Source organism: Massilimicrobiota sp. An80 (assembly GCF_002159255.1).
GTDB classification, from domain to species: domain Bacteria; phylum Bacillota_I; class Bacilli_A; order Erysipelotrichales; family Coprobacillaceae; genus Allocoprobacillus; species Allocoprobacillus merdigallinarum.
Map to the genome: position 1 here is coordinate 1 of NZ_NFHI01000015.1, position 47,943 is coordinate 47,943.

Annotated in this window: 47 protein-coding genes and 1 tRNA gene; 4 read left to right on the forward strand and 44 right to left on the reverse strand. The window is 31.8% G+C overall.

What is annotated here, in order from left to right; genetic code table 11:
- Positions 1–633, forward strand: a 633-nt coding sequence (locus tag B5G32_RS05680) for a transposase (protein WP_143746603.1), incomplete at its 5' end; no start/stop codon positions are given.
- 208 nt (positions 634–841) lie between these two features.
- On the opposite strand, the gene rplS is transcribed toward B5G32_RS05680, so the two are convergent.
- The 27 genes from rplS to B5G32_RS05810 form a co-directional block, all read right to left on the reverse strand.
- Entirely contained in the window at positions 842–1,192 is a 351-nt protein-coding gene (rplS, locus tag B5G32_RS05685; RefSeq protein WP_087242903.1) for a 50S ribosomal protein L19, read from the reverse strand.
- Positions 1,193–1,302: 110 nt separating this feature from the next.
- Positions 1,303–2,022: a tRNA (guanosine(37)-N1)-methyltransferase TrmD gene (gene trmD / locus B5G32_RS05690; protein WP_087242905.1), complete on the reverse strand. Its 720-nt coding sequence runs from the start codon at positions 2,020–2,022 to the stop codon at positions 1,303–1,305.
- Positions 2,022–2,516 (reverse strand): ribosome maturation factor RimM, encoded by a 495-nt coding sequence (rimM, locus tag B5G32_RS05695; RefSeq protein WP_239386208.1) that lies wholly within the window; start codon positions 2,514–2,516, stop codon positions 2,022–2,024. The genes trmD and rimM overlap by 1 nt, the downstream gene beginning before the upstream one ends.
- A gap of 39 nt (positions 2,517–2,555) precedes the next feature.
- Positions 2,556–2,807, reverse strand: a complete 252-nt coding sequence (locus B5G32_RS05700) for a KH domain-containing protein (protein WP_087242907.1) — start codon at positions 2,805–2,807, stop codon at positions 2,556–2,558.
- 14 nt (positions 2,808–2,821) lie between these two features.
- Complete coding sequence (gene rpsP, locus B5G32_RS05705; protein ID WP_087242909.1) at positions 2,822–3,094, reverse strand: 30S ribosomal protein S16; 273 nt, start codon at positions 3,092–3,094, stop codon at positions 2,822–2,824.
- A 67-nt stretch (positions 3,095–3,161) separates the two neighbouring features.
- On the reverse strand, positions 3,162–5,480 hold the full coding sequence (locus B5G32_RS05710; protein ID WP_087936102.1) for a cation-translocating P-type ATPase: 2,319 nt from the start codon (positions 5,478–5,480) through the stop codon (positions 3,162–3,164).
- Between the two features lie 135 nt (positions 5,481–5,615).
- The gene (ffh, locus tag B5G32_RS05715) at positions 5,616–7,007 is read right to left on the reverse strand and encodes a signal recognition particle protein (protein ID WP_087297697.1); all 1,392 of its coding nucleotides are present in this window, start codon (positions 7,005–7,007) and stop codon (positions 5,616–5,618) included.
- An 11-nt stretch (positions 7,008–7,018) separates the two neighbouring features.
- Positions 7,019–7,345 carry a YlxM family DNA-binding protein gene (gene ylxM, locus B5G32_RS05720; RefSeq protein WP_087242915.1) on the reverse strand — a complete coding sequence of 109 codons (327 nt, stop codon included), beginning with the start codon at positions 7,343–7,345 and terminating at the stop codon, positions 7,019–7,021.
- 1 nt (position 7,346) lies between these two features.
- Entirely contained in the window at positions 7,347–8,327 is a 981-nt protein-coding gene (ftsY, locus tag B5G32_RS05725) for a signal recognition particle-docking protein FtsY (RefSeq protein WP_087242917.1), read from the reverse strand.
- A 72-nt stretch (positions 8,328–8,399) separates the two neighbouring features.
- The gene (locus B5G32_RS05730) at positions 8,400–11,348 is read right to left on the reverse strand and encodes a chromosome segregation protein SMC (protein ID WP_087297698.1); all 2,949 of its coding nucleotides are present in this window, start codon (positions 11,346–11,348) and stop codon (positions 8,400–8,402) included.
- Between the two features lie 14 nt (positions 11,349–11,362).
- A complete protein-coding gene (locus B5G32_RS05735) occupies positions 11,363–12,751 on the reverse strand; it encodes a sensor histidine kinase (RefSeq protein ID WP_087297699.1) in 1,389 nt (462 codons plus the stop codon).
- Positions 12,748–13,422: a response regulator transcription factor gene (locus B5G32_RS05740; RefSeq protein WP_087297700.1), complete on the reverse strand. Its 675-nt coding sequence runs from the start codon at positions 13,420–13,422 to the stop codon at positions 12,748–12,750. Before B5G32_RS05740 ends, B5G32_RS05735 begins: the two co-directional genes overlap by 4 nt.
- A gap of 128 nt (positions 13,423–13,550) precedes the next feature.
- The gene (locus B5G32_RS05745; RefSeq protein WP_087936103.1) at positions 13,551–16,871 is read right to left on the reverse strand and encodes an SEL1-like repeat protein; all 3,321 of its coding nucleotides are present in this window, start codon (positions 16,869–16,871) and stop codon (positions 13,551–13,553) included.
- Between the two features lie 11 nt (positions 16,872–16,882).
- Complete coding sequence (locus B5G32_RS05750) at positions 16,883–18,538, reverse strand: hypothetical protein (protein ID WP_087936104.1); 1,656 nt, start codon at positions 18,536–18,538, stop codon at positions 16,883–16,885.
- Complete coding sequence (locus B5G32_RS05755) at positions 18,522–19,454, reverse strand: DHH family phosphoesterase (RefSeq protein ID WP_087936105.1); 933 nt, start codon at positions 19,452–19,454, stop codon at positions 18,522–18,524. The genes B5G32_RS05750 and B5G32_RS05755 overlap by 17 nt, the downstream gene beginning before the upstream one ends.
- Positions 19,455–19,571: 117 nt before the next feature.
- Positions 19,572–20,768 (reverse strand): acetate/propionate family kinase, encoded by a 1,197-nt coding sequence (locus tag B5G32_RS05760; protein ID WP_087297704.1) that lies wholly within the window; start codon positions 20,766–20,768, stop codon positions 19,572–19,574.
- 152 nt (positions 20,769–20,920) lie between these two features.
- The gene (locus tag B5G32_RS05765; RefSeq protein WP_087242931.1) at positions 20,921–21,133 is read right to left on the reverse strand and encodes an alpha/beta-type small acid-soluble spore protein; all 213 of its coding nucleotides are present in this window, start codon (positions 21,131–21,133) and stop codon (positions 20,921–20,923) included.
- A 240-nt stretch (positions 21,134–21,373) separates the two neighbouring features.
- Complete coding sequence (locus tag B5G32_RS05770; protein WP_087242932.1) at positions 21,374–21,862, reverse strand: hypothetical protein; 489 nt, start codon at positions 21,860–21,862, stop codon at positions 21,374–21,376.
- A 96-nt stretch (positions 21,863–21,958) separates the two neighbouring features.
- On the reverse strand, positions 21,959–22,183 hold the full coding sequence (locus tag B5G32_RS14140) for an NUDIX hydrolase (protein WP_224759467.1): 225 nt from the start codon (positions 22,181–22,183) through the stop codon (positions 21,959–21,961).
- Positions 22,180–22,482, reverse strand: a complete 303-nt coding sequence (locus tag B5G32_RS14145) for an NUDIX domain-containing protein (protein WP_224762534.1) — start codon at positions 22,480–22,482, stop codon at positions 22,180–22,182. Before B5G32_RS14145 ends, B5G32_RS14140 begins: the two co-directional genes overlap by 4 nt.
- Positions 22,482–23,678, reverse strand: coding sequence for a tRNA uracil 4-sulfurtransferase ThiI (gene thiI / locus B5G32_RS05780; protein WP_087936106.1), 1,197 nt, complete (start codon positions 23,676–23,678; stop codon positions 22,482–22,484). The genes B5G32_RS14145 and thiI overlap by 1 nt, the downstream gene beginning before the upstream one ends.
- A 6-nt stretch (positions 23,679–23,684) precedes the next feature.
- Complete coding sequence (locus tag B5G32_RS05785; protein ID WP_087936107.1) at positions 23,685–24,824, reverse strand: cysteine desulfurase family protein; 1,140 nt, start codon at positions 24,822–24,824, stop codon at positions 23,685–23,687.
- Between the two features lie 72 nt (positions 24,825–24,896).
- Positions 24,897–26,636 (reverse strand): septation ring formation regulator EzrA, encoded by a 1,740-nt coding sequence (locus B5G32_RS05790; protein WP_087936116.1) that lies wholly within the window; start codon positions 26,634–26,636, stop codon positions 24,897–24,899.
- A gap of 159 nt (positions 26,637–26,795) precedes the next feature.
- On the reverse strand, positions 26,796–27,401 hold the full coding sequence (gene rpsD, locus B5G32_RS05795; protein WP_087242940.1) for a 30S ribosomal protein S4: 606 nt from the start codon (positions 27,399–27,401) through the stop codon (positions 26,796–26,798).
- Positions 27,402–27,689: 288 nt separating this feature from the next.
- Complete coding sequence (locus tag B5G32_RS05800) at positions 27,690–28,520, reverse strand: IS1096 element passenger TnpR family protein (protein ID WP_087936108.1); 831 nt, start codon at positions 28,518–28,520, stop codon at positions 27,690–27,692.
- Positions 28,521–28,845: 325 nt separating this feature from the next.
- A tRNA-Leu gene (locus B5G32_RS05805) sits at positions 28,846–28,930 on the reverse strand.
- Between the two features lie 43 nt (positions 28,931–28,973).
- Positions 28,974–29,519, reverse strand: a complete 546-nt coding sequence (locus B5G32_RS05810; RefSeq protein WP_087936109.1) for a DNA-3-methyladenine glycosylase I — start codon at positions 29,517–29,519, stop codon at positions 28,974–28,976.
- A gap of 82 nt (positions 29,520–29,601) precedes the next feature.
- Between B5G32_RS05810 and B5G32_RS05815 the strand changes: the two genes are divergently transcribed.
- Both B5G32_RS05815 and B5G32_RS05820 read left to right on the forward strand, forming a co-directional pair.
- Positions 29,602–30,924 (forward strand): RsmF rRNA methyltransferase first C-terminal domain-containing protein, encoded by a 1,323-nt coding sequence (locus B5G32_RS05815; RefSeq protein WP_087936110.1) that lies wholly within the window; start codon positions 29,602–29,604, stop codon positions 30,922–30,924.
- A complete protein-coding gene (locus B5G32_RS05820) occupies positions 30,921–31,370 on the forward strand; it encodes an HD domain-containing protein (RefSeq protein ID WP_087304554.1) in 450 nt (149 codons plus the stop codon). Before B5G32_RS05815 ends, B5G32_RS05820 begins: the two co-directional genes overlap by 4 nt.
- 10 nt (positions 31,371–31,380) lie before the next feature.
- On the opposite strand, the gene trxA is transcribed toward B5G32_RS05820, so the two are convergent.
- From trxA to B5G32_RS05900, 17 genes are all read right to left on the reverse strand, one after another.
- Positions 31,381–31,689, reverse strand: a complete 309-nt coding sequence (gene trxA, locus B5G32_RS05825; RefSeq protein WP_087242953.1) for a thioredoxin — start codon at positions 31,687–31,689, stop codon at positions 31,381–31,383.
- A gap of 114 nt (positions 31,690–31,803) precedes the next feature.
- Positions 31,804–33,660: an ABC transporter ATP-binding protein gene (locus B5G32_RS05830; protein ID WP_087936111.1), complete on the reverse strand. Its 1,857-nt coding sequence runs from the start codon at positions 33,658–33,660 to the stop codon at positions 31,804–31,806.
- A gap of 1 nt (position 33,661) precedes the next feature.
- Entirely contained in the window at positions 33,662–35,395 is a 1,734-nt protein-coding gene (locus tag B5G32_RS05835) for an ABC transporter ATP-binding protein (RefSeq protein ID WP_087242957.1), read from the reverse strand.
- A 41-nt stretch (positions 35,396–35,436) separates the two neighbouring features.
- Positions 35,437–35,895 (reverse strand): MarR family winged helix-turn-helix transcriptional regulator, encoded by a 459-nt coding sequence (locus B5G32_RS05840; protein ID WP_087304557.1) that lies wholly within the window; start codon positions 35,893–35,895, stop codon positions 35,437–35,439.
- Between the two features lie 164 nt (positions 35,896–36,059).
- Entirely contained in the window at positions 36,060–36,371 is a 312-nt protein-coding gene (locus tag B5G32_RS05845; RefSeq protein ID WP_087305438.1) for an RnfABCDGE type electron transport complex subunit B, read from the reverse strand.
- Positions 36,361–36,546, reverse strand: coding sequence for a hypothetical protein (locus B5G32_RS05850; RefSeq protein ID WP_087242963.1), 186 nt, complete (start codon positions 36,544–36,546; stop codon positions 36,361–36,363). Before B5G32_RS05850 ends, B5G32_RS05845 begins: the two co-directional genes overlap by 11 nt.
- Positions 36,546–37,118, reverse strand: a complete 573-nt coding sequence (locus B5G32_RS05855) for an electron transport complex protein RnfA (RefSeq protein WP_087242965.1) — start codon at positions 37,116–37,118, stop codon at positions 36,546–36,548. The genes B5G32_RS05850 and B5G32_RS05855 overlap by 1 nt, the downstream gene beginning before the upstream one ends.
- 3 nt (positions 37,119–37,121) lie before the next feature.
- On the reverse strand, positions 37,122–37,772 hold the full coding sequence (rsxE, locus tag B5G32_RS05860) for an electron transport complex subunit RsxE (protein ID WP_087242967.1): 651 nt from the start codon (positions 37,770–37,772) through the stop codon (positions 37,122–37,124).
- A gap of 13 nt (positions 37,773–37,785) precedes the next feature.
- Positions 37,786–38,310: an RnfABCDGE type electron transport complex subunit G gene (locus tag B5G32_RS05865; protein ID WP_087242969.1), complete on the reverse strand. Its 525-nt coding sequence runs from the start codon at positions 38,308–38,310 to the stop codon at positions 37,786–37,788.
- A gap of 12 nt (positions 38,311–38,322) precedes the next feature.
- A complete protein-coding gene (locus B5G32_RS05870; protein ID WP_087936112.1) occupies positions 38,323–40,182 on the reverse strand; it encodes an RnfABCDGE type electron transport complex subunit D in 1,860 nt (619 codons plus the stop codon).
- 15 nt (positions 40,183–40,197) lie between these two features.
- Positions 40,198–41,505: an RnfABCDGE type electron transport complex subunit C gene (locus B5G32_RS05875; RefSeq protein ID WP_087242972.1), complete on the reverse strand. Its 1,308-nt coding sequence runs from the start codon at positions 41,503–41,505 to the stop codon at positions 40,198–40,200.
- Positions 41,506–41,624: 119 nt separating this feature from the next.
- Complete coding sequence (rlmD, locus tag B5G32_RS05880) at positions 41,625–42,929, reverse strand: 23S rRNA (uracil(1939)-C(5))-methyltransferase RlmD (protein ID WP_087936113.1); 1,305 nt, start codon at positions 42,927–42,929, stop codon at positions 41,625–41,627.
- Complete coding sequence (locus B5G32_RS05885) at positions 42,889–43,707, reverse strand: YihY/virulence factor BrkB family protein (RefSeq protein ID WP_087242976.1); 819 nt, start codon at positions 43,705–43,707, stop codon at positions 42,889–42,891. The genes rlmD and B5G32_RS05885 overlap by 41 nt, the downstream gene beginning before the upstream one ends.
- Positions 43,708–43,740: 33 nt before the next feature.
- A complete protein-coding gene (locus B5G32_RS05890; RefSeq protein WP_087242978.1) occupies positions 43,741–45,030 on the reverse strand; it encodes an HlyC/CorC family transporter in 1,290 nt (429 codons plus the stop codon).
- A 123-nt stretch (positions 45,031–45,153) separates the two neighbouring features.
- A complete protein-coding gene (locus B5G32_RS13930) occupies positions 45,154–45,306 on the reverse strand; it encodes a hypothetical protein (protein ID WP_164483495.1) in 153 nt (50 codons plus the stop codon).
- A 68-nt stretch (positions 45,307–45,374) separates the two neighbouring features.
- Positions 45,375–46,520, reverse strand: coding sequence for a lactaldehyde reductase (gene fucO, locus B5G32_RS05895; RefSeq protein ID WP_087297107.1), 1,146 nt, complete (start codon positions 46,518–46,520; stop codon positions 45,375–45,377).
- Between the two features lie 150 nt (positions 46,521–46,670).
- The gene (locus B5G32_RS05900) at positions 46,671–47,216 is read right to left on the reverse strand and encodes a TetR/AcrR family transcriptional regulator C-terminal domain-containing protein (RefSeq protein WP_087936114.1); all 546 of its coding nucleotides are present in this window, start codon (positions 47,214–47,216) and stop codon (positions 46,671–46,673) included.
- 343 nt (positions 47,217–47,559) lie between these two features.
- Between B5G32_RS05900 and B5G32_RS05905 the strand changes: the two genes are divergently transcribed.
- Positions 47,560–47,943, forward strand: a 384-nt coding sequence (locus tag B5G32_RS05905; protein ID WP_143746605.1) for a transposase, incomplete at its 3' end; no start/stop codon positions are given.

Genomic DNA, 47,943 nt, shown 5'->3' on the forward strand with positions numbered 1-47,943 from the left:
GATTTCACAGGAGAGCTGCCACTTTATCCGATGGCAGATGCAGCTTATGGAAGTTACGACAACTATATGTATTGTTTGTCAAATGGAATGAATCTCTATATGAAATATGCAATGTATGCCAAAAAGAATGAAAAGGAATTCAGGAATAAAAAATTCAACACATTGAACTGGGAAAAAGATGGAAAAGGAAATAGGATATGTCCAAACGGTCATGTATTTGATCAGAATATAGGAGATATTTATGATGAAAGAGGAGAATATCTGCAAATCAAACAAAAAATGACAAGTGATGAAGGTTGCGAAGGCTGTCCATTCATTGATGAATGCTGTAAAAACAAGAAACATCAGAAAATCCTGACAAGAGATGCAGTGCTAGATGAATTCTATGCAGTTGTAGATGAAAATCTGTCAACGGAATTTGGAAAAGAATTAAAGAAACAGAGAAGCATACAGGTTGAAGGGGCATTTGGAGTCATCAAGCAGGACATGAAATTCACAAGATTCACGAGAAGAGGACTGAAAAATGCAAAGATGGAATTTCTCATTGTGTGTCTAGGCTATAATTTAAGGAAATATCATAAATATCGCCTGAAAAAGGAGAAAGAAGAAAAGGAAAAATTGCTTCTCAATTAAAAAGATATGCACATGAAAAAAAACAAATTTTGAGCGATATAGGGATATTGCGCCCAAAAACAGGGAAAACAGAAGAAAAATTAACAAAAATATTACATCTTGAAATCAGAAGAAGAGAAAAGATGTTTTTTTATTGCCTAAAAACAGAAAAAGAAAAGAGCTGAAACAAAATCAACTCTTTAAAAAGTTATTTCGTTACAGCCCCTTTTTATTTACGAATTTCTTTAATTCTTGCAGCTTTTCCTGATAATCCACGTAAGTAATGTAATTTAGCTCTACGTACTTTACCAATTTTAGCAACTTCAATTCTATCAATAATTGGTGAATGAAGTGGGAAAACTCTTTCTACACCAACTTGGTAAGAAATTTTTCTAACAGTAAAAGTTTCAGAAATTCCTCCACCTTTTCTAGCAATACAAACACCTTCAAATAACTGAGTACGTGTTTTATCTCCTTCTTGAATTTTTACATAAACTTTTAAAGTGTCTCCAGGTTTGAAATCTGGAATGTCGTTTCTTAATTGTTTTTTAGTAATTTCTTGTACTAATTGCATATTCATGATATGACTTCCTCCTTCACAAAATTTATCTTCGAAGTTCATACGTTATTTAACCAGCGGAGCTTCTGCGTCCAAAGACTAAGAAATATTATCATTTTTTATTATAAAAATCAATCTTTTTTTGTGATTTTTTCTAATATTTTTAATTCTTCATCAGTAAAGTTTCTAGTTTTTAACAAATCAGGGCGTTTCAAATAAGTTTTCTTTAAAGATTGTTCCAAACGCCATTGTCTAATTTTTTCATGATGACCACTCATCAAAACATCAGGAACACAGTTTCCATCATATTCATAAGGACGTGTGTATTGTGGATATTCTAACAATCCTTGACTAAAAGAATCATCTTCATGAGAAGATTCACGAATAGCGCCTTCCAATAAACGAATAATTGCATCACAACATACCATACTGGCAAGTTCTCCACCTGTTAAGACATAATCACCAATGGAAAGTTCCATATCCACATAGTCACGAATACGTTCATCAAATCCTTCGTAATGTCCACATATAAAAATCAAATGTTTTTCTAAAGATAATTGATAACTTAATTGCTGATGAAATGTCTGTCCCTGTGGTGACATTAAGATGACAAGACTGTCAGGAGTCGTCAGTGTCTTTAAACAATCAATAATAGGCTGACACATTAAAACCATACCTTGTCCCCCACCATAAGGATAATCGTCTACTTTTTTATGTTTATTATCAGCAAATTCTCTAAAATCATGAACGTGAACTTCCACAACCTGTGCATCTATAGCTCTTTTGATAATAGAAGTTTCTAAGAAACCATTAAACATTTCGGGAAACAATGATAAAATATCAATTTTCATTATAAAAATCCCTCTATTAAATGTACGTCTATACGCTTATTTTCTATATCTTCATCAACAATAAAAGCATCAACATAAGGAATCATAATTTTTTCTTTTCCCTTAACAACTAAAATATCATGATGATCATAGAGTTGAACATCTTGTACAACACCAATCAACTGACCATCATTATAAACCTGACAGCCAATAATATCACTGACATAATATTCATCATCATCTAATAAGTTTTCATCTTTACAAGCATAAAGTAAACATCCTTTATATTTTTCCACTAAATTAATATCACGGTGATTTTCAAAAGTCACTAACACATGTCCTTTATGAAAACGGTGTGAAGCAACTGTCATTTCTATAGTTTGGCCCTGATATTCCAGATAAAGTGTAGCCCCTTTTTGAAATCTTTCTTCAATAAAATCTGTTGATGCTTTGACTTTCAATTCTCCTTTAATGCCATGTGTATTCACGATTTTTCCAACAATGACTTGATTCATAATGTCCTCCTTGAATAAAAAATAGATGTGGAACCACATCTATTCTCCGTAAGATTCAAATTTGATGTCTAATTTTTGATGATTTAAACGTCCACTTACAGACATAAGTTGACGTATAGAATTAGCCATCATTCCTTTTCTACCGATTAATCTTGCAATATCACTTTTTGAAGCATAGACATATAAAACAATTGTATCTTCATCTAATGAAGGCATCTGTCTGACTTCTAATTTATCTTTTTCAATAACAAGTTCACTTGCAAGTTCCTGTAAAGTTTTGACGTAATCCACTTTATATCACCAGCTTATTTTTTTGCTTTTGAATCAGCAAATTTTTTCATAATACCTTTTTGGCTTAAGATATTTCTTACTGTATCAGAAGGTTGAGCACCTTTATTTAACCATGCTAAAACTTCTTCTTCTTTGATTGTGACAACAGCTGGATCTTGTCTAGGATCATAAGTTCCTAATTGTTCTAAGAAACGTCCATCTCTAGGCATTCTTGAATCTGCCGCTACAATTCTATAAAATGGTGATTTTTTTGCACCCATTCTTTTTAATCTAATTTTTACTGCCATAATCTTTCCTCCATTTATTGATTTTGCTTTCTTAGTATAACATATATTTGAAATGTGTCAAGTATTTTTACTTAACATCTTTTGTTTTGAAAGCAATAATATGTCTAACAACCTCTTTAAAGAGTAATCCAATGCAAGTAATAATGATTGTGAGAATGATTTGAGAATATGTAAGCATTGTGATGTGTAATAATTGATGGAATAAAAGGATAGCCAAAATAAATCCTAAAACCATTGTTACACAGACAAATAAACGTAATTTCGTCATTGGGAAACTTGAAACAATGACAGCCTGCATACTTATACATGCAAGTGCCAAATACATCATTGTGACACTTTGTTCCATAGGAATATGGAATAATGGTCGACCTGTATAAACAAGTAAAAAACATAATAAGACACCACAAGCATGAGGGAATGTATTTTTTAATACTGTTGGTAAGAACTGACCTTTGATTTTTTGTGTTTGTGGTTCTAACAATGTTAAAAATGATGGCCAAGCTTCAATTGCAAAGTCAATTAAAGTAATTTGAATAGGAATAAATGGGAATGGAATATTACAAATTGCACATGCTATTGTTAAAATAATAGAATAAATTGTTTTAATAAAGAAAACACTAGCAACTCTTGTTAAGTTATTAACAACTCGACGTCCTTCTAAAACAACTTCGGGCAAACATGAAAACTCTGAATTCAATAAAACAATTTGAGATAACTGTTTAACTGCTTCACTCCCTTCAGCAATCGCAATACTACAATCTGCCTCTTTTAAAGCCAACATATCATTCACCCCATCACCTGTCATTGCGACTGTATGACCTTGTCTTTTTAATGCTTCAACAAGCCATTTTTTCTGTTGAGGTGTCACTCTACCAAAAACTGAATATTGATTCACAAGTTCATCCATTTGACTTTCACTATTTTGAACTTCACTTAAATCAATATACTTATCATAATTTTTCAATCCTGCCATTTGAGCAATCTTAGAGACAGCCAAAACATGATCTCCTGAAATAACTTTCACATCTACACCCTGGCTATCAAAATACTGCAATGTTTTTTCAACATCTTTACGTATCATATCAGTTAAAACAATAGCCAAAACGGGTGTCACTTCAGGAAGTGGAGCTTTAGCATCAAGCTTATTTTGAGTATAGGCAATAATAATCACACGTTTACCATTTTCAATCTGCTGCATTAAAGATGCTGGAAGATTCTTCATTAAACGTTCAGGTGCTCCCATAACAATACTTCCATAATCATCAAATGTCATGGCACTCCATTTTCGTTGTGATGAAAAGGCAACCTTTTGACTTGGAACATGTTTTTCATTCAGTGTAAAATGATCACATATCGCTTGATAAGTTGCATTGTTATCATCACTATAATGCAAATAAGAACCAAAATATTCTGTAAATGTATCAGATGATAAAGAAGATAAAAACTCTACCTTTTCAACTTTCATTTTTCCATTTGTTATTGTTCCTGTTTTATCCAAACATAATGTATCAACATGAGCAAGTGTTTCTAAAGAATAAATATCCTGAATTAAAATTTTCTGCTTGGCAAGTTTTGTGACCCCTGCTGCCAAACTTACACTCATCAATAGAACAAGCCCTTTTGGCAACATTCCTAACAAACCTGCAGAACTACTGATCACAGCCTGTGATAAAGCATCTTGTCTAAGAAAATAAGCTTCAAGAAATAAAATGATTCCTAAAGGAACAATCATAAAACTTGTCACTTTTGTTACTTTACGCATTGAATTTAATAATTCTGATTGTAATTCTTTTGCTTTTTTGACTTCATTTGTTAAACGTGAAGTATAGTTATCTTCACCAACATGAATAACTTTTGCATAACATTTTCCACTAATAACACTACTTCCTGAAAGCAAATCACTTTCTTGATTTTTATGAATAGGATCAGATTCTCCAGTTAATAAAGATTCATTAGCTTCAATTTCACCATCAATAACAACACTGTCACAACAAATCTGATCTCCTGCTTCTAAAATCATAATATCATCCATTACGATTTCATCAACATGAATTGTCACTTGTTGCTGATCTCTTAAAACTTTAACATGAGGAATCATCAGCAATGATAACTCATCAACCAGCTTTTTAGCGTGTATCTCTTGAATAATTCCTATACAGACATTAGCAATGATAATCACAATAAAAACAAGATTTGACCAAGCTCCAACAAGCGCTAAAGCAATCGCAATTAAAACATTTAATAAATTAAATAATGTACAGATATTTTCGCGAAATATCTGACTATAACTTTTACTAATTGTTTTTTGTTGTCGATTAACTTCACCACGTTGCTGACGTTGTAGCACTTCACCATGAGTTAATCCTTTAATTTGTTTTTGATCCATTTTACTATCTCCAATCATTTATTTTCCTATAATACTATCATACTTTCTGTATAAATTCTTTTATTTTATATTTTTTTACATAGCTTCACAACATGCAAAAGCCTTATTGATTATATCATCAATAAGGACTTTTGGCTATCTTTTCTTTTTCTTCTTATGTCTTTCCTTTTTACGATTAGGATTAAAATTCATACGATTTTGTGGCCTTTGCGTAGGCATACCCGTTGTTGGATCTAAATTTCCCATCTGTTTCATCATTTGTTTAGAAGCTTCAAACTGTTTTATCAAACGATTGACATCAGCTACACTACGTCCACATCCTTTTGCAATTCTTTCTTTACGTTTAGCATTTAAAATAGAAGGATCACGTCTTTCTTCCAATGTCATGGAATATATAATGGATTCTGTTAATTTTAATTTTTTATCAGTATCTTCATCATTGATTTGAGGCATTTTTGGCATACCTGGAATCATCTTTAAAATACCAGATAAAGGTCCTAATTTTCTAACTTGATGCATTTGTTCAAGCATATCATCCAAACCAAAAGTACCACGTTTCATACGTTCAAATGTTTTCATTGTTTCTTTTTCATCATAAACATCTTGAACTTTTTCAACCAATGAAACGACATCACCCATTCCTAAAATACGATCTGCCATACGATCTGGATAGAATAAATCAATCGCATCTAATTTTTCACCAGTCCCAATGAACTTAATCGGTACATGTGTAATATGACGAATAGATAGTGCTCCCCCACCTCGTGAATCACCATCTAATTTTGTTAGAACAGCACCTGTAATTTGTAAATGATCATGGAATGATTGAGCAACATTGACAATGTCTTGTCCTGTCAAAGCATCAACAACTAATAAGATTTCACTAGGATGAACAATATCTTTAATGTTCTGTAATTCATTCATTAAAGGTTCATCAATATGTAAACGACCAGCAGTATCAATAAGAACAACATCATGATGATTCGCATAAGCATAATTCATAGCCTCACTGACAATTTGTTCTGCTTTCACATCTGTTCCCTTTTCAAAGACTGGAATATCTAATTGTTCCCCAAGCGTCTTTAACTGATCAACTGCAGCTGGACGATAAATATCTGCCGCAACCAATAATGGATTTTTACTATATTTTTTAGATAATAATTTTGCAATCTTTCCAGAAGTTGTTGTTTTCCCAGAACCTTGCAATCCAACCATCATAATAACTGTTGGTTTTTTTGATAAATCTAGTTCACTGACTGTTGTTCCTAATAATTCAACCAACTCATCATGAACAATCTTGACAACGACCTGTCCAGGTTTTAATGAACCTAAGACATCCTGTCCCAAAGCTTTTTGTTTCGTATTCGCAATAAATTCTTTAACAACTTGAAAATTCACGTCTGCTTCTAATAAAGCCAATCTAATTTCTCGAAGCATCTCGTCCATATTTTCTTCTGTTAAAGTTGCTTGTCCTCTAATCTTTTTTAAACTCTCCTGCAATCTTTCAGAAAGCGATTCAAAAGCCATATTTTATCCTCCTATATCTTCTTTAACATTTCTAAATAATCTTGCATTTGTTGATTATCAATTTGCTGATTTTCAATTTTTTGAATCAAAGCCATACGCTCAATATGCTTTTCCATTAAATGAAGCTTTGACTCATATTCTTCTAATGAAGCTACTGCTCGTTTTAGTTGATCATATACAGCATTACGAGAAACCATCAGGTCTTCAGCAATTTCAGACAAAGAAAAATCTTCTTCATAATATAACGATAAATATTGTCTTTGTTTATCTGTCAATAAATCACCATAACAATCCATCAACAAATTCACACGTTGTGTCTTTTCTAAATGTGATGTCATATTATTTCTCCAATAATCCTTTGCATAAACCATAGATATATTGTTCAAGATCAAATTCCTGTAAATCATCCATTTGTTCACCTAAACCAACAAATTTAACTGGAATATTTAAAGCATCCTTAATAGATAAAACAATACCACCTTTAGCAGTTCCATCCATCTTTGTTAAAACAAGACCTGTAATATCTGTGATTTTAGAAAATTCCTGTGCCTGTGAAACTCCATTCTGTCCTGTTGTCGCATCAATAACCAAAAGAGTTTCCTGTGGTCCCTGTGGTACAACACGCTTTATGATACGATTCATCTTTTCTAATTCGTTCATGAGATTCACTTTATTTTGTAAACGTCCGGCTGTATCACAAATCAAAACATCCACTTTTTGTTCTTTTGCACGTTTTAAAGCATCAAAGACAACTGAAGACGGATCTCCACCTTCTTTACCTTTCACACATTCAATACCTAGACGTTTAGCCCAGACATCTAGCTGATCAATGGCCCCAGCTCTAAAAGTATCACCTGCAGCAACCATGACTGTCTTACCTTCATTTAGCATCATATGAGCCAACTTAGCAATCGTTGTCGTTTTCCCTGCACCATTGACACCAATCATTAAAATAACTGTTAAATCTTCATCATCATAATTGATTTTTGTAGTCATATAGGAATCATTGGCATAAATGACAAACATCTTATCAATAATAATTTCATTAATTTCTTTAGGATCTTTGATGTTTTGAAGACGAACTTCTTTTTTAATTTCATCTACAATTGTCATAACCATATTGACACCAACATCACTCATAATCAAAATATTTTCCAGTTCTTCAAAATAATCATCATCTATTTCACGATAACGTGCTGCTAATTCATTAATTTTTGATGAAAATGAAGAATTAGACTTATCCAAACCAGCTACATATTTATCATTTTGTTTCGCTGACTTTCCTACTAATGTTTCTTTGATTTTACTAAAAAAGCCCATAAACATCCTCCTCAAACTGATTGACATATCATAAAGATAACACTTCTTGATGATATGTCAATATTTTTTCATCTATGATGCCGTTTGTGCCAAATCAATAGCATCCTTTAATTTCACACTCACAAGTTTTGTCACACCTTTTTGTTGCATAGTAGCTCCATATAACAAATCACATTCTTCCATTGTTCCCTCACGATGAGTGACAACAATAAATTGTGTCTGATGAGAAAACTCTCTTAAATATTTGGCAAAACGTTCTACATTCGCAACATCCAAAGCGGCTTCAACCTCGTCTAAAATACACATTGGCACTGGTCGCACACGTAAAATAGCAAATAGACATGAGATGGCAATCAATGCTTTTTCTCCTCCCGAGAATAAAGTAATATTCTGGACTGCTTTTCCTGGTGGCTGTACGTCAATGTCAATTCCTGTTTCTAAAATATTATCAGGATCACTATATTTCAATTCAGCCTTTCCACCACCAAAAAGATTTCTAAACACAATATTAAATTCATGATTAATCTTTTCAAATGTTTCACTAAAACGTGAAACCATGATTTCATCCATTTCATCAATAGCTTTTAAAATACTATCCTGAGCATGAATAAGATCTAAACGTTGGTGATTTAAAGTTTCATAACGTGTAGACACTTCTTCATAATCTTCAATAGCCTGTAAGTTGACATGTCCCAAAGAATCAATCTGATGTCTTAATAAACGTACTTCTTCTTTGGATTTTTGCATATCAATATCACGAGCATATTCTTCACTGGCAAATTCATATGTCATCTTATATTCTTCATTTAAACGCTGTAAATGATTTTGCAGTTCTGTTTCCTGTTTCGCTTTATCAACCTGCTTTTGTGTCATATCGTTTTGAATTTGTCTTAAATGAGCTCGTGTGACTTTCAAAGTATCTTCCAGCTGATCATTTTCATTAACAAAACTCATACGCAATTCTCGCTTAGCCTGAATACTTTCAGTTAAACGATCTCTTCTTTTTTTAGCTTCATTTAACTCTTGAAGCAATTGATTATCTTGCGTTCCTTTTTCAATCTCTGATAATTCAACGCTTTGATGTGTTAAACTTTCATATTCACTTTTGGCAATCTGTAATTCACTTTTCTTATTTGTGACAACCAACTCCAATTTAGCAAATGACATCTGTTTTTGTAGAAGATTATGAGAAATTTCTCTTGCTAAATTATCTAATTCATTAAGTTTGGCTTTCTTCATTGTGATATCTTGTTCACTTTGACGAATCGTTTCCTGTAACAATTCTAATTCACGTTTATTTGTTAAAAGTGATGAAGATTGTTTAAAACTTCCTCCAGTTAATGAACCACCCACATTGATGACTTCACCAGCCAAAGTTACAATTTTATATCTGGCATATGTTGCTTTTGATAAAAGAGATGCATTTTCTAATGTATCAGCTACAATCACATGTCCTAATTGATTCAAAACAATCGTTTTAATTTTATCAGGATATCTCACAAAATCACTCATAACACCTAAAAAACCTTGTGTATTTTGACATACCAGTAAATGTTCTTCTCGCAAATGTCTTTCCTTCATTGTTGTAATAGGTAAAAATGTTGCACGTCCTGATTTATTATTCTTTAAAAAATGAATAGCATGTCTCGCATCTTCATCACTATCAGTCACAATAAACTGCACTGCATTTCCTAAAGCAACTGCTAAAGCTGTTTCATATTCTTCTTGAGTTTCCAATAAATCTCCAAGTACACCTACAATTCCATTCATGGAATCTTTAGCTTTTATAATAGAACGTACACCATAACTATACCCAGATTTGTTTTCTACCAAATCAACCAGTTGCTCTCTACGGTGACGGTCTTGATGCAATTTTAAATTAAGATTTTCAATATCCTGTCTTAAAGCATTCATCTGAGCACGATTTTTTTCCTGAGAAGCTTCCAAAGTTAATTTTTCTTCCTTTGTTTCATTATAACGATTAACACGATCATTATATTCACTAATAGCATCTTGTAAAATAGCTTTTAACTGCTCCATACGTGCCTGTAAATCTTCTTTGTTAGTTGTCTCTAAAATATGTTTACGATTAGCATCAATCTCAACTTTTTGTGTTTCTAATTGATTAACATTGTTCATAGCTGTTAAAAGTTGGCCTTGAAGTCCATTGACTTCCTGATCCAAATCAAACATCTTTTTCTTTAAGCTTTCATTTTGTTGTTCATTAATTAAGATTTGTCCTTCAATTGTCACTTTTTCTTTATCCAGTAAATCTAAAGATTGATTTAAATCCTGTAAAGATTGAGATAAAGTTTCAATTCCTTTTACCAGTACACTTACTTCAATAGACTGTAACTGTTCTTTTAAATCCAAGTAAATTTCAGCTTTTTCCTTTTGACGTTTTAATGGTGAAATCTGTTTTTCTAATTCCAAACAAATATCTTCAACACGATCCAAATTATCCTTTGTTCTTTCTAATTTTCGAATCGATTCAAGCTTTCTTTTTTTATACTTCGCTACACCTGCTGCTTCTTCAAACATTCCTCTTCTTTCTTCAGGCTTACTATCAGCGAATGAAGAAATATTTCCCTGTGAAATGATGGAAAGTGAATCTCTTCCTAAACCTGTATCCATAATTAAATCAACAATATCTTTTAAACGACATGGTTCCTTATTAATTAAATATTCTGCCTCATTATTTTGACGATATAAGCGTCTTGTTATTTCTACTTCATTATAATCAACATTCATAAAACGATCTTCATTATCAAATACAAGTGTCACTTCAGCAACATTTTGTGCCTTACGGTCTTCACTACCATTAAAAATAACATCGGACATATTAGAACCACGTAATGATTTCACTGACTGTTCACCTAATACCCATCTGACAGCATCGCTGATATTCGATTTTCCACAACCATTAGGACCAACTATCCCAGTAATTCCTGGTTGAAATTCAATGACTGATTTATCGGCAAATGATTTAAAACCATGTAATTCAATTCTTTTTAAATACATAAATCAATTCCTTTCTAACCATGATTTTCTTTTTTTATAAGTCTTTCACTAATATGAAATGATTTATTCTGAGGCAAATGAACGGTAAAGCGACTGCCTCCTTCTTCTCTTGATATAACATCAATACGTCCCTTATGTAAATCAACAATTCTTTTTACAATAGATAACCCTAATCCATTGCCTTCTACACTTCGTGATTTATCTTGACGATAAAAACGTTCAAAAATATGTGATATAGCTTCTTTGCTCATACCAACACCCGTATCCTCGATACTGACTTCCACTTCTTTAGATGTTTTCTTGACATGTACCATGACAACTCCATTATCTTGTGTGTATTTAATCGCATTGTTGATCAAATTAATCCACACTTGTTCTAAACGTGATTCATCTGCTTCAATACGAATATCATTTTTAGGTATTTCAAATTCTATTTCAATATTTTTACTTAAAGCAAAATTATCTTGTGTTTCAATAACACGATTTAACTGTTCAATTAACGAGAACTCACTGATTTCTAACTTCACATCTTCACCTTCCAATAAAGTTAACTGTAACATATTTTTAGAAAGTGTAGATAAACGTTTACTATGAAATAAAATGATATCTGCATATTTTTGACGTTGCTCATCAGTTAATTTTTCATTCTTTAAGATTGTCGCAAAACCTTGAATAGCCGTTAAAGGCGTTTGAAACTCATGTGAAACATCAGATATGAACTGTTGACGTGTTTCATCCTGCTTGGCAAGCTGTTGAGCCATTTGATTAAAACTGCGATTTAAACGTGCAATTTCATCCTTACCAGTATAATTAACACGAACACGATAATTTCCTTTTGATAATTCATTTGTTGCTTTAGTTAAACGTGAAATAGGTTTAACAATAATATCAGCAATGACTAAAAATGTGATACTTCCAGCAACAAGCATACAAAAGACAGCTATTAAAGCAGAATCCAGGAAAATCATTTCCCTTTTACTCATATCTTTTTGAACATAGACAATATAATTTTGATTTTTGACTTCAAAAGATTTTGCATAAATACGTATAGATGAATCTTGTAAAATAATACTTTGTCCTATATTTTCTCTTAAAACATCTGTTTCTTCATGAGAGAGATGTTCTCCTTTGATATTTCCATAAGTCTTTTTTTGACCATTACTTTCAATATAAAAACTCACTTCTGAAGTTGAGGCATAACCCTGTAATATTTTATCTAAATCATCTCGGTCGATTAATTGAATAAAATCTTCTATAAGTTCTGTTGAATTTTTAAGTTCTTCAACAGCCAGTAACCCCAGTTCATTTGCATTTTTACGCAATGAAAAATATCCAGCAATTGAAAAACTAAATAAAATACTGACTAAAAATCCAATAATCAGCTTCCCATAAATGGATTTCATGGTTTAACCTCAATCTTATATCCTAATCCCCTGACTGTCACCACTTTAAATCCAGGCAAATGTCCTAAATTTTCACGAATACGTTTAATATGAACATCTACAGTACGATCAAATCCATCATAATCCATCCCCCAAATTTTTTCAATTAACTGTTCACGAGTAAAAATCTGATTAGGATTTTTCGCTAATTCAAAGGCCAATTCAAACTGTTTTAAAGGCAAATGAATTGTTTGATCTTTATATCTGATTTCATATTTATCTCCATCAAAAACCACATCATGTAAAGTCACAATATTCTGACTATTGATACTATATCTTTTTAAAATTGTTTTCACTCTTGCTAAAAGTTCATCAGGATCAAATGGTTTTGTCACATAATCATCTATTCCTAATGAAAAACCTCTTAATTTATCTGCTGACTGTGATTTGGCAGTTAACATAATAACGGGAATGTCTTTCATTTCCTTCATTTCCTCTACCAATTGAAATCCATCCATCACTGGCATCATAATATCAACAATTGCTAAATCAATATATTCATTTTCTAAAAGATGTAAAGCTTCCTCTCCACTAGCAGCCTGAACCACTGAGAATCCCTCTTTATCTAAATAAAAACGGATCAATTCTCTAATATGTTCTTCATCATCAACTATTAAAATCTTTGATTTCATAATCTTTCCACCTCAATTCATTTTGTAATTATATCATAATTATGCGTGAATTCCTATATTTATTGTTATTCCCTTATGAAATATACCAAACTTTATTCCATAATAAAAACAACACATCTGTGTTGTCCTTATTTTATCTTTTTAGGATGCAAAAATGACTTTCTTTTAATCACTTTCATTAAATCATTTGCCCCCTCAATATGAGCATCCAGTGCTTTTTGACACCAGTATTTAGCATCTTTTAAAGAAACCTGTGTTCCTTGTCCATACGTATATGCTCTCGCAAGATTGAGATAAGCGTGTCCATTATTAAGGTTGGCAGCTTTTAAAAATAATTCAAAAGCCTTTTTTAAATCTTTGCTGACACCATCTCCTTCTTTATAACAAACTGCCAGATTATTCATGGCCCCTGCATGTCCACAATCAACAGCCTGCTGATAATAGGTGATTGCTTTTTGTTTATCTTCAAACTCTTTACCAGCTTCAAAATCATATAGCACAGCCAGATTATAAAGCGATGAAGCATGATTCATCTTGGCGGCATGTTGAAAATAATCAATCGCTTTTGAATAATCCTGTTGAACACCTTTTCCATCTTTATACATATTTCCAAGTGCATAATAAGCTCGTGGTGATTGCATATCAAGCGCCTTTTGATAATATTCTATAGCTTGATCATTGGATTGTTTCAATATGCCCCATTCATACATTCTCCCCATTTCGACATATCCATCTGCTATACCATTTTGACCAGCCAATTCATAATATTGTACAGCTTTTTCTATGTCCACTTCAATTCCTAAGCCATCTTCATAGAAACGACCAACATGATACATAGCTCGAGCCCATTGATTTTTAGCTGCTTTTAAATATAATTCAAAAGCATGTGATAAATCGACCTTTGTCCCTATACCATTTTCATAACATGAGGCTTCATTGCAAATGGCAGGCGAATAATTAAACTTTGCACTTTGATGATATAGCTGTAAAGCTTTTTCTTCATCCTTTTGACATCCTAGTCCCAGTTCATACATGACACCCAAATTACATAAAGCTCTTGGATATCCTTTTTGAGCTGATAATTCATAATAATATTTGGTCTGAGCAAAATCCTGCTCTACACCGATTCCATGTTCATAACAAAAAGCTAAATTACATTGACAGACTTCATCATTTAGTTGTGCACCCTGTTGATAATATTCAAAAGCTTTCGTTAAATCAACCGGCACTCCTCGACCTTCTTCATAAATAAGACCTAAGCCACATATAGCACGTGGATTATTTTGTTTAGCAGCCTCCTGATAGTATTGAATAGCCTTAGACATGTCCTGTTCTACACCTATACCATCTTCATAACAGTATCCTAAACGCCATTGGGCAACATCAAATCCTAAATCAGCTGCCTGTTGATAACAGGAAATAGCCTGAGATAAATCTTTTTCAACTCCAATACCGAGTTCATAACAGCAACCTAAATTGGTTAAACCACGCAAGTTTCCAGATTCCGCCGATTTTTGATAACACTCTACAGCCTGTTGTTCATCTTTTTGACAGCCAATCCCGTTTTCATAATAGTAGCCTAAAGTACACAAAGCGGCTCCATCATGTAAATTAGCTGCCTGTTGATAATAATCAAATGATTTTTCTAAATCAACATCAACGCCTAATCCTTCATCATAGAAATAACCTAAACAACAAAGTGCACGAGGATATTGATATTGAGCAGCCTGCTCATACCATTTTCTAGCTTCCTGATAATCAGGTTGACCGTCAACGCCCTGTTCATATAAATAAGCCAAGTTACACATAGCTCTTAAATGTCCTTGTTTTGCAGCTAACAAATAAAAGGTTTTGGCTTTTTGTAAATCAGGTTCTACCCCAATTCCCACTTCATAGCAATATCCTAAATTACATTGCGCCACATCATAACCCAAATCAGCAGCTTGTTGATAAATCTCTATAGCCTTTGACAAATCCTGCTCAGTTCCAATACCAGTTTCATAACAATAACCCCAGTTTGTCATACCATGTAAATGACCTGCCTTGGCAGATTGACGATAATATTCAAAAGCTTTGACTGTATCTTTTTTTGTTCCTATGCCCATTTCATAGTAGTATCCTAAAGTACACATCGCTTGTGCATCTTGATCATTGGCAGCTTTTTGAATATATTCAAATGCCAGCTTTTCATTTTTTTCTATACCTATTCCTTTTTCCAAATAATAGGCATACTTATTGATAGCTGGATAATAGCCATAATCCGCACTACGCTTAAGATAATCCAAGGCTAATGCAGGATGTTCATCTTCAATCATATGTCCATAAGCCATCATAGCACGAGGATATCCCATATTCGCACTAAGTAAATACAGTTCTTTTGCTTTTTTTAAGTCAATAGGAGTTCCAATTCCCATTTCATAGCAATATGCCAGATAACAATGAGCAGGTGCATAATTTTGTGACGAAGCCTGCTGATACCAATACACAGCCTGTTCACTATCCTGTTTAACACCTTCACCAACTTCATAGGCAAAACCAACTTGAACCTGTGCAACAGGTAGTCCATCTTTGGCACCATCCAAGCACCATACAAAAGCTTTTTCAAGATCTTTAGCGACACCTATACCATATTCATAGCAATATCCAATGCTATATTTAGCTTGTGTATATCCTAAATCTACTGCCTGTTTATAATAAGTCATGGCTTTCATTTCATCTTTGAGCGTTCCATAACCAAAGCAATAGCATTCTCCCAAATAATAAACAGCTCGAGGATATTGATCTTGGGCAGACTTTTCAAAATATTCAAAAGCCTGCTGTAAATTGCTTTGACAGCCTATCCCCTTTAAACAGCAATAAGCATAATTACAGGCTGCCAGACTATCACCTAAATCAGCAGCCTGCTGATAAAAAGCAACTGCCTGTTCCTTATTGACTTTTGTTCCTAACCCCACTTCATTCATATATCCAAGTGAACAAATAGCTTTGGCATGTGAATGATAAGCTGCTTTTTCAAACAATTGATAAGCACGATATTCATCCTGAACTCTATCCTGTCCATTCATATATTGTAGACCTAATTGAAACAATTCATTGGTAGATAAAAGCTGATCGTTATCTTCCTCTAGTGAATATCTAGATAACAAACAGATATCAACACCTTTGGCTTCAGATCCATCTTCAATATAATAATGTTCTTCTTCTAAATAAGGTGAATGTGTTAAATCAGGAAAATCCAAGATGTCATATTTATTCATCAATTCATAAACTTCATTTTCCACATCTTCTTCTAAGCAAAATAAAGTTTTCACTTTCATTAAAGCATCATTGCCATAATCATCTTTCAAATAGACCCATGCCATATCTGTATAAGTGATGGCAATAAAATCTATTTTCCATTTCCCAAATAGAGGTTCATACATTTTTAAACGTTGAAATAATTCACCCATAATCTTCCTCCTTATTGAATCGTAATTGAAGAAACAGTTTGTGAAGTCGATTCATCATTGACATATTCAATCGTCACTGTATCACCCGCTTTGACAAAAGGCAACTGAGCATTTAATGAAATAGGTGCAATAAAGACTTGATTCGAATCTTGAAGCTGGAAATAATATTGTGAATTTCCATTAACAACAACTTCATGAATATCACTGACAACAGCTGTTAATTTTTCTGTATCATAATCAACATTTGTTTTACCATTATCTTTCAACAATGCATAATATTCTTTTTCTGCTTCGGCAACGCTATCACCAACTGAAACAATCTGATAATTTTCAACACTGACAAACGCATATTTTTTAACAAGACCTGCACTATCTTTTAAAGACATAAAATATGTTGGTTCTCCTCCAGCATTAATCAAAATAGGGAATGTTGCCGTATATTTTAAATCTGTAACTTTTCCTTCAGCAGAAGACATTGCTGAAAATTCTTCAGCTCCACTAATCGCATAATATTTGGCTTCTTTCGTACGCATATTAATCAATGCAAATCCTACATTGGAAGCATCATTAGATACTGATGTTAAACCTGTATATAAATAAACATCATCATTTAAAGCTATATAATTATATCCGTCTGTTGGTTTTAAAACACCTTTTTGAGAGAAAATCGTATTAAAGAAACCGTGTGTATATTTTCCCCAGTTATTAAGCTGTTCTATTAACAATTCAGAAGGATAAACACGATCAATCCATGTTGGAACATCTTGAATATCATAATATTGACAGTCACCACTCACAGCATCAACTAACACTGCACCTGTGATATCTTTACCACCAAATAAACCAATTTTATAAGTATAAGTCGGTGCTACCCAATATGGATGTCCATCATCATCAATTTCAAATGAAGGTGTTTCAAACATTTTAGTTGGATAGTGAACACGTAAATGACGATCAATATTTCTAAAGAATAAATCAGAATGAGAATATTTCATTCCTTCATCTAAACGAACAACTTCACTTTCCTGTGTCACCATATCTACGCGAATATAGGCAGGTAATCCCTCACGATGATTCGTAAACCATTTAATCAAATCACTATATGATAATGTTGTGACTCTGTAAGGTTTATCCTGATAATTGATTTGAACATAATCATTATCAACTTCAAATTGTGAAACGTAATCGACAATTTCACCCATTTTACGATCTCCTAAACGTTCAGCACTCTCTTTATCAACAACAGGAATTGACTGATAATTCACTTTAGGATTATCTTTATAGAAATCAGCATTTTTATCAACATCTAATTGTTTTTGATAACTTGATGCAAAAAAGAGAGGTGAACTGATTAATTGTCCAGCAAAGACATAAACTAGCAATAACGCAATCACTACACTAAGTATCTTATTTACTTTATCAAATGAAGCCTGAAATAAACTTCTTAATGCTATAAAAATAACAAGCAGAATACTGAAAAAGAAAACAAAATCAGGCGATCTCAAATTAATAGGAATCAAAACAAAGTATTCAACAATCAAAAAAACAATCAAAACAATGACCAATGCCTTTATTGTCCCGCCTTTTTGGGGCTGACGTTGTTGAAAAAATTGACGTTGCCTATTTTCTGTCATTCTTGTAAAAAACTTTTCAAATATATTTTCCATTGATTTTCTCCTTTAATTTTTCAATAAGTTCTTCCAATTCATCTAATGATTGAAGAGTTGCTCCTGCAGCATAAGCATGTCCACCACCATGGAAAAGCGCTGCCACTTCATTAACAGGAATACCACGACTTCTGATACTCACACGATAGTTGTTGTCTTTTTTATTTTGAGTCACAGCCATCCATACAGAATACTCTTCAAAATTAGCTAACACATTAACATAAGAAGACCCTTGTTCTCGACTCATCTGTAATGCTTTTAAATTTTCATCACTCAAATAATACCATGCGATATGACCATCTTCCTGATAATGATTATAAATAAATTTTGTAATTTCTAAATCCTGTTTTGTACGCATATAAAGCTTCTGATATAATTTTTCAATATCAATTCCCATATCCAATAGATAAGAAGCTGCTTCAAAAGTTTTTTGAGATGTCGAATGATATAAAAAGCGATTGCTATCTCCAATAATTCCTAAATACAAAGCATTGGCAGCTTCTAATGGGATTTGAGCTTTCCCGCGTTTCATTAATAAAGTTACAATTTCACTGCATGAAGAAGCTTTTTCATCTTCAATATTAATATCACCATATGAATCTACAACTATATGATGATCAATCTTTAGTATCTGATCACACACAGATATATCCCCATCAATACGTTCACGATTGGCTGTATCTAAAACAATTCCTAAAGTATAACCTTTTTTGATTTCACCCATTTCAAAAGAAGGATAATACTTTAATAAATCACTGTTCATTTCACCAGCTAAAACAATATTTTTTTGTGGATAGATTGATTTTAATGTCCAATACATTCCCAGTTGTGAACCAAATGCATCTAAATCAGGATTCACATGTCTATATATAATAACCTGATCAAACTCTTTTCTAATTCTTAATATTTTATCCATTTCTCATCACCTTTGTTTATCATAATACCATATTATCACATAAATATGAACTTATAAAAGATTTATTCTTCTATATCAAAATAACCATAATAAAAAAGAGTTGATCATTCAACTCTCTTATAGCCCTAATAATCTGACTGTATCTCTTGCAATCATAACTTCTTCATTTGTTGGAATAACCATAACTTTAATTTGTGAGAACTGATGAGAAATCACTCTATTTTCATCACTTCTCACAGCATTTAGTTTTTCATCCAAGAAGACACCAAAAGCTTTTGAAACATCATCAATAATCAAACGTCTTAAATAAGCTGCATTTTCACCTACACCAGCTGTAAAGGCAATCGCATCGCATCCACCAAGTTCAGCATAATAAGCTCCAATATATTTAGAAACAATTCTTGCATATAATAAACTTGTTAATAATGCTCTATCATCACCTTCTTTAAATAAAGCATTTTCAATATCACGAGAATCTGATGAAATTCCTGAAATACCAAGCATACCAGATTTCTTATTATAAATTTCTAAGACTTCATCTGGTGTTTTATTTAATTTCTTACATAAATAAGGCATAATAGATGGATCAACATCTCCACAACGTGTTCCCATCATAACTCCTGCAAGTGGTGTGAATCCCATAGATGTATCAATACATTTTCCATTTAATACTGCTGAAATACTTGCACCATTACCTAAATGACAAACAATAACACGTGATTCAGTTGGATTTCCTAACATATCAATCACTTGTTCAGAAACATATTTATGGCTTGTTCCATGTGCTCCATAACGTCTCACTTTTAAATCTGTGTAATATTCTAATGGTAATGGATATAAATATCTTTCTTTATCTAAACTTTGATGAAAAGCTGTATCAAAAGTAAAGACATGCTGTACATTAGGTAATTCTGCTTTAAATGCACGATATCCAATTAGATGTGCTGGATTATGTAAAGGCGCTAATTCACAAAGTTCTTCAACCTTTGCGACAACATCATCATCAACAACAGCACTATCACTAAAATATTCTCCACCATGAACAATACGATGTCCAACAGCATCTATTTCTTTTAATTCTGTCACGACTCCTTCATCAACCAATGCTTTTAAAAGCATTTCTACAGCGACCTGATGATCAGGAATCGGACATGTCGTTGTCTTTTTTTCTCCATTATATTTTATTGTAAAAATACCATCATCCATCCCAATTCTTTCTACAATTCCTGATGTAATGACTGTTTCTTCAGGCATTTCAAATAATTGAAATTTTAAAGATGAACTTCCTGCATTGACTGCCATAATTTTTGTCATATTTTTATTCCTCCTACAATACATAACATATATTTATTGTACATAAATTGTAGAATAAACTCAACAAAAATTTGAAAGCGAATACACTTTTTATCAAAAATGAAAAAACCCTACTCATAATAAAGATTATGACTAGGATTTTTTATAATAGCTTAACGATTTTGAGATTGTCTACCTGCCATCTGATTTTGTCCCATTTCAACTAATCTCTTAGTGATTTCACCACCAACAGATCCGTTAGCACGAGATGTTGCATCAGGTCCAAGATTAACACCAAATTCATTAGCGATTTCGTATTTCATTTGATCAATTGCATTTTGAGCACCAGGAACAACTAATCTATTTTTTGAATTCTTTGAGTTCATTGCTTTCACCTCCTGACACAATTAGTTTGTGTCAAGGTGACAAAATTATTCATTTATTTTAAAAAAATTTTGTAAACTCTCTTTTTAAAAAGAATATGACTGACATCATACTCATTTTTATTAAATGTTCCTGTCAATTTAATATATTATATTTGATATTTTATGACAATTAACGAGATTGAAATATTATAAAATAATTTTACCAAATCATCAAGATATCTCAATTAAAACTTTTATTCATTAGTAACTGCTAATCTTTTTTATAAAAATTAAATTTTCAATTTGATATACATCAATATGATTTCTACTCTCTAGCCACACACCATTTTCAATATAAACTTTATTATTACTAAAAGAAATATTTACAGTATTACTACTGATTGCAGATTTATTCGTCATAAAGAACATCATAGATAAGATAAGTGTTATTATACCTACCCCTGCAATTGATAAAAAGATTTGAATCAATTTAAGTAATAAATTCATTTTTTCACTTAATATCTCTATAACCACAAGAATAACAGGTATAAGAAAAATATCTATAATCACAAGTATATTAATCATTATACTTATAAATGGGTGAAAATATGTATGAATATCTAATTGACGATTGATGAAATATTGTACTAAAATCAAACTTACCGAGATAACATACCACCATGATATTCTTTGTTTCCATTTAGGTAGCAAATGAAATTGAGTCGATATATCTTTTAATAACTTTTGCATATAAGATTTCCTTTCAACATAGCAACCTGACTTGAATAATCGGTTATAAATTAACAAAACATCATATATATTCAAAATAAATAAAACTTTTTGTATTTATAATCTTTGTGCTCCACGTTTATTTTTCATTTCAAAATATAATGATATAAGATTTTGATGATATGGAACGAATTTTTCTTGTTTCAAAAGATTTGTTATGTCTTCAAGACTTGCCCATTTCACATTTTGTACTTCTTCATCTTGTATAACTAAATTTTGAATATTGACAAGATAACGGATAAGATAAATATCATCAAGATCTTGATCAAAATGAATTGTCAAAAAAGTCTTATATCTTTTAAAGATAATTGAATACCTAATTCTTCATAAACTTCTCTTTCAGCTGCCATATAACTCGTTTCATTCATCAATGCACTATCACCATCACTCATATCCCATAATCCTGACCATGTTTTTCTTTTCTTAAATCTTTGTTGTATCAACATTTCATCTCGATCATTAAAAAGGCAAATATGAACAGCAAGATGATAAAGATGAGAAGGAATCTTCTCGCTTCTCATCATCTTTTGATTTGTTTTTACTCGATCCTGCGTATACAAATCCCAAATTTCATCATTCATTAAAACAAATTCTCTACTTCTTTATAATGATCATCAATAACAATTGTTTCACATTGTTCAATGCATTCATTAATCATCGTTTGATAATCCCATGTTTCTTCCAATGCTTCAGCTTTATAGCTTTTTGGTTTTGTAGCAGGCTGCTTTGGTGTAAAAATTGTACAGCAGTCTTCATGTGGTCGAATAGAAATATCATATGTTCCAATTTTTTGAGCAATATCAATAATTTCTAATTTATCCATACAAGCAACTGGTCTAATAACTGGCATATGAATCACTTCATTAATAACAGACATACTTTCTAAAGTTTGAGAAGCCACTTGTCCAATGCTTTCACCATTCACTAATGCTAAACATTGATTTTGATGTGCCACGCCTTCAGCAATTCGATACATCATTCTACGCATAATTGTCATCGCATAACTTTCATCACAATGATCATATACAGCTAACTGCAAATCTGTAAAAGGTATAATATGTACAGTGATTTTTCCATGAGTATAATGTCTTAAAACATCAACAAGATCTAATACTTTTTCTCTTGCCAATTCATTTGTATATGGCGGTGAAGCATAGTGAATACATTCAATATCAACGCCACGTTTTAATGTTAAATATCCGGCAACTGGTGAATCAATCCCACCTGATAACATCAATAAAGCTTTTCCACCAATACCAACAGGATAACCACCAGCACCTTGAATCACATTATCCATAACATAGGTACATTCTTTACGTAATTCAACTTGTATTAATATTTCTGGATGATGGACATCTACTTTTAACTCTTTTGATGTATGATGAAAAATATATCCAGCAATAGCCGTATTGATATCATGTGAGTGAAGTGGATAATCCTTATCATTACGCTTTGTTTTGATTTTAAAAGTATGCCCTTCATTTTTCTCTACAATCTGTAGACATACTTCTTTTATTTTTTCTAAATCACTTTCCACTTTATAACAAACCGAAAAAGAGTGAATGCCAAAGACTGTCTGTAACTTCTGACATACAGCCTCTGGATCTTCATTATTTAACATAATATATAAACGATCAAAAGACATTTCATATCTTAAATGTGAAAACTCTTTTAATATTTCCTTTGTATTCTGTGTTAATTTACGAATAAAAAGTTTACGATTTTTCCCTTTTGTTGTGAGTTCTCCAAATCTGACTAAAATATGACTACATTCCATTGACAATTACCTCTGTTTCTTAATAGTTTTTAAAGTTTTCTTTAAATAAAATAAAAATTCATCTAATTCATCTTGTGTCGTATGATGAGAAAAACTAATACGAATCGCACTTTTAGCAATATCTTCTCGAATTCCCATCGCCTGTAATGTTCTTGAAATATCATTTTTATGAGATGAACAGGTACTTTTGGTTGATACATAACATTCATACATTTCTAAAGCATGTAAAATCACTTCTGGTTTATACCCTACACATGAAAAATTGAGAATATATGGTGAAACATGCTCACTAGGTGTATTGATGACAATATCAGGTATCTGAGTGAGCTGTTCTCTTATATAATGATTCAAAGAAGTCACGTATTGATATTTCTGTTCTAAATTTTCTAGAGCTAATCTTAATGTTTTCGCAAACATTGTATGTGTAGCTGTATTAGATGTTCCTCCACGCAATTGATGTTCCTGCTGACCACCATTAATTAATGGAACTAATGACGTAGATGTTTTTTTATATAAAACACCACTTCCTTTTAATCCATAAATTTTATGTGCTGAAAAACTCGCTAAATCTACATGAGTGAGATCAATAGGCATCTTTCCTAAAGCCTGTACCATATCGACATGTAATTTTATTTTTGGATTGATCTTTTGAATCATCTGATAAACCTTTTCAATAGGAAAAACCATTCCCACTTCATTATTCACATACATCATCGTGATTAAAATTGTATCTGGTCTGATTGCTTCTTCCAGCTGTTTTAAATCAAGATTTCCTGAAACATCTACTGATATAAAATCAACTTCAAAACCAAAGACATCTCTTAATTGAATACATGACTGATAAACACTGGAATGTTCTACTGCAGTTGTAATGATATGTTTTCCTCTATTTTGATATTGAAAAGCACATCCTTTAATAGCTGCACTATTAGATTCACTGGCACCACTTGTAAAAATAATTTCTTCTGGTAAAACATGTAATAATTGTGCTGTTAATTCTCTTGATTTTTCCATTAAAGCACTTGTTTTTAATCCTAAAGAATATAACGAATCAGCATTAGCAAAATAATCATTTAATAATGACTGATACATATGATTCACTTCTTGGTTCAATGGTGTTGTTGATACATAATCTAAATAAATCATATCTTTCCTCCATAGTTCATTATATGTATATATACCATTTTTATTAAGAAAAAGCCACTAAAAAAGTCCAAATTAGGACTTTTCGCTTGTTTTTTGAATTAAATTTTCATATGAACCTGGCTGAATCTTTTCAATAATATCTACTGCAGTTGATAGAGCTTTTGTGTATTCACCATTTCTAAATAAGACTTCTGCCTTTGTTAATTCAGTATTCACCTCTAAAAAAGTAGAACGATAACGATTTCCAAAAACAATAGCTTCTTCAACCATTTCAGCTGTGACAATTAAGTTATGGACATTATCATATAATTTATAAATAATATCTCTTGCACTATCAACACGTTTAGATAATTCAGATAATTCCACTGGACGGTGCATACGATAGGCTTGAATCTGTGCTGCTTTATCGTATGAATCTTGAATATAATCTTTGTAAGATTCATTGATCATAGGTAAGTGTTTATTCTTAATTTCAGATTTGATTTCCAATAATACAATATTAATATTTTCTAACTCATCAATAGCACGCTGTTCCTGTAAATATAAATGATCACGAAATGCAAAGAATGAATTTAAGTCATCCTGATGAGTTAAAGCTGCATTTTTTATCTTTTCAACTTTATCAATCATTTGTAAGTAAGAAAAATCACCTGCATTCATTTCTTCTTCTAAATCATAAGATTCTCTTAAAATCTGATCAAAGTCCTTATATTTTTCTTGAATATCAACATAATCTTCATTAATCAAATATAAATTTTCAATACGATTTTGATCAATTAAAGCTTGTTTATACTGATCATAAATCTGAGTAATAACTGTATAAGATTCATCCCATTTTGTTTTAAAATCATCATATGATTGTTTTTCGACTTCTAAATCTTTAATAATAGCATCAATATCATCAACTAATTTCTGTAAGACTTCGCCAACATTTTCTAATTGTAATTGTTGAATATGTTGAGTTGTTGTTTCTAAAGTGGATTGGATGGCCTGATAACGTGCAGATACATTTAACTTTTCTAACGCAAATTCTCCATTAGACATATCTTTAATCAAATTATCCAAATAATGAATCTTTTTAGGAATATACTGTCTGACAATAGCGATATAATCAGGTAACTCCTGTAATCGGGCATTTAACCAGTCTACTTTTTTATCAATATCCTGTGTTAAATTTTTTGCATCTTCAAACCTCTGATTATTCATCATATCTTCAAGCTTTACAAAAGAATCATCAAGATTATTAAAAATATTTTTAATGCCCTTAACAAAATCTTCCACTTTAAAACGAATTGTTTCATAGCGATCTATCAATTGTCGATACTTTTCTTTCACACGAATAATTTCAACTCTTTGAACATTCTCAATTTCAGTAATCTCTTCAATTTTTGCCAGTAAAGCTTGAGAATCATCTTCATAGATTTTCAGCATGCTTTCTAATTCTTTCATTTTAGAAGATATTTTTCTAAGTTTACCATAAAAAAGCTGTTCATCTACTTCATTAACCAATACACCTAATTGATTTTTCTGATAATCTGTAATACGTTCAAATTCCTGTGCATATTCTTCATATTTTTCCAGAACCTCTGGCATATTTTTAGAAATACTGTGGACTCTTCCTAAACGATATTGTAATGGCAGTGATTTAATGCCATTCATGCGATTTTCTACATCCACAATTAATTTCCTATATTTTCTTAATCTCATTCCCCTATAAAATAAAAGTAGTATTACAAGCGCAACAATACCTATACCTATAAAAATGAGATTACGTATACCTATTTGTTCAATCAATCTCATAATATTATCCATCATTTAAAATTCCTCTCTTTTCCTAAGTTTTATTTTATCATAAATAGAAAGGTATTTCATCATCTTTTTCCAAAATCCTACATAGACAAGAGATATACTGCCATCAAAAGAAAAAAGTATTGAACAAAATAACTGTCCAATACTTTGATATTGATCATCTTATCCTAAACGGTTGTAGTATTCAACGATAAGTGATTCATTGATTTCTTGATTTAATTCTGATCTTTCAGGTAATCTGATAAATTTACCTTCCATTTTATCAGCATCAACTTCAACAAATCCTGGTACATGTGTTTGAGAAGCTAAAGCGTTTTTGATAATTTCTAATGAACGAGAACGTTCTTTTACAGAAATAACATCTCCAACTTTAACTTGACAAGAAGCGATATCAGTTTTAACTCCATTTAATAAAATATGTCCATGGTTAACTAACTGTCTTGCTTGTCTTCTTGTTGTTGCAAAACCTAATCTATAAACAATATTATCCAATCTAGATTCTAGTAAACAGAAGAAATTGTAACCAGTAACTCCTTCCATTTTTCCAGCTCTTTTGAATGTGTTATGGAATTGTTTTTCATTAACTCCATACATATGTCTTACTTTTTGTTTTTCAGCTAATTGTAATCCATATTCTGTTAATTTCTTTCTTTTTTGACCATGTTGACCAGGTGCATATGGTCTTCTTGCTAATTCTCTACCAGTTTCTAATGTTGAAAAACCTAAACGTCTAGATTTTTTCCATTGTGGTCCAGTATAACGTGACATTTTCTTTCCTCCTATTGTTTTATTTGGCATAAAACAATAACATGCATAGATCAGTTAGGGTGTGTTTGTACTAAGTATTTCTCTTTGCAGCAAGATACTCTACATCCCTTTGTCACAAACGCATGGGCTAACCCTCTATGTGCTGCTATCATTTATTGCACTAATACATTATAACAAGCTTTTTTATATTGTCAAATATTTTTTTCAATATCAACAGAATATCTATTTTATCTTTATTTTCCATCCTCAAATCACGTTTTTATAGTCTCCATTCAAAAACACAAACCATTACATTTCATATTCATCATACATATAAGCATGTTTTAAAAATTCATAATCATCAAATAAAGCACCATTTGCAGTATCTACATCAAATTCTTCAAAAATAAAGTCATCCAAATTCAAACCTAAATCTTGAATATGCTCAACGAAAGCTTGTCTATCATGATAATACATATCCAAAAGTGAATGTTCATCTTCCCAAATACCAAAGCCTTCTCCAGCCATAATTTCTATATCATGAAGAGTTTGTACATTTGGGTGTTGTTCAATATCTTGAATCTGAATATCAAATATATAATCATCACCAAAATCATACCATAACGAAAAAGTATCTCCCTTTTTCAAATCTAGTTCATCTAAGAAAACATCTGATGCATAATCATCTAACATTTCTTCATCACATTGATCACAACCAAATTTTCCCTGATCAGTTATAAATGTAAAAAGATGAGTACCCTCTGCCTGAAACATGGTTAATATATAATATGCCAATTCATCTAAAGGCATATGATAAGGGATACGTACCTGGCGATGAATATACTTTTCTAACTCTCTAACCACAATACGACATATGACTGTTTTCTTCATTTCAGGAATGGCTTCCATCATATGTTCTAAATATTCCTGTAAAACACCTTCAAACAATTCATCCTGAAATTGAAGCTGATTCAAACATAATGTCATGGCTAACATAATACCTTTCTTTAAAAAATAAGGACTTTCATCTCCTGCTACATCTTCAAATTGACGAATAATATCTTTTAATTCATCAGATCCATTTAAAATAATATCATCATAAATATGATCAACACATTCAAAAATATGATTTTCTAACATATTTTTACACCTCCTGATTTTATTTTACAATATTTCCAAAATATTCATAGAATAACATATGTTTTTGATCTATTTTCTTCACTTTTTCGTCATTTTTTTGCAAGAATATTATCAAATATAGTCATTTTTTCTTTTATCCTGTCGAATTTTATATGAAAATCTATCACGCAAAAATCCTTGAAATAGCTATCAGTCAAACTAATTCATCATCTTGTGTATAAAAATATGTCCTGAGCCATAAAAAAATATCGAACAAAATTCTTTATCTTGTTCGATACCTTCATGTTAATGAAAAAGAAATCTTTTCCATGATTTTGTATTCAATTGGTGCCTGAGGTCGGACTCGAACCGACATGACATAGGTCGCAGCATTTTGAGTGCTGTGCGTATACCAGTTTCGCCACTCAGGCAAATCAAATTGCTTATTTATTATATTACATATCTTTTTAAAAATCAATAAAAATCGCAATTTATTTCATGATCATTATATATACCAATAGCCTGCAAATAACTATATATAATTGTTGGACCAACAAAACAAAAACCATGTTTTTTTAAATCTTTAGAAATTTGTGTAGATAGTTCATCACTTGATGGAACATCCTGTGATGTCTGATAATGATGTTGAACCGGTTGAAAATCAACATAAGACCATATAAAAGAATCAAAACTTCCATATTGTTTTTGAATTTCAAGAAAAGCTTTGGCATTCGTTATAATTGCCTTCATTTTTAAACGATTTTTGATTAATCCTTCTGTTCGCATTAACTCATCATATTTTTTTGAATCATATAAGGCAATGCGATGATAATCAAAATGATCAAGAGCCTTATCATATAATTCTTCTTTTTTTAAAATAATATCCCAGCTCAGTCCTGCCTGTAAACCTTCTAAAACTAACATTTTATATAATTGCGTTTCATCATGTTGAGGAATACCCCATATATGATCATGATAAGCGATTAAACGCTCATTATAAGCCCATTGACACCTTTTCATACCATCACCGTTTCTTATTTTAACATATCTTTTCTAGTTTACATAGACATTTTTCACTTGTATAATAGCATTGGTGAACAAAATGAATGAATTATTTAAAAATGAAATGAAAACAATATTAAAAGATGAATATGATGATTTTATACAATCATTACAAAAGCCTCCTGTTAAAGCTTTTTATTTAAATCCTTTAAAAAAGGATTGTTTACATTATTTCAATCAGGATGCTATTTCTCCTCATCCAGTTGTACCAGATGGATATTATTTTGATTATGAAAAATACCCACTAGGAAAATCTCCTTTTTTCTCTTGTGGTTTGTATTATATTCAAGAACCAAGTGCCATGCTTGTTGCTCATTTTTTAGACATTCAAAAAGATGATTATATCTTAGATATGTGTGGCGCTCCAGGAGGAAAGAGCTGTGCAGTGGCTAGTCGATTAGGTCCTCAAGGCTTAATGATTACCAATGATATCAATACATTGCGTGCCAAAATTCTTTCTGAAAATATTGAAAGGTTTGGTTTAAAAAATACCATTGCAACCAATTGTGATCCTATTCAATTTACAAAAATTCTTCCTGAATTTTTTGATAAAATCATTTTAGATGCACCTTGTAGTGGTGAAGGAATGTTTAGAAAAGATGAACAAGCTATCACAACATGGTCCCCTGAAAAAGTAAAGGAATGTGCCTATATTCAACGACAATTGATTGATCAGGCGATGCAATTGTTAAAGCCTGGAGGGACACTGATTTATTCTACCTGTACATATAATACAAAAGAAAATGAAGAACAGATCAAATATATTCTTGAACGTTATGATTGTTGTTTAAAGCCACTCAAAAGAAGTCATGGAATGGCTAATGGCATTGGACTAGATGGAGTTGTTCGTTTATATCCGCATCATTATCAGGGCGAGGGACATTTCATTGCCTGCATTCAAAAAAATGGTCAGTCTGTATCTAAAAAATACAAGCCTATGAAACCTCATATTTCTAAACAAAATCAAAAACTGGTTGATGAATTTTATCAGAAATATCTCAACATTCCTACTCCTGATTATCTTTATGACAATCATAATCATATTTATGCTCTCATGCCTCAATTCCCTGATTTACAAGGAATACGTGTTTTACGCAATGGACTTTATCTAGGGGAATGTAAGAAAAACAGATTTGAACCAAGTCTTGCTTTAGCTTTAACATTAACTCAAAAAGACGTCAAACAGTTTTATCGTTTTCATGAAAATGATGATGAAATCAAACAGTATTTGCATGGAGAAGCCATCCAGGGATCAAACCACAAAGGTTATGGTGTCATTTTTGTAGAAGATTATCCTCTTTCTTTTTATAAAGAAAGTCAAGGCTTAGCTAAAAACTTATATCCAAAGGGGTTAAGAAGATGAATCGTTATGAAACATTAAAAGACTATTTCTTTACACATATTGAAGAACAATGTCATGGTATTTATAAGCAAAAAGCTTTACTACACAGCATTCAAGTCTCTACTTTATGTCAGAAACTTGCCTTAGAACATCACTTAGATGTTGAACTTGCAGGCATCATTGGATTATTTCATGACTACATTCAATTCACTCAACATTCCTCATTCCAGCATGGTCTAAGATGTAGTGAATGGATCAGTAGTATTTTAAGTGAATTTCAGGATGATGAAAAAGCTATTATTCAACAAGCCATTGCTAGACATAGTGAAAAAGATAAAGTTGATGATGCATATAGTGAGATTCTTAAAGACGCTGATGTCTTAGCTCAATACTTTGCTGAAACAGATATTGTTTTATCAGACGAAGGACAAAAAAGACTTAAAAAATATCTCCCAGAAAAAATCTAGGAGATATTTTTTATTTCAACATATTTTCTAAAGTTTCATAAGGAACAAATCCTAATTGACGATTGACAGCTTGTCCTTTTTTAAAAGTTATCAATGTTGGAATAGATTGTACACCAAATTGCATTGCAAGAGAAGGTTCTTGATCTACATCTACTTTCACAACTTTGACTTCAGGATGTTCCTGTGCCAATTTATCAATACTTGGAGCCAACATTTTGCATGGTCCACACCAGTTTGCAAAAAAATCTACAAAAACAACATCATTTTGAGCAATAACATTTTCAAATTCCTGACTGTTAACATGTAAAACTTCTGACATAAAATGCCCTCCTTTATTTTATTATAGTTTTCTTTTTTTGATTACATACAGAGTTTAACATAGACTTCTTATTTTTACAACGAATGTGCTTAAAAAGAAAAAGGTCTGACGACCTTAATCCATTTCAATAGCTCCTGTATACAATTGATAATATTTACCTTTTTGTTTCATCAATGTTTCATGGTTACCTCTTTCAATGATATGACCATGTTCAAGAACCATAATACAATCACTATTTTTAATTGTAGATAATCTATGAGCAATAACTAATGTTGTTCTTCCTTCCATTAATCCATCCATACCCTTTTGAACAAGAGTTTCTGTTCTTGTATCAATAGATGAAGTAGCTTCATCTAAGATTAAAGCAGGAGGATTCGCAACTGCAGCACGAGCAATCGCAATCAATTGTCTTTGCCCTTGAGAAAGATTCGCTCCATCTCCAGTTAACATTGTATCATAACCATCAGGTAGATGTTTGATAAAAGCATCTGCATTAGCAAGTTTAGCAGCTTCAATACATTCTTCATCAGTCGCATCTAAACGTCCATAGCGAATGTTATCCATAACAGTTCCTGTAAATAAGTGTGTATCTTGCAATACGACACCTAATGAGCGACGTAAATCATCTTTCTTAATTAATTTGATATCAATACCATCATAAGTAATCGTTCCACTTTGAATATCATAAAAACGATTAATTAAGTTTGTAATAGTTGTTTTACCGGCACCAGTTGCTCCAACAAAAGCAATTTTTTCACCAGGATTAGCAAATACATCAATATCATGTAAAACCATATGATCATCAAAATAACCAAAGTTGACATTTTCTAATTTCAAGTCACCTTTCATTTCAACCAATTCTACTTCACCGTTTGCTCTTGGATGACGCCATGCCCAATGTCCTGTTCTTTTATCAGTTTCCACCATTTTTCCATCAACAAATTCTACACGACATAATGTCACGATACCTTCATCTACTTCTTTTTCCTGATCTAGCAATTCAAAAATACGTTTCGCTCCAGCTTGTGCCATAGCGATAGAATTGATTTGCATAGACACTTGTCCAATTGGGTTATTAAAACTTCTATTCAATGTCATAAATGCAACAAGTGTTCCAATTGTTAATGAAGAATCAAAACCAGATAATGCCAAAACAGCTCCAATCACCGCACATAAAATATATGACATATTTCCTGCCTGAATGGTAACTGGCATTAAAACATTGGCAAATTTATTAGCTTGATATGAACTTTGACGTAATTCTTCGTTAATATCTCTAAAACCTTCAATAGCTTTTTCTTCATGGTTAAACACTTTAACAACTTTTTGTCCAGAAATCATTTCTTCAATATAACCATTGACTTTTCCTAATGTTTCTTGTTGTTTAATAAAATATTTTGCTGAACGTCTTCCAATAGAACGTGAAACAAAGAGAATAATACAAACCATAATGACACTTATTAATGTTAAAGTCACATTTAACATTAACATTGATATAAGAACAGTCATAATTGTAATAGCACTTGAAGTAAACTGTGGAATAGATTGACTAATTAATTGTCTTAAAGTATCAATGTCATTTGTATAAACAGACATAATATCTCCGTGAGTTGTTCTATCAAAATAACGAATTGGTAATGATTCCATGTGTTCAAACATTTCTACACGTAAATCACGTAAGAAACCTTGTGTAACAGTAACCATAATACGGTTATAGGCATAAGCAAAAACAATTCCTGCCAAAAAGAAACAAGCCATAACAGAAAGAGCAGAAAACAATCCAGAAAAATCAGGAGAAGGCTGCCCTATTAAAGGCATAATATAATCATCAATTAATCTTTGTTGGAATACTTGGCCCTGTACACTACAAATGGCCTGTCCAATAATACATATTAAAACAATAACTATAGCCAAACCATAACGTTTAAAGACTTTCTTTAAAAGACGTGCTAAAACATTTTGTTTTTTCATATTATGCTTCCTCCTTTCCTTTTGTCTGTGTTTCATATATTGTACGATAAATACCACTTGTTTTTAATAAATTTTCATGTGTATCAAAATCATCAATAACACCATCATTTAATACAATAATACGATCTGCATTTTGCACACTTGATACACGCTGTGAAATAATAATTTTTGTCGTATCTGGAATACGTTCTTCAAATGATTTTTGAATACTTGCATCAGTCGCAGTATCAACAGCACTTGTTGAATCATCCAGAATTAATATTTTTGGTTTCTTTAACAATGCTCTGGCAATACATAAACGTTGTTTTTGTCCACCAGAAACATTTGTTCCACCTTGTTCAATATAAGTATTATACTTATCAGGGAAATCTTGAATAAAATCATCAGCACAAGCCAGACGACATGCTTCCTGACATTCTTCTAAAGTCGCATTTTCATTTCCCCATCTTAAGTTCTGTAAAATAGTTCCACTGAATAAGACATTGTTTTGTAAAACAACAGCTACTTCATTTCTTAATACTTCCAAATCATATTTTCTAACGTCTTCACCACCAACAATAACACTTCCTCGATCAACATCATAAAGACGACTGATTAAGCTGACAAGTGTACTCTTAGCACTTCCAGTTCCACCAATAATTCCAATTGTTTCACCAGAGTGAATGTGGATATCAATATCTCTAAGTACTGGTTCACCTGTTCCATGTTTATAAGAAAAAGTCACATGATCAAAAGTGACAGATCCACTTTTCACTGTTTTTAAGGCATTTTCAGGAGAAACCAAATCTGATTTTTCATTTAAAACTTCGGCAATACGTCTTGCTGAAGCAAATGACATTGTGATCATAACAAATGCCATAGATAACATCATTAATGACATCAAAATATTCATGATATAACTAAATAATGTCGTCAATTCTCCTGTTGTTAGAGTTCCACCAACAACACTCTTTGCTCCTAACCATGATAAAAGTAAAATACATCCATAAACAGCTGTCATCATAGCAGGGTTGTTTAAAGCCAATACAGATTCAGCCTTTACAAATAAACGATAGATATTTTGTGCAGCTCTTTTAAATTTTTCATTTTCATATTTTTCTCTGACGAATGATTTGACAACACGAATAGCGACAACATTTTCTTGAACACTTTCATTTAAATCATCATATTTAGGAAAGACCTGATTAAAATAACGTGTCGCTGTAATCATGATAAATCCTAAAACAATAATTAAGAATCCCATTGCTCCAACAAAAATCAAACTTAATTCATGATTAATCATAAAAGCCATTGTCAGGGCACAAATTAAGTTCATTGGTGCACGAATACACATACGAATAATCATCTGATAAGCCATCTGAACATTCGTCACATCTGTTGTTAAACGTGTAACAAGTCCAGCAGTACTATATTTATCTATATTAGAGAATGAAAATGATTGAATATTTGTATACATTCCATCTCTTAAGTTAGCAGCAAATCCTGTTGAAGCCTTTGCGGCATATTTCCCAGCTAAAAAACCAGTTGATAAAGTTCCAATTGCAATAATAAACATGATAAATCCATATTTATATACAGCATTAATATTTCCAGCTTCAATTCCTAAATCAATAATTCTTGCCATTAACAAAGGAATCAAAATCTCCAAAATAACTTCGACGATAACAAAAAACATTGTTAAAAAAGAATCTTTTTTATATTGTTTGATTTGTTTCATCAATGTTTTAATAACCATATAACCACCCCTTCTTTAAAGATTTGTAACCAACACGATTGCTAATCTGTAGATTCCTGTTCATTTTTAGACATATTTTGAATCATATGATCCGCAACATCTATAAATGTTTCAATTTGTTGAGTTGTTAAACCATCAGTTAATTTATCATGAAGTTGCATCATAGCCTGATTAATCCATTCATGAATCTCTAAACTTTTTTTGGTTAAAACAATTTTTTTCAAACGTCCATCATAATCTACAGGAACACGTTCAATCAACCCCCTCTTATTCATCAAGGTCAGCATTTCAGAAGTCGTTGAACGATTAATAGAAAATTCCTCTTCAATATCCTTTTGAAAAGTATCCTTGCCTTCACTGTCTCTTAATTGAATAAAACCAATGATCCATGTTTGCATCATTGTCGCTCTATCATGTTGGGGTCCCAAATGTTTATCCATATTTCTTTTCATTAAATTGCTTAATGTTTTAATACGATATCCAATTGGATCTCTAAACATCGTACCACCTCCATTGTTCGGTTACGAACAGTATTATAATACACATTTTTTTGAATGTAAAGCATTAATATATAAGAAGTCCAGTATTTTTAAAATGATCACTCAAAACAAAAATATAAAAAAAAGGAAATTGACACTTCATAGTCAATTTCCATATCAAACATTTAAATTGAAACGTTTACTGTTTTTCCATCTGGTCCAGGTGTTTCATTTAAATAATTTGCAATTTTTTCTCTTGTTTCCTGATTGCTGACAACACAGGCAGACACTTTTGATGCTTCTCCTTCAACCAAAGCACCAGCAAAACCAGCACATCCTGGATAACCACAACCACCACAATTGGCACCTGGCAACATTTCTGTAACATCGCTGATACGGTTATCTTCTTCAACACGAAGATATTGATTCGCTATACCTAAAACACATCCAAGTACAGCTCCAATAACAAGCAATGCTAAAATAGCACTAATTTGCATCTTTGACTTCCTCCTTATGATGAGCACTGTGATGAGAACAAGCAATGTTATTGCAGCCCACACATTCACTCATATCTTCACACCCTTCTGGTTTTGGTGTGTGTTTATTTAATAAATATGTTCCAATAAAGATGGCTATTAAAATAACTAGCCAAATAATTGCCCAAATAGTCATTAAACAAGACCTGCGATTCCGGCAATAGCACATGCCATAATACCAGCAGTAATTAATGCAATTGGTGTTCCTTTAAAGCTTTCAGGAACATTTGCAATGTCTAATCTTTCACGAATTGTCGCAAAAACATAAATAACAATTGTAAATCCAATTGGTACTGCAAGACCTGCAACCATAGCTTCAATCAATGTATAACCAGCACTGATATTATCTAATGCTACACCTAATACAGCACAGTTTGTTGTAATCAAAGGTAAATAGACACCCATTGATTTATAAATTTCTGGACTTGTCTTTTTCAAGAACATTTCAACAAATTGTACTAAAGACGCAATAACCAAGATAAATGTAATTAAATCCAAATAAGTAATATTTAATGGAGTTAATACATAATAGTATAAAAGATATGTGATAATTGATGCTAAGAAGATGACAAATGTAACAGCATATCCCATGTTCAAAGCATTTTTAGGTTTCTTAGAAACACCTAATAATGGACAAATAGCATAAAACTTACTTAATACAACGTTATTAACAAACGTTAAACCTACAAATAAACTGACTAATTCCATAAACTATTTGACCTCCGCTTTCTTTGCTTTATTAGCTTTTCTTACTTTTAAGAATTGAATAAACGCAAGAATTGTTCCTAAAGTAATGAAGGCTCCAGCAGGTTGAGTAAACAAGCTGATTGCGTAATCACTAAAGAAACTAAATTGGAAAATAATCTGACTTGCATCAAATGGATTATATAATGATAAACCACCTGTTCCAATTAATTCTCTAAAGAATGAAATAATCACAACTGCAAATGTATATCCAAGCCCCATTCCTAAAGCATCTAAAATAGAGTCAACAACACCATTTTTAGAAGCAAAGCTTTCTGCTCTTCCTAAAATAATACAATTGACAACAATTAAAGGAATGAAAACACCTAATGATTCATACAAAGCAGGTGTATATGCATTCATAAGCATTTGAACACATTTAACAAGTGTTGCAATAATAACAATAAATACAGGTATTCTAATTTCGTTAGGAATGATTTTTCTTAATAAAGAAATAATAAAGTTACTCATTAACAAAACACAAATAACAGCCATTCCCATACCAATTGCATTTGTTAATGAAGTTGTAATTGCTAGGGATGAACATAGACCTAACAATAAAACAAAGATTGGATTTTCAGCAATTAACCCTTTTTTAAATATATCAAATTTCTTCATCTATGTTCCCTCCTTACTTATAGTTTTCATTGTAATGTTGTGTTGCTTGTTCAATTCCTTCAACAACAGCTGTTGAAGAAATGGTAGCACCAGAAATTGTATCAATAGAATCACCAATGTTCTTACCTACAACACTACTAATAAATGCTTCGCCAGCAACTTGATCACCAATACCTTTTGTTTCAGTACTGCAATCAATAATTTGTAATCCTTTATATGTTCCATCTTTATCTAAAGCAATCAAAGCTTTAACTTCTCCACCATATCCTTGAGCAGCAGTTTCATAAATATATCCTACAGCACTTCCACCTTTATCGGCTTCATATACTGAAACCAAAGCAGGATAATCACTTAAAGAAACATCTAAAGCTTTAAATTCTTCACCACTAGAATAAATTTTGACTAAATTTTCCTTAACACTGGCAATTTTTTGTTCTTGAATAATGGGATCTGTCATGCCATTAACAAATGACAAAGCGCCTCCAGCTAAGCCAGCCACAATTGCAAGGAAAACAGTTAATTTAACAATATTTTTCATCTTATTTCCCTCCTACTTTGTTTGATCAATAGCTTCCTGAATAGCATTGACAATTCCTTTTGTTGTAACTGTTGCTCCTGTTGATGTATCAATTCCAGAAACATCAGCCCATTTTGTTTCGCCATTTAAAACATTATCATGGAAAGTTTTGGCTTTTTCATTTAAATTTCCACCTGTTCCTGATTCGATTAAATCTTTTCCAAATCCACCTGTTTCTCCAGCGTATTCAACAACTTCTACTTTTGTGACAGTTTCATTTGCTTTATTCACAGAAACTTTAACTGTCATTGGATTAGCATCTCCACCATATCCTTTTGCTGTTAAAGTATATGTGTAAGTATCACCATCAACAACCGGTGCTTTTTGAGCTTGTTCAATCGCACCTTTTATAGCATTGACAATTCCTTTTGAAGTGACTGTCGCACCTGTTGATGTATCAATACCATCAACATCACTTGTAGAAAGACTACCATTTAACACTTGATCATAGAAAGTTTTGGCTTTTTCATTTAAATTTCCACCTGTTCCTGATTCGATTAAATCTTTTCCGTATCCACCTGTTTCACCAGCGTATTCAAGAACTTTAACAGATTCAACTGTATCACCATCAATTTTAACTGCCACTTTCATTGGATTAGCACTTCCACCAAATCCATTAACTTGCATGACATATCCATCATCAGTTGTTTCAAGATATGTCCATTGAACTTTATTAGCTTCTTCTTCAGCCTTTTTCTTTTCTTCTTCCTCTTTTGCTTTTTGAGCTTCTAATGCTTCCTGTTCAGCTGCAGCAACATCATTTTTAATACCTGTGCTGATACCAAAGACACATGCAACAGCTACAACTAAGCTAATACCAATAGCAGCCCATTGTTTACCAACATTTTGGTCAGTTCTACCTAAAACAAATGAATCAATTAATGGTGTTAACATATTCATCATTAAAATTGAGAATAATACACCTTCAGGATAATTCGCTTTTAAACGAATAATCATTGTTAAAAATCCTAAACAAATACCATAAATAATCTTTCCTAACGGACTAGATGGTGATGTAACTGGGTCCGTTGCCATAAAGACAGCCCCAAACATTGCTCCACCTAAACAGAAATGAATTAATGGATAACTTATAGGATCTAATCCATTCACTAAAGCAAACACTTCAGCTAAAACTAAGATTGTTCCCATATAAGCAACTGGAATTCTCGCATCATAAACTTTTCTGATAGCTAATATAATTCCAACAATTAAAATCAATACAATACAAGTTTCTCCTAAAGCACCAGTATGATTACCGAAGAATAAATCACCTAAAGTATAAGAGAAGCTTTCTCCACCTAGCCATGAAGTTCCAGCCAACATTGTTGTTGGTGTTGCTTTTGTTGCAATATCAATACCATTTACAGTATCAGGAATATTTGCAATCAGTTCTGCACCATAAGCCAAATGTACAACAACACGACCAACTAAAGCTGGATTGAAGATATTGTGTCCAAAACCACCATAAACTAATTTACCAAAGAATATAGCAATAAATGAACCAATAGCTGTCACATATAAAGGTGTTCCAGCTGGCAATGTTAATGTAAAGATAATAGCTGTTACCCATGCAAAACTATTTTTCAAATAAGTGAGAACTTTTTCTTTATGAATAAGTGCCCATACAGCTTCAGTTGCAATCGCAACAACTAAAGAAACAATATACATCAATGCAACATGCATCAATGGATCATTTGTTGTAAAGTTATAGTAATAATAATATAAAGAATAAGCAACTAGCACCAAAAGACCAATTGTTAAATCTCTCATAATACGATGTGTAGAGAGCTTTTGTCTATAATTTGGTGATGTTCTTTGTAAAGTAATTTTCATTAATCTTCACCCTCCCTACGCATTCTTTTTTCTTTGTGCTAACTGGTAACGACGTTTTGCTTTTGCAACCATATCTGTCACTTCAATCTTACTTGGACAAATATATGTACACATACCACATTCAACACAACGAGATGTATCTAATTTTTCAATAAGTTCAACATTGGCTGCCTTTTCTGCCTGCATAATACGTACAGGTTGCAAATGCATTGGACAGTGCAATGTACATTCACCACATTTTAAACATGGTAATGGTTGAATATTTTCTTTTTTCATAACTGTAATGGCATTGTTATGAGAATAGATTACAAATGTATCATTCATAACAGATTTTCCCATCATTGGTCCACCACCAACTAAGAATCCATCACAATCTTCATCAATATATCCACCAATTTTTTCAACAATATAATTAACTGGTGTTCCAATTGCGACATCAACATTTTGTGGTTCTTTCAAACCATTTCCAGAGAATGTCACAACACGACGTGTAATTGCTTCGCCTTGACGAATTCCTTTAGAAACAGCAATTGCTGTTGATGAGTTATTGACAATAACACCTATTTCAGCAGGTAAACGATCATATTCCTTTTTAAAGACTGTACGAATCAATACTCTTTCCCATCCCATAGGATAACGATCAGGAACTTCACGTGGTTCAATGTTATCATAGTTTTTAGCTTCTTCTACTAAGAGTTCCATTAAATCAGGTTTATGTTCCTTAATAGCAATAATGGCTTTTTTAGCTCCCGCAGCTTGAATTAAATAATGTGTCCCATCAAAAAGTGCTTTAATATCTCTTTTCATAGCGACATGATCACTTGTTAAGAATGGTTCACATTCTACACCATTAATTAAAATTGTTTCAATGTTTTGAACATTTTCATATTTAACATATGTTGGGAATCCAGAACCACCTAATCCAACAATTCCCAATTCTTTAATGGCTTTAATAATATCTTCCTGACTCATATGATCAGGATCACTGACTTCATATGCTTTTACTCTTTCATCTTTATGATCATTTTCAATCACAATATGATTTTGTAAACGCTTTGAAGCATGCATACGTTTTTCTATTCCCTTAACTGTTCCAGAAACTGGAGAATAAATTGGAACGTACATACTTTTACGTGTTGCCAATTTTGTTCCAATGCAGACATGATCTCCTTCTTTAACATGGACATCAAAATCTGTTGCAACTCCTAAAACAAGGGGAACATAAATAACGTCAGGTGTTTCGATAGTCAAAATAGGTTTATCTTTAGTTAAGCCTTTTTGGCCATCTAACTTTACTTTTCCTTTTCCAGATAAAATTGACATTATATCCCTCCATATCTTTAAAATACTAGTATAGTATAGCATTTTTTTATGTATTTGGAAATAGAATTATATCCTATGTTCACAAAATGTTCACAAAAAAAGTTTCCCATAAAAGGAAACTATTTTCTAATCAGACTAACCACTGTATCAAATTTGGCAGAATATGGATATGTATCTATAGGAATGATCTTTTCTATACGATAATATTTATCCAATTCTTCTAAATCTTTCGCTAAAGAAGATGGGTGATCACTGACATATATAATATGTTTTATTTTTGATAAGATAAAACTTTGTTTAAAAGCATCACTTAATTCAGAACTTCTTACAATCACTTCATCAAAATGATTCTTCTTGCATTGTTGAATACATGCTTCATGAACATTTTGACAAATCCATTGAACATTATCTTTAACCAAGAATTTTGCATTTTCTTTTGCATCATGAATATGATAATTCTTTTCATCAACAGCAACAATATTTTGTTTTAAAGAAAGTTCTAATAAACCTATTCCACAATTCAATGATAAAATCTTTGAATCTTCAGATAATAAAGAACGAATTGTATCAAGTTTTATTTTTTCCATTTGAGGATAAACAGGAAATTCAGATTTTATCGAATATAAATACTTCTGATCAAAACACTGGAATGGCAAATAAGATTGTCCATAAGCCTTTTTATATCCTTGCATTTCAAATTGCTGATAACGTGTTGTATTGATTGTATACCAGATACTTTTCACTTCAGGAATTTGACTGATATCATTGATGACTTCCTGTTTCATGCCATCCTGTCCAGTCACAAATAAAACTTGAATTTGTCCATCAATATTTCGCATACGCATAAAACGTAAACCTTTTTTAACTTTATCGTTATAATCTCTGACATGATGTTCATTTAAAATATCTTCAATTTTTTGAATACATATATTGATCAATGAATCTTGCATTGAACATTGATTCATTAAAGTTAAATATTTTGTTTCACGCTGAAAAATTCCAGCATGTACTTTTCCTTTAAAATATGTTATAGGCAAAGACACAACCTGACGATAATGTAAAGTTTCAGGTGCTTTTATTGTTTTTTGAATAGGTAAACGTTCTACATCAAAATGTGTGTATTTCTTTAAGGCATCTTTCAATAATCCTTTTTTAAATGATAAATGCTTTGAATATTCAAGTGTTGTTAAAGCGCAACCTTGACAATTTGTGTACTCTTTACAAACTGATGGTTGTCGATATGGTGACTTTTGAATATATCTGACAACTTTTCCCTTTGTAAATTGACGTGTTCTTTCAATGATTTCAACATCTACAATTTCACCTGGCAAAGCATCTTGAATAAAGCATATCTTTTTTTCAATATACCCTATTCCTTCACCATTAATTCCCAATTTCTTTATTTCTACTCTTTCTTTTCTCATCAGAGATCCTCCTGAAATATAATATATTTGTAATATACATGCCAACATAGAAAAATTCGGCAGTCCAGTTAAAAACAAACAAAACAATTACAATAGAAGCCAATGGCCCATATACGGACTGATAATCAGCAATTTGAAAATAAAAACTCAATGCATAGTATAATATCAATAGTAATACACTGGCAACCAATGCCCCTTGAAAAGCATCGCTATAATGAATTTTCATTCTTGGTACAATCATATAAATGCCCGTCAAACAAAAACAAATCAAAGCATATAATAAAATATGACGAATACCCGCATAAGAATATAAAAAATTAAAAATATACGCTAAAGGGCCAATTGCTGTGATTGCGATGACACCAATCAATAACAATAACAGATAAATTGTTACTTTAATTGTATATATATAATACCCTAAAATAGTTTCTTCTGTTTCTGGGTGATACATACGTTTACTAATTTCATATATGTTACCAACACCTCTTGATACTGTATAAATAGATACAAGGATTGTGACAAAGGCAACAGTATTAAAAGAACGTGACTGTAAAATATCTATCAGCATTTGTGCATATTCTTTGACTACAAATTGTTCAATAATATTCTGTAAAATAGTCATATCAATATTAAACAGTGATGTTCCTATTGCAATCAATGTAAATGCTGGTATTAACAGCAACAGAAGATAAAAAGATAAGGCCGCAGCAGCATACGATGGTATAGCAGTACGATAATCATCATATATAATTGTACATCGCTCATAGAATTCTCTCATAAATGGCCTCCCACCAATAAGAGAGGAAAAACATTAACTTTGTTTTTCCTCCCCTTTCTCGTCTTCATTTTCAAATCCCTTTTTTAAATGCAACAATACAATTCTATTCTTATCAATTTCTTTGATTGTAAATATAACCGAATCAATAATGATTTCCTGATTGATTTCAGGACTTCCATTACACTGTCCTAAAACCAAACCACCAATAGACTCAAAATCTTCTGAATCAAATGATGTTTCACAAACATCATTAACCTCATCAATATTCAAACTTCCATCAATGAGATATTCACCTTGACCCAAATCAACAATGGACTGTTCAACTTCATCATATTCATCATCAATTTCGCCAACGATTTCTTCTACAATATCTTCTAAAGTTACAATTCCACTCATGACACCATATTCATCTAATACGACCGCTAATGACACATGATCTTTTCGCATAGCTTCAAAAACATCAGAAATCTGATTGAATTCATAAACAAAATAAGTATCACGCATGATTTTTGTTACATCAAAATCTTCACGGTGAACATCATATAAAAACAAGTCTTTAATATATAATACACCTATAATTTCATCATATGAATCATTATGAACAGGTAATCTTGAAAATTGAGATTCTCTAAAAGCCAAAATAATTTCATCATAAGTCGTATCATCAGAAATACTTTCAACATGAATTCTTGGGGTCATGACTTCTTTAATTTCAGTATCACCAAATTCAAACACATTATGAATCATTTCTTTTTCTTCATCTTCCAAAACGCCTTCTTCATGAGAAACAGTAACGATGGTTTTTAAATCTTCTTCTGTCATTGTTGGACCTTTGTTAGCATCGCCACCAAAAAGACGAACAAAAAAGCCTGAAACAATATTTAAAATAGCCACAACAGGAGTAAAGATAATAACGATAAACTTAATGAAACGACATACTCCAAAAGCAATAGATTCAGCATTTTGCGTAGCTAGAGATTTAGGCGTAATCTCACCAAAAATTAATATAATTAAAGTCACAACACCTGTGGCAAGTGCAACACCCGTTCCTTCATTACCTAAAATACTAATCACAAAAGATGTCGTTAAAGAAGAAGCAGCAATATTGACTAAATTGTTTCCTACCAATATCGAGCTTAATAAACGTGTCTGATCTTCTAATAATGACCGAATGAGAATCGCTTTCCTATTATTTTCCTCCGCCAATGTCTTTACTCTTATTTTATTGATTGACATAAACGCTGTTTCACTCATTGAAAAAAGAGCCGATAATGAAATAAGCACAATAAAAGTAAAAATCATGACTATCTGACTCGAGTCCATTTTGATACATATCTCCTTCTCATCACATAAATTTCCTAAATATTACTATAAAACCATTGAATTGTCAAACGACCTCTACTTTATAGTATAATATCATTTTTAAAATTATCAATAAAATCCATCTTAAGATTTATTTTTATCTTTCATCTCTAACCACTGCATCCATTCACGATGTTGTTTACGTTTTTGTACAAGAAAAAGAATAGGAAAAACAATACTGCTAACTGCAATCATCCCTAAAAAAGACATTATTAATGTTTGGTTAATCATTTCCATCTATTTTCACACTCCATTTTTATTATAACAAAAAAAGTACACCCATGACAGATGTACTTTGTGAATTATTATAATAAAGATTGATATAATGCTTTAATTTCTTCAACACTTGTATCTCTAGGATTTCCTGGACAACATGCATCAGCTAAAGCTGATTCACTTAAAAAGTCTAAATCTTCAACTTTCACAATATCTTTAAGATCAGCTGGGATACCAACATCTTGTGATAATTGTTTAACAGCATTGATTGCAGCCTGACGATATTCATCTTGGCTCATACCTGTTGTATCAACACCCATTGCTTCAGCAATATCTTTATATTTTTCACCAGTATATGGTGCATTGTATTCCATAACTGTTGGTAAAATAATCGCATTTGCCACACCATGAGGTGTATCATATAATGCTCCAAGAGGATGTGCCATACTATGAACCAATCCTAAACCAACATTAGAGAATCCCATACCTGCGATATATTGACCTAAAGCCATACCTTCTCTACCTTCTGGTGTATTTTCAACAGCTCCTCTTAAGTTTTTCGCAATGATTTCGATTGCTTTTAAATGGAACATATCACTCATTTCCCATGCTCCTTTAGTAATATATCCTTCAATCGCATGAGTCAATGCATCCATACCTGTTGCAGCAGTTAAACCTTTAGGCATGCTTGCCATCATATCAGGATCAACAAAAGCAACAACTGGAATATCATGAACATCTACACATACCATTTTTCTATCTTTTTGTGCATCAGTAATAACATAATTGATAGTGACTTCAGCTGCTGTTCCTGCTGTTGTAGGTACTGCAAAGATTGGTGTACATGGATTTTTAGTATCAGCAACACCTTCTAAGCTTCTTACATCTCCAAATTCTGGATTACGATCAATAATTCCAATCGCTTTAGCAGTATCCATTGATGATCCACCACCAATAGCTATAATATAATCAGCTTTTGCATTATGCAATGCTTCTACACCATGTTGTACATTTTCAATTGTTGGATTAGCTTTAATATCTGAATAAATTTCATAAACTAATCCTGCTTCGTCTAATAAATCTGTTACTTTTTTTGTAACTCCAAATTGAATTAAATCCGGATCAGAACAAACCAATGCTTTTTGAAAACCTCTTGCTTTTGCCTCAGTAACAATTTCATTGATTGCTCCTTTTCCATGATAGCTTGTTTCATTTAATACAAATCTGTTTGCCATTTTTATTACATCTCCTTTATTTTGCTGATTCTATTTTAACATTCTTGTGAAAATAAAAACAAGTGACAAATGAAAGCGTTTGTCACTTTACTTCATAAAACATTTTCATAAGAATTTTATATTAACATGTCTCATATAGGCTCATTAAAACTATAAATCAGATAACAATTGTTCTAATTTAGGAGGTAAAGCCTGAATTAATAAATCAGCCATTTCTTCAGGTGTCTTATTCATTCCTGAAATCGCCCATTCCACTGTCATTGTGATAGAACCATGACAGTACATTTCTAATAAAAACATAATATCCGTAGGAATATTTCCTATTTTTTTATAAATAATATTCTGATAAAACTCTAAAATACACTGATAATCATAATTTTCGACATTATTATAATCCTTAGATTGGAACGCCTGCATAAAAAAGATTTTATCATTCAGTAAAAAAGTAAATTTCTTAATCAGTCCTTCTCTCAGTGTTGAAGAATTGCCAATCTGTCGAAATGATTTATCAGCCAGTTTTTCAAAATACCAATTAACCAAATCGTATTTATCTTTAAAATAGCGGTAAAAAGTTTGTCTTGTCATTCCACTATGTTTCACAATATCTGTAACAGTCATTTTATCTAATGACTGTTTTGTCATTAAATCTTTAATACTTTGTGCAAAAAGATAGCGTGTTGAATCGTGTTCGTTCATAATGACCACCTCTCGTATAATATGTATAGAAGTTTGAATTAAGGATTTCCTTTTTTAAACAATTGAGATATCTCGATTGTTTAAAAATTTCCTTGCTTCTACACTCTCTTTTTAAGATAATAGTTTCGTTTTGAATCAAGGTTTTATTCTCCACCTCTGCGGCCATCTCGTTATGTTCCGCTTCAAAAAGACTTAATCCTCTGTTCAAGGCGTGCTTTATACCCGAATGAGTTTGTTGCAGCAGTGTTTCTCACTTGTCTCCGTATTTGCGAGGTTGCGTTTGTCTTGATTTAGAGGTGCAATTCAAAACCATTTTCATACTTGAGAAAGAAGGTCATTTTTTATGAAAAATAACGATTACAATCTTTTTGTTGGCATTGATGTCTCTAAAGGCAAGGCTGATGCTGCTGTTCTGGCTGTCCCTGAATTAAGATCAGTCAAACCCCGTTTCCTTAGAAAAAAATTATCTTTTAAGTTCATTAAATCTGATGTTGTTGAGTTTTTAAATACTGTGAGAAAGTATTCCAATGATCAACACTGTCTTCACACTTATTTTGCTTTGGAGGTCACTGGTATCTATTCTACTAATGTCTACAGCTTTATTAAACAAAACTGTAACAGCGATGAAGAAATCCATCAGCTCAATACTGATTTCGTTAATAAATGGAGAGAAAGCCATAATATATCCAAATCTGATCCTTTGGATGCTCAAACTATCAGTACCATC

Bases quoted from the DNA above. Each gene is read 5' to 3' on its own strand.
- rplS (WP_087242903.1), bottom strand. From the start codon at position 1,192: ATGAATATGCAATTAGTACAAGAAATTACTAAAAAACAATTAAGAAAC.
- trmD (WP_087242905.1), bottom strand. From the start codon at position 2,022: ATGAAAATTGATATTTTATCATTGTTTCCCGAAATGTTTAATGGTTTC.
- rimM (WP_239386208.1), bottom strand. From the start codon at position 2,516: ATGAATCAAGTCATTGTTGGAAAAATCGTGAATACACATGGCATTAAA.
- rpsP (WP_087242909.1), bottom strand. From the start codon at position 3,094: ATGGCAGTAAAAATTAGATTAAAAAGAATGGGTGCAAAAAAATCACCA.
- B5G32_RS05710 (WP_087936102.1), bottom strand. From the start codon at position 5,480: ATGGATCAAAAACAAATTAAAGGATTAACTCATGGTGAAGTGCTACAA.
- ffh (WP_087297697.1), bottom strand. From the start codon at position 7,007: ATGGCTTTTGAATCGCTTTCTGAAAGATTGCAGGAGAGTTTAAAAAAG.
- ylxM (WP_087242915.1), bottom strand. From the start codon at position 7,345: ATGACATCACATTTAGAAAAGACACAACGTGTGAATTTGTTGATGGAT.
- ftsY (WP_087242917.1), bottom strand. From the start codon at position 8,327: ATGGGCTTTTTTAGTAAAATCAAAGAAACATTAGTAGGAAAGTCAGCG.
- B5G32_RS05730 (WP_087297698.1), bottom strand. From the start codon at position 11,348: ATGTATTTAAAAAGAATTGAATTACATGGTTTTAAATCATTTGCCGAT.
- B5G32_RS05735 (WP_087297699.1), bottom strand. From the start codon at position 12,751: ATGAAATCCATTTATGGGAAGCTGATTATTGGATTTTTAGTCAGTATT.
- B5G32_RS05740 (WP_087297700.1), bottom strand. From the start codon at position 13,422: ATGAAATCAAAGATTTTAATAGTTGATGATGAAGAACATATTAGAGAA.
- B5G32_RS05745 (WP_087936103.1), bottom strand. From the start codon at position 16,871: ATGGGTGAATTATTTCAACGTTTAAAAATGTATGAACCTCTATTTGGG.
- B5G32_RS05750 (WP_087936104.1), bottom strand. From the start codon at position 18,538: ATGGAAAATATATTTGAAAAGTTTTTTACAAGAATGACAGAAAATAGG.
- B5G32_RS05755 (WP_087936105.1), bottom strand. From the start codon at position 19,454: ATGGATAAAATATTAAGAATTAGAAAAGAGTTTGATCAGGTTATTATA.
- B5G32_RS05760 (WP_087297704.1), bottom strand. From the start codon at position 20,768: ATGACAAAAATTATGGCAGTCAATGCAGGAAGTTCATCTTTAAAATTT.
- B5G32_RS05765 (WP_087242931.1), bottom strand. From the start codon at position 21,133: ATGAACTCAAAGAATTCAAAAAATAGATTAGTTGTTCCTGGTGCTCAA.
- B5G32_RS05770 (WP_087242932.1), bottom strand. From the start codon at position 21,862: ATGCAAAAGTTATTAAAAGATATATCGACTCAATTTCATTTGCTACCT.
- B5G32_RS14145 (WP_224762534.1), bottom strand. From the start codon at position 22,482: ATGAATGATGAAATTTGGGATTTGTATACGCAGGATCGAGTAAAAACA.
- thiI (WP_087936106.1), bottom strand. From the start codon at position 23,678: ATGGAATGTAGTCATATTTTAGTCAGATTTGGAGAACTCACAACAAAA.
- B5G32_RS05785 (WP_087936107.1), bottom strand. From the start codon at position 24,824: ATGATTTATTTAGATTATGTATCAACAACACCATTGAACCAAGAAGTG.
- B5G32_RS05790 (WP_087936116.1), bottom strand. From the start codon at position 26,636: ATGGATAATATTATGAGATTGATTGAACAAATAGGTATACGTAATCTC.
- rpsD (WP_087242940.1), bottom strand. From the start codon at position 27,401: ATGTCACGTTATACTGGACCACAATGGAAAAAATCTAGACGTTTAGGT.
- B5G32_RS05800 (WP_087936108.1), bottom strand. From the start codon at position 28,520: ATGTTAGAAAATCATATTTTTGAATGTGTTGATCATATTTATGATGAT.
- B5G32_RS05810 (WP_087936109.1), bottom strand. From the start codon at position 29,519: ATGAAAAGGTGTCAATGGGCTTATAATGAGCGTTTAATCGCTTATCAT.
- B5G32_RS05815 (WP_087936110.1), top strand. From the start codon at position 29,602: ATGAATGAATTATTTAAAAATGAAATGAAAACAATATTAAAAGATGAA.
- B5G32_RS05820 (WP_087304554.1), top strand. From the start codon at position 30,921: ATGAATCGTTATGAAACATTAAAAGACTATTTCTTTACACATATTGAA.
- trxA (WP_087242953.1), bottom strand. From the start codon at position 31,689: ATGTCAGAAGTTTTACATGTTAACAGTCAGGAATTTGAAAATGTTATT.
- B5G32_RS05830 (WP_087936111.1), bottom strand. From the start codon at position 33,660: ATGAAAAAACAAAATGTTTTAGCACGTCTTTTAAAGAAAGTCTTTAAA.
- B5G32_RS05835 (WP_087242957.1), bottom strand. From the start codon at position 35,395: ATGGTTATTAAAACATTGATGAAACAAATCAAACAATATAAAAAAGAT.
- B5G32_RS05840 (WP_087304557.1), bottom strand. From the start codon at position 35,895: ATGTTTAGAGATCCAATTGGATATCGTATTAAAACATTAAGCAATTTA.
- B5G32_RS05845 (WP_087305438.1), bottom strand. From the start codon at position 36,371: ATGCAAATTAGTGCTATTTTAGCATTGCTTGTTATTGGAGCTGTACTT.
- B5G32_RS05850 (WP_087242963.1), bottom strand. From the start codon at position 36,546: ATGACTATTTGGGCAATTATTTGGCTAGTTATTTTAATAGCCATCTTT.
- B5G32_RS05855 (WP_087242965.1), bottom strand. From the start codon at position 37,118: ATGGAATTAGTCAGTTTATTTGTAGGTTTAACGTTTGTTAATAACGTT.
- rsxE (WP_087242967.1), bottom strand. From the start codon at position 37,772: ATGAAGAAATTTGATATATTTAAAAAAGGGTTAATTGCTGAAAATCCA.
- B5G32_RS05865 (WP_087242969.1), bottom strand. From the start codon at position 38,310: ATGAAAAATATTGTTAAATTAACTGTTTTCCTTGCAATTGTGGCTGGC.
- B5G32_RS05870 (WP_087936112.1), bottom strand. From the start codon at position 40,182: ATGAAAATTACTTTACAAAGAACATCACCAAATTATAGACAAAAGCTC.
- B5G32_RS05875 (WP_087242972.1), bottom strand. From the start codon at position 41,505: ATGTCAATTTTATCTGGAAAAGGAAAAGTAAAGTTAGATGGCCAAAAA.
- rlmD (WP_087936113.1), bottom strand. From the start codon at position 42,929: ATGAGAAAAGAAAGAGTAGAAATAAAGAAATTGGGAATTAATGGTGAA.
- B5G32_RS05885 (WP_087242976.1), bottom strand. From the start codon at position 43,707: ATGAGAGAATTCTATGAGCGATGTACAATTATATATGATGATTATCGT.
- B5G32_RS05890 (WP_087242978.1), bottom strand. From the start codon at position 45,030: ATGGACTCGAGTCAGATAGTCATGATTTTTACTTTTATTGTGCTTATT.
- B5G32_RS13930 (WP_164483495.1), bottom strand. From the start codon at position 45,306: ATGGAAATGATTAACCAAACATTAATAATGTCTTTTTTAGGGATGATT.
- fucO (WP_087297107.1), bottom strand. From the start codon at position 46,520: ATGGCAAACAGATTTGTATTAAATGAAACAAGCTATCATGGAAAAGGA.
- B5G32_RS05900 (WP_087936114.1), bottom strand. From the start codon at position 47,216: ATGAACGAACACGATTCAACACGCTATCTTTTTGCACAAAGTATTAAA.